At 57.0% G+C, this 55,643-nt stretch carries 61 protein-coding genes, 2 tRNA genes and 1 pseudogene (1 of these 64 only partly in view); 36 read left to right on the top strand and 28 right to left on the bottom strand.

Annotation, left to right across the window (positions count from 1 at the left end; translation table 11 throughout):
* Positions 1-140 precede the first annotated feature (140 nt).
* Positions 141-1,364 carry a coiled-coil domain-containing protein gene (locus P186_RS12830; protein WP_148683079.1) on the top strand — a complete coding sequence of 408 codons (1,224 nt, stop codon included), beginning with the start codon at positions 141-143 and terminating at the stop codon, positions 1,362-1,364.
* On the opposite strand, the gene P186_RS12825 is transcribed toward P186_RS12830, so the two are convergent.
* Positions 1,361-1,657, bottom strand: a complete 297-nt coding sequence (locus tag P186_RS12825) for a hypothetical protein (RefSeq protein WP_014289942.1) — start codon at positions 1,655-1,657, stop codon at positions 1,361-1,363. The genes P186_RS12830 and P186_RS12825 overlap by 4 nt on opposite strands.
* An 80-nt stretch (positions 1,658-1,737) precedes the next feature.
* Here P186_RS12825 and P186_RS12820 point away from each other — a divergent pair, with 80 nt between their 5' ends.
* The 5 genes from P186_RS12820 (at position 1,738) to pheS (ending at position 6,605) form a co-directional block, all read left to right on the top strand.
* Positions 1,738-3,240 (top strand): hypothetical protein, encoded by a 1,503-nt coding sequence (locus tag P186_RS12820; protein ID WP_014289941.1) that lies wholly within the window; start codon positions 1,738-1,740, stop codon positions 3,238-3,240.
* A 108-nt stretch (positions 3,241-3,348) separates the two neighbouring features.
* On the top strand, positions 3,349-4,470 hold the full coding sequence (locus P186_RS12815) for a DUF1512 domain-containing protein (protein WP_014289940.1): 1,122 nt from the start codon (positions 3,349-3,351) through the stop codon (positions 4,468-4,470).
* 37 nt (positions 4,471-4,507) lie between these two features.
* The gene (locus P186_RS12810) at positions 4,508-4,825 is read left to right on the top strand and encodes a hypothetical protein (protein ID WP_148683078.1); all 318 of its coding nucleotides are present in this window, start codon (positions 4,508-4,510) and stop codon (positions 4,823-4,825) included.
* Positions 4,826-4,879: 54 nt separating this feature from the next.
* Positions 4,880-5,110 (top strand): ribbon-helix-helix domain-containing protein, encoded by a 231-nt coding sequence (locus tag P186_RS12805; RefSeq protein ID WP_014289938.1) that lies wholly within the window; start codon positions 4,880-4,882, stop codon positions 5,108-5,110.
* 31 nt (positions 5,111-5,141) lie between these two features.
* Positions 5,142-6,605 (top strand): phenylalanine--tRNA ligase subunit alpha, encoded by a 1,464-nt coding sequence (pheS, locus tag P186_RS12800; RefSeq protein ID WP_014289937.1) that lies wholly within the window; start codon positions 5,142-5,144, stop codon positions 6,603-6,605.
* Here pheS and P186_RS12795 read toward each other — a convergent pair.
* Entirely contained in the window at positions 6,595-6,945 is a 351-nt protein-coding gene (locus P186_RS12795) for an aspartate 1-decarboxylase (RefSeq protein WP_148683077.1), read from the bottom strand. The two genes, pheS and P186_RS12795, sit on opposite strands and share 11 nt — an antisense overlap.
* A 73-nt stretch (positions 6,946-7,018) precedes the next feature.
* Between P186_RS12795 and P186_RS12790 the strand changes: the two genes are divergently transcribed.
* From P186_RS12790 to P186_RS12785, 3 genes are read left to right on the top strand one after another with little or no spacing between them, the layout of a single operon-like run.
* The gene (locus tag P186_RS12790) at positions 7,019-7,555 is read left to right on the top strand and encodes a nicotinamide-nucleotide adenylyltransferase (RefSeq protein WP_014289935.1); all 537 of its coding nucleotides are present in this window, start codon (positions 7,019-7,021) and stop codon (positions 7,553-7,555) included.
* Between the two features lie 59 nt (positions 7,556-7,614).
* Positions 7,615-7,767, top strand: a complete 153-nt coding sequence (locus P186_RS14120) for a hypothetical protein (protein ID WP_014289934.1) — start codon at positions 7,615-7,617, stop codon at positions 7,765-7,767.
* Between the two features lie 32 nt (positions 7,768-7,799).
* On the top strand, positions 7,800-8,192 hold the full coding sequence (locus P186_RS12785) for a hypothetical protein (protein ID WP_014289933.1): 393 nt from the start codon (positions 7,800-7,802) through the stop codon (positions 8,190-8,192).
* A gap of 271 nt (positions 8,193-8,463) precedes the next feature.
* Here the strand turns inward: P186_RS12785 and P186_RS12780 are convergent, their stop codons facing one another.
* The 4 genes from P186_RS12780 to P186_RS12765 form a co-directional block, all read right to left on the bottom strand.
* Entirely contained in the window at positions 8,464-8,853 is a 390-nt protein-coding gene (locus P186_RS12780) for a hypothetical protein (RefSeq protein WP_014289932.1), read from the bottom strand.
* Between the two features lie 61 nt (positions 8,854-8,914).
* Positions 8,915-9,253, bottom strand: coding sequence for a nucleotidyltransferase domain-containing protein (locus P186_RS12775; protein ID WP_014289931.1), 339 nt, complete (start codon positions 9,251-9,253; stop codon positions 8,915-8,917).
* A gap of 108 nt (positions 9,254-9,361) precedes the next feature.
* Positions 9,362-9,535, bottom strand: coding sequence for a HEPN domain-containing protein (locus P186_RS14425; protein WP_014289930.1), 174 nt, complete (start codon positions 9,533-9,535; stop codon positions 9,362-9,364).
* A gap of 98 nt (positions 9,536-9,633) precedes the next feature.
* Positions 9,634-10,419, bottom strand: coding sequence for a winged helix-turn-helix domain-containing protein (locus tag P186_RS12765; RefSeq protein WP_014289929.1), 786 nt, complete (start codon positions 10,417-10,419; stop codon positions 9,634-9,636).
* 112 nt (positions 10,420-10,531) lie between these two features.
* On the opposite strand from P186_RS12765, the gene P186_RS12760 reads away from it, so the two are divergent.
* The gene (locus P186_RS12760; RefSeq protein WP_014289928.1) at positions 10,532-10,861 is read left to right on the top strand and encodes a hypothetical protein; all 330 of its coding nucleotides are present in this window, start codon (positions 10,532-10,534) and stop codon (positions 10,859-10,861) included.
* 195 nt (positions 10,862-11,056) lie between these two features.
* Here the strand turns inward: P186_RS12760 and P186_RS12755 are convergent, their stop codons facing one another.
* From P186_RS12755 to P186_RS12735, 5 genes are read right to left on the bottom strand one after another with little or no spacing between them, the layout of a single operon-like run.
* On the bottom strand, positions 11,057-11,461 hold the full coding sequence (locus P186_RS12755; protein WP_148683076.1) for an ATP-binding protein: 405 nt from the start codon (positions 11,459-11,461) through the stop codon (positions 11,057-11,059).
* A complete protein-coding gene (locus P186_RS12750; RefSeq protein ID WP_014289927.1) occupies positions 11,433-11,999 on the bottom strand; it encodes a hypothetical protein in 567 nt (188 codons plus the stop codon). Before P186_RS12750 ends, P186_RS12755 begins: the two co-directional genes overlap by 29 nt.
* Positions 11,996-16,012: a molybdopterin dinucleotide binding domain-containing protein gene (locus tag P186_RS12745; RefSeq protein ID WP_237179421.1), complete on the bottom strand. Its 4,017-nt coding sequence runs from the start codon at positions 16,010-16,012 to the stop codon at positions 11,996-11,998. The genes P186_RS12750 and P186_RS12745 overlap by 4 nt, the downstream gene beginning before the upstream one ends.
* Positions 15,955-16,683 (bottom strand): cytochrome b/b6 domain-containing protein, encoded by a 729-nt coding sequence (locus tag P186_RS12740; protein ID WP_014289925.1) that lies wholly within the window; start codon positions 16,681-16,683, stop codon positions 15,955-15,957. Before P186_RS12740 ends, P186_RS12745 begins: the two co-directional genes overlap by 58 nt.
* Positions 16,684-16,687: 4 nt before the next feature.
* Positions 16,688-17,575 carry a 4Fe-4S dicluster domain-containing protein gene (locus P186_RS12735; RefSeq protein ID WP_237179420.1) on the bottom strand — a complete coding sequence of 296 codons (888 nt, stop codon included), beginning with the start codon at positions 17,573-17,575 and terminating at the stop codon, positions 16,688-16,690.
* 82 nt (positions 17,576-17,657) lie between these two features.
* Here P186_RS12735 and P186_RS12730 point away from each other — a divergent pair, with 82 nt between their 5' ends.
* Positions 17,658-18,098 (top strand): hypothetical protein, encoded by a 441-nt coding sequence (locus P186_RS12730; RefSeq protein WP_237179419.1) that lies wholly within the window; start codon positions 17,658-17,660, stop codon positions 18,096-18,098.
* Here the strand turns inward: P186_RS12730 and P186_RS12725 are convergent.
* Genes P186_RS12725 through P186_RS12715 form a run of 3 tightly spaced genes read right to left on the bottom strand, consistent with a single transcriptional unit; the run spans position 18,069 to position 21,181 of the window.
* Positions 18,069-19,829 carry a tetratricopeptide repeat protein gene (locus tag P186_RS12725; RefSeq protein WP_014289923.1) on the bottom strand — a complete coding sequence of 587 codons (1,761 nt, stop codon included), beginning with the start codon at positions 19,827-19,829 and terminating at the stop codon, positions 18,069-18,071. The genes P186_RS12730 and P186_RS12725 overlap by 30 nt on opposite strands.
* On the bottom strand, positions 19,819-20,661 hold the full coding sequence (locus tag P186_RS12720) for a 4Fe-4S binding protein (RefSeq protein ID WP_148683075.1): 843 nt from the start codon (positions 20,659-20,661) through the stop codon (positions 19,819-19,821). The genes P186_RS12725 and P186_RS12720 overlap by 11 nt, the downstream gene beginning before the upstream one ends.
* The gene (locus tag P186_RS12715; protein WP_014289921.1) at positions 20,645-21,181 is read right to left on the bottom strand and encodes a TorD/DmsD family molecular chaperone; all 537 of its coding nucleotides are present in this window, start codon (positions 21,179-21,181) and stop codon (positions 20,645-20,647) included. Before P186_RS12715 ends, P186_RS12720 begins: the two co-directional genes overlap by 17 nt.
* A gap of 84 nt (positions 21,182-21,265) precedes the next feature.
* Here P186_RS12715 and P186_RS12710 point away from each other — a divergent pair, with 84 nt between their 5' ends.
* Both P186_RS12710 and P186_RS12705 read left to right on the top strand, forming a co-directional pair.
* Positions 21,266-21,976 (top strand): hypothetical protein, encoded by a 711-nt coding sequence (locus P186_RS12710; RefSeq protein WP_014289920.1) that lies wholly within the window; start codon positions 21,266-21,268, stop codon positions 21,974-21,976.
* The gene (locus tag P186_RS12705) at positions 21,963-22,937 is read left to right on the top strand and encodes a hypothetical protein (protein WP_014289919.1); all 975 of its coding nucleotides are present in this window, start codon (positions 21,963-21,965) and stop codon (positions 22,935-22,937) included. Before P186_RS12710 ends, P186_RS12705 begins: the two co-directional genes overlap by 14 nt.
* Positions 22,938-23,225: 288 nt before the next feature.
* Here P186_RS12705 and P186_RS14115 read toward each other — a convergent pair whose 3' ends face one another.
* Together P186_RS14115 and P186_RS12695 are read right to left on the bottom strand one after the other, a co-directional pair.
* On the bottom strand, positions 23,226-23,891 hold the full coding sequence (locus P186_RS14115; protein WP_237179418.1) for a hypothetical protein: 666 nt from the start codon (positions 23,889-23,891) through the stop codon (positions 23,226-23,228).
* Between the two features lie 29 nt (positions 23,892-23,920).
* On the bottom strand, positions 23,921-24,121 hold the full coding sequence (locus P186_RS12695) for a hypothetical protein (RefSeq protein WP_014289917.1): 201 nt from the start codon (positions 24,119-24,121) through the stop codon (positions 23,921-23,923).
* A 176-nt stretch (positions 24,122-24,297) separates the two neighbouring features.
* Between P186_RS12695 and P186_RS13930 the strand changes: the two genes are divergently transcribed.
* Positions 24,298-24,522, top strand: a complete 225-nt coding sequence (locus P186_RS13930) for a hypothetical protein (protein WP_014289916.1) — start codon at positions 24,298-24,300, stop codon at positions 24,520-24,522.
* Between the two features lie 95 nt (positions 24,523-24,617).
* Here P186_RS13930 and P186_RS12685 read toward each other — a convergent pair.
* A tRNA-Arg gene (locus P186_RS12685) sits at positions 24,618-24,709 on the bottom strand.
* 442 nt (positions 24,710-25,151) lie between these two features.
* Here P186_RS12685 and P186_RS12680 point away from each other — a divergent pair.
* A tRNA-Tyr gene (locus P186_RS12680) sits at positions 25,152-25,300 on the top strand.
* A gap of 126 nt (positions 25,301-25,426) precedes the next feature.
* Here the strand turns inward: P186_RS12680 and P186_RS12675 are convergent.
* A complete protein-coding gene (locus tag P186_RS12675; RefSeq protein WP_014289915.1) occupies positions 25,427-26,482 on the bottom strand; it encodes an NHL repeat-containing protein in 1,056 nt (351 codons plus the stop codon).
* Between the two features lie 89 nt (positions 26,483-26,571).
* Here P186_RS12675 and P186_RS12670 point away from each other — a divergent pair, with 89 nt between their 5' ends.
* A complete protein-coding gene (locus P186_RS12670; protein ID WP_148683074.1) occupies positions 26,572-27,252 on the top strand; it encodes a haloacid dehalogenase type II in 681 nt (226 codons plus the stop codon).
* Positions 27,253-27,288: 36 nt separating this feature from the next.
* Here the strand turns inward: P186_RS12670 and P186_RS12665 are convergent, their stop codons facing one another.
* Complete coding sequence (locus tag P186_RS12665; protein ID WP_014289913.1) at positions 27,289-28,131, bottom strand: hypothetical protein; 843 nt, start codon at positions 28,129-28,131, stop codon at positions 27,289-27,291.
* A 130-nt stretch (positions 28,132-28,261) separates the two neighbouring features.
* Between P186_RS12665 and pstS the strand changes: the two genes are divergently transcribed.
* The 12 genes from pstS (at position 28,262) to P186_RS12610 (ending at position 38,197) form a co-directional block, all read left to right on the top strand.
* Entirely contained in the window at positions 28,262-29,560 is a 1,299-nt protein-coding gene (pstS, locus tag P186_RS12660) for a phosphate ABC transporter substrate-binding protein PstS (RefSeq protein ID WP_014289912.1), read from the top strand.
* Between the two features lie 21 nt (positions 29,561-29,581).
* Positions 29,582-30,520 (top strand): phosphate ABC transporter permease subunit PstC, encoded by a 939-nt coding sequence (gene pstC, locus P186_RS12655; protein WP_014289911.1) that lies wholly within the window; start codon positions 29,582-29,584, stop codon positions 30,518-30,520.
* Positions 30,517-31,434 carry a PstA family ABC transporter permease gene (locus tag P186_RS12650; protein WP_014289910.1) on the top strand — a complete coding sequence of 306 codons (918 nt, stop codon included), beginning with the start codon at positions 30,517-30,519 and terminating at the stop codon, positions 31,432-31,434. Before pstC ends, P186_RS12650 begins: the two co-directional genes overlap by 4 nt.
* The gene (locus P186_RS12645; protein ID WP_014289909.1) at positions 31,434-32,189 is read left to right on the top strand and encodes an ATP-binding cassette domain-containing protein; all 756 of its coding nucleotides are present in this window, start codon (positions 31,434-31,436) and stop codon (positions 32,187-32,189) included. The genes P186_RS12650 and P186_RS12645 overlap by 1 nt, the downstream gene beginning before the upstream one ends.
* 201 nt (positions 32,190-32,390) lie before the next feature.
* Positions 32,391-32,537 carry a hypothetical protein gene (locus P186_RS14420; RefSeq protein WP_014289908.1) on the top strand — a complete coding sequence of 49 codons (147 nt, stop codon included), beginning with the start codon at positions 32,391-32,393 and terminating at the stop codon, positions 32,535-32,537.
* 13 nt (positions 32,538-32,550) lie between these two features.
* Positions 32,551-33,747 carry an amino acid ABC transporter substrate-binding protein gene (locus P186_RS12640; RefSeq protein WP_257719885.1) on the top strand — a complete coding sequence of 399 codons (1,197 nt, stop codon included), beginning with the start codon at positions 32,551-32,553 and terminating at the stop codon, positions 33,745-33,747.
* Between the two features lie 3 nt (positions 33,748-33,750).
* Positions 33,751-34,623 (top strand): branched-chain amino acid ABC transporter permease, encoded by an 873-nt coding sequence (locus tag P186_RS12635; protein WP_014289906.1) that lies wholly within the window; start codon positions 33,751-33,753, stop codon positions 34,621-34,623.
* Positions 34,620-35,582, top strand: a complete 963-nt coding sequence (locus tag P186_RS12630; RefSeq protein ID WP_014289905.1) for a branched-chain amino acid ABC transporter permease — start codon at positions 34,620-34,622, stop codon at positions 35,580-35,582. Before P186_RS12635 ends, P186_RS12630 begins: the two co-directional genes overlap by 4 nt.
* Positions 35,579-36,307: an ABC transporter ATP-binding protein gene (locus P186_RS12625; protein ID WP_014289904.1), complete on the top strand. Its 729-nt coding sequence runs from the start codon at positions 35,579-35,581 to the stop codon at positions 36,305-36,307. Before P186_RS12630 ends, P186_RS12625 begins: the two co-directional genes overlap by 4 nt.
* Positions 36,298-37,002, top strand: a complete 705-nt coding sequence (locus P186_RS12620; RefSeq protein ID WP_014289903.1) for an ABC transporter ATP-binding protein — start codon at positions 36,298-36,300, stop codon at positions 37,000-37,002. The genes P186_RS12625 and P186_RS12620 overlap by 10 nt, the downstream gene beginning before the upstream one ends.
* A gap of 38 nt (positions 37,003-37,040) precedes the next feature.
* Positions 37,041-37,532: a PaREP1 family protein gene (locus P186_RS12615; protein ID WP_014289902.1), complete on the top strand. Its 492-nt coding sequence runs from the start codon at positions 37,041-37,043 to the stop codon at positions 37,530-37,532.
* Between the two features lie 59 nt (positions 37,533-37,591).
* Positions 37,592-38,197, top strand: a complete 606-nt coding sequence (locus P186_RS12610; RefSeq protein ID WP_014289901.1) for a phosphate signaling complex PhoU family protein — start codon at positions 37,592-37,594, stop codon at positions 38,195-38,197.
* Here P186_RS12610 and P186_RS12605 read toward each other — a convergent pair whose 3' ends face one another.
* From P186_RS12605 to P186_RS12590, 4 genes are read right to left on the bottom strand one after another with little or no spacing between them, the layout of a single operon-like run.
* A complete protein-coding gene (locus P186_RS12605; protein ID WP_014289900.1) occupies positions 38,198-39,286 on the bottom strand; it encodes a M42 family metallopeptidase in 1,089 nt (362 codons plus the stop codon).
* 36 nt (positions 39,287-39,322) lie between these two features.
* Complete coding sequence (locus P186_RS12600) at positions 39,323-41,311, bottom strand: 3-hydroxyacyl-CoA dehydrogenase/enoyl-CoA hydratase family protein (protein WP_148683072.1); 1,989 nt, start codon at positions 41,309-41,311, stop codon at positions 39,323-39,325.
* Between the two features lie 52 nt (positions 41,312-41,363).
* Entirely contained in the window at positions 41,364-42,308 is a 945-nt protein-coding gene (locus tag P186_RS12595) for an aldo/keto reductase (RefSeq protein WP_014289898.1), read from the bottom strand.
* Positions 42,309-42,330: 22 nt separating this feature from the next.
* Positions 42,331-44,064, bottom strand: a complete 1,734-nt coding sequence (locus P186_RS12590; RefSeq protein ID WP_014289897.1) for a long-chain-fatty-acid--CoA ligase — start codon at positions 44,062-44,064, stop codon at positions 42,331-42,333.
* 106 nt (positions 44,065-44,170) lie between these two features.
* On the opposite strand from P186_RS12590, the gene P186_RS12585 reads away from it, so the two are divergent.
* From P186_RS12585 to P186_RS12565, 6 genes and pseudogenes are all read left to right on the top strand, one after another.
* Positions 44,171-45,403: an acyl-CoA dehydrogenase family protein gene (locus tag P186_RS12585; protein ID WP_014289896.1), complete on the top strand. Its 1,233-nt coding sequence runs from the start codon at positions 44,171-44,173 to the stop codon at positions 45,401-45,403.
* Between the two features lie 52 nt (positions 45,404-45,455).
* Positions 45,456-46,635: pseudogene (locus P186_RS12580) on the top strand (thiolase domain-containing protein).
* Positions 46,636-46,637: 2 nt separating this feature from the next.
* Positions 46,638-47,957, top strand: coding sequence for a 3-hydroxyacyl-CoA dehydrogenase (locus tag P186_RS12575; RefSeq protein ID WP_476748450.1), 1,320 nt, complete (start codon positions 46,638-46,640; stop codon positions 47,955-47,957).
* A 15-nt stretch (positions 47,958-47,972) separates the two neighbouring features.
* The gene (locus P186_RS14645) at positions 47,973-48,368 is read left to right on the top strand and encodes a Zn-ribbon domain-containing OB-fold protein (protein ID WP_338050691.1); all 396 of its coding nucleotides are present in this window, start codon (positions 47,973-47,975) and stop codon (positions 48,366-48,368) included.
* 40 nt (positions 48,369-48,408) lie between these two features.
* The gene (locus tag P186_RS12570) at positions 48,409-48,813 is read left to right on the top strand and encodes a translation initiation factor IF-2 subunit beta (RefSeq protein WP_014289892.1); all 405 of its coding nucleotides are present in this window, start codon (positions 48,409-48,411) and stop codon (positions 48,811-48,813) included.
* Positions 48,814-49,644, top strand: coding sequence for a DMT family transporter (locus P186_RS12565; protein ID WP_014289891.1), 831 nt, complete (start codon positions 48,814-48,816; stop codon positions 49,642-49,644).
* Here P186_RS12565 and P186_RS12560 read toward each other — a convergent pair.
* The 5 genes from P186_RS12560 to P186_RS12540 all read right to left on the bottom strand — a co-directional run bounded on the left by P186_RS12560 (position 49,641) and on the right by P186_RS12540 (position 55,090).
* Positions 49,641-52,007 carry a tRNA(Met) cytidine acetyltransferase TmcA gene (locus P186_RS12560; RefSeq protein WP_014289890.1) on the bottom strand — a complete coding sequence of 789 codons (2,367 nt, stop codon included), beginning with the start codon at positions 52,005-52,007 and terminating at the stop codon, positions 49,641-49,643. The genes P186_RS12565 and P186_RS12560 overlap by 4 nt on opposite strands.
* Before the next feature lie 189 nt (positions 52,008-52,196).
* Complete coding sequence (locus P186_RS12555; protein ID WP_014289889.1) at positions 52,197-52,832, bottom strand: PD-(D/E)XK nuclease family protein; 636 nt, start codon at positions 52,830-52,832, stop codon at positions 52,197-52,199.
* Between the two features lie 84 nt (positions 52,833-52,916).
* Positions 52,917-53,720 carry an MqnA/MqnD/SBP family protein gene (locus tag P186_RS12550; RefSeq protein WP_014289888.1) on the bottom strand — a complete coding sequence of 268 codons (804 nt, stop codon included), beginning with the start codon at positions 53,718-53,720 and terminating at the stop codon, positions 52,917-52,919.
* A 26-nt stretch (positions 53,721-53,746) separates the two neighbouring features.
* On the bottom strand, positions 53,747-54,565 hold the full coding sequence (locus P186_RS12545; RefSeq protein ID WP_014289887.1) for an EamA family transporter: 819 nt from the start codon (positions 54,563-54,565) through the stop codon (positions 53,747-53,749).
* Between the two features lie 42 nt (positions 54,566-54,607).
* Positions 54,608-55,090, bottom strand: coding sequence for a helix-turn-helix domain-containing protein (locus P186_RS12540; RefSeq protein WP_014289886.1), 483 nt, complete (start codon positions 55,088-55,090; stop codon positions 54,608-54,610).
* Between the two features lie 71 nt (positions 55,091-55,161).
* Between P186_RS12540 and P186_RS12535 the strand changes: the two genes are divergently transcribed.
* Together P186_RS12535 and P186_RS12530 are read left to right on the top strand one after the other, a co-directional pair.
* Positions 55,162-55,527 carry a HEPN domain-containing protein gene (locus P186_RS12535; RefSeq protein ID WP_014289885.1) on the top strand — a complete coding sequence of 122 codons (366 nt, stop codon included), beginning with the start codon at positions 55,162-55,164 and terminating at the stop codon, positions 55,525-55,527.
* Positions 55,509-55,643: the 5' end (the start) of a nucleotidyltransferase domain-containing protein gene (locus P186_RS12530; protein WP_014289884.1), read on the top strand. It continues 222 nt past the right edge of the window; only the first 135 of its 357 coding nucleotides appear in the window; its start codon is at positions 55,509-55,511; its stop codon lies beyond the right edge, outside the window. Before P186_RS12535 ends, P186_RS12530 begins: the two co-directional genes overlap by 19 nt.

Here is a 55,643-nt window from a genome sequence, read left to right as displayed (position 1 = left end):
TGCCGCATCCAGCTTTGCGCAGGTACGGCGGGGGGCGCTCCGCGTGTTGTTAACCACTGCGCCGCTTTGCTGAAAGTTAGCAGGTGTATACTGGTGTATATACGCGAGATGTTTATATATCTCTGGGTCTGTGGAAAACTGTGTTTAGGAGGGAGGACGCGGGTAAGAAGGTAGATGAGGCGTTGGTAAAGCTTAGCTCAGACGTCGCGGCCCTCTCCACGCGGCTGGAGGAGGTGAGGAGCGAGGTGGTGGCTGAGGTTAAGGCGAATTCTCTCGACTTGAAGAAATCTGTCGAGGGCCTGGGGGCCCTCCTGAGCAGGGTGTCGAAGGACTTGGTGGAGGCCACTTCCCAGCTCAACAGGCTGGTCGGGCAGATAAACGCCTCGGCGGATAGGCTGGGGGGGCTCTCTGCTGTGGCTGAGCGGCTCTCCGCTTCTGCAAAGGCGGTGACGGACGCCACAAACCAATTCATCTCTGTGGCTGAGAAGCTCGACGCAGTGGCGGGGAGGGTGCAGAGCTTGGCTGAGGAGATAAACGCCCTCAAGGCGCAGAGCGAGCAGATACGCACCGTGGCCTCCGCTATGCTGGAGTTGATGAAAGACTTCAACGCGAGGCTCCAGGACTACGAGGCTAAGATGAGGCAACTCGCCTACAAAGAGGCGGAGCTGAGGACTAGGGAGGAGGCGTTGAGGAAGAGGGAGGGGGAGCTCGCCCTCGTGATGGAGAACGTGAAGAAGGTGGCCGAGCTGTCCGACCCCACGAAGACCTCGCTGGAGGAGGCTAAGAAGGCCTTGTCTCTGCTGACCGCCCGTATGCGGGAGCTGGAGGAGAGAGACGAACAGCTGAGGCAGTTTAGAGAGGAGCTTCTGAAGAAGGAGTTTGAGCTTAAGAAGCTTGAGCAGGAGCTGGCGGTTAGGCAGAGGCAGCTGGCGGAGCAGGAGGAGCGCGCCAAGTCCCTCCTCGCCCAGGCCGCCGAGGTGGAGAAGAGGCTGGCTGAGCTGGCCAGGAGGGAGAAGGAGCTGGAGGAGGTACAGGCGGCTCTTGAGAAGAGGCGCCAGGAGCTGGAGGAGTTGGTGGGGAAGTACAAGATGTTTGAAGACGCAGTGGGTAAGAAACAGGAGGAGCTCAGGAGGCTGGAGGAGGCTGTGAGGGCTAAGGAGGTGGAGCTGTTGGACAACCTCGGGAGGTTCGCCAAGAGGCTTGTGGAGGAGGAGCAGAGGCTAAACGAGTGGGAGAGGAGGCTTCTTGAGCAGGAGCGCGAGACCCTTGCATTTTACAGAAGCCTCCTCTTGAGAGAGGCGATGCTGGCCCAGCTAAAGGCCCAGCTGGAGGAGTGCCGGAGCAGGCTGGAGGAGCGGCGCTAAGGCACGAAGGGGAATACGGCCTTTAGAAAGCTGTAGCCCAGCACAGACGCCGAGATGACGAAGGTGACGATGAGCAGAGCCTGCACCATCCTCAGCTCAGCCCTCTCTCTGTCCTCTGTCGAGATGTCCAGCGCCGCCGACACGTCCTTAAGCGCGAGTCTGAAGAGGACTACCGCAATTACGAGAAATACGATGTCTAGAGCCGCGGCCACCATCTGCTCAGCCCCCATCAGCAACAGACCCAGCGTCAAGACTCCGATTAGGTACAAAACTGCATAGAGGGACCACCTCACGGCGTAGACTTCGGAAACCTATTTAAGAGTTAGCGTTTAAAGTCACCAATGACTATATAACCGCGCCGGCGCTGTACTACATGTACGGCCTCTTGATCCTCGTCATAAACGCCACCGTGCTCACAGTCCCCATTACCTCCATACCATTTATCTACACGGCGCCCCTAGGCGGATGCGCCAACTTCTCAGCCTACGTCGATCCCCTCTCGCCGTGGGGCATAGCCTCGGTACACGCCGTGTCCAACACCGGCGTCCTAACTACGCCCACGTTTCAGCCGTACCCAACGCCCAAGTTTGTAAATGGACGCGTTTGTGGAGACTTCCTCACGGTTAAGGTAGACAGGTGGAGGAGCCTCGGCCCCGTGGTGCCGGTCACGGTGAAGGGGGAGGAGTCGGTCTACGTATACCAAGGCGTGCCGCTTGAGGTAAACGGCACGGCGATCCTCAGGGTGAAGTCCTTCACCCCTCCACAAGTGGAAGGCGACTTTTACTTCAAGGTGTGGTCGACACAGTCCCTGGGGGTCTATATGGAGGAGTACGTGGTGTACTCCACCGCCAAGATCTCGGCCTACGGCATAGCCAACATCACCTACATCAGCCTCTCGGACACAAAGGCGGATTACTACTTCGTGATCCCCACGGCAGGCGTGAGGATAGAGGGCGTCAAGCCGTGGACGCCTGACTTCAACCTGATGTTCTCCCCAAACCAGACCGCGGCGGTTGGGAGGCCCCGGGTGGTCGTGGAGCAGATCGCCCTCCCCGTGGTTGGCCAGTGCAACGGGACGGCGCTGGTGTACAACCCGGTGGAGAGGCCGCTACAGATATATGTCAAGCTGGCCACAGGCGAGGAGTATGTCCTCAACTTCTACCACCTCCCCACGGCCGTCAAGACGTGGCTCTTCAAGGGGGCCACCGCCAAGACGGTCGACGGCCAGGACCTATCTGTATACGCCGTATCTACGGAAGACGGCTCGCCTGTGGCTATGTGCATAGTCGAGGGGCCTACCTACTACGTATACGTGAAGGTTGGCGACATAGTTTATAAATACCCCGCAGAGGTGAGGGATGGCGCCGTTGAGGCCTACACAGACCTCGTCAAGCCGAGGGTGGTGCTCGACGTCCAGGGCTTCAACGCAACGGTGGCTCCGGAGGTTGCCAAGCTGGGGACAAACGTCACAGTGAGGCTCCTTCTCAACGGCTCCGTCGTGGCTGAATACGTCGTGAGGGCCGCCCCCAGGTTAGTCATAAACGCATCTTCTCTCTACAGAGAGATGAGGGTGGTCGACGTGCTGGGGTCGCCTATTGACCGCTTCGCCGTGTACGTCGGTGGTTTGAAGTTCTACGGCGAGCGCGGCGCCGCCAGGATAATTCCGCTGGCGGATCCCGTTGCCGTCGAGATCAACGGAGTTAAGTACCTGGTAAACGTGCGGCCGGTGGTTAAGTTGCCTACGCTTACCCTTGAAAGTTTTGTCAAGATGTTCGTGGCGGCGGGGGCGGTGGGCGCCGCCGCGGCGGTGGGGGTGAGGGGTAGACGTGAAGAGAAGAAGGAGGAGAGGGGCGGCAGAGACGTGGTGGAGGTATAAGCTTAAAACCCCGGTCGCCTTTCCCACCGTGATGAGGGGAAGGGCCTGAGAGGTGATAGAGCCTTCGATCACTGATAACTTTTATATGTCTATAATACAGGGCATTCAATGTATGCACAGACTACATACGACCCGATGTGGTACCTGATATCGATATTGGTATGGTTCGCCCTCATCTTCATGCTACAGGACCTGCAGATGTATAGGTACCTCAGCCAGGTGAGCGGCTTCCTCTCCTACCTTGGCCAGTTGCTGAACGCGGCCTCCGCCAACGTGCTCAGCGCCTTGGACAAGTTTAAGCGGAGGGAGGTGCAGAGATCTGAGCTCGAGTCGACGTTGAAGAGGATGGTGGACTTCGCCGTGATTGAGCCCACCTCTCTAGACCCCAACGGCATCGTGCCGAAGTACAAACACATACTGAACACCTACGTGGAGACCTACGAGGGCGAGATAAAAAGGCTCGTTGAGGACGGCGTCGTTGTCAAGAACCTGGCAACCGCCGTAGAGGCGCTGAGGTACATGAACTTCATATACAAGGTGGTTGACCACTACTACAAAACCGCCAGGAAGTACAAAGCCTTTTACCTAGTCATACAGCTAACCATGTTGCTTCCGCTACTCAAGGAGCTCACAGACACAGTCAACGAAGCCGTGACCTCATTCATAAAGGGGGTCCCCATTGGAGACAGCGCAGGGCCCCTCGTGGCCTACAACATACTCAACCAGTGCGGGGCGCCTGTGTACCACAACGACGTCAAAGACACGGTGGTGGCTGAGTGCATCTACGACGGCAGGCGCCTCTACGTGATCAAGGCCCGGGGGCCGGGTAGCACAGTGGGCCGCCTTGACGAGGCTGTGGAGTACGTATTCCAGAAGCTGGGCGCCAAGCCGAAGTACATAGTGAGTATAGACGCCGCGTTGAGGCTGGAGGGGGAGAAGACCGGCGAGGTGGCGGAGGGCATCGGGATGGCCATGGGCGGCGTCGGCGTGGAGAAGTTTAACATCGAGTCGTACGCCACTAAGTACGGCGTGCCGCTGTACGCCTTTCTCATAAAGATGAGGCAGTCCGAGGCGCTCACCACCATGACAGGCGAGATATACAACGCAGTCAACCACACTACCAAGAGGGTGCTGGAGTTTATCTCCAGCAACGTGGCGCCGGGGGAGTCCGTGCTCGTCATCGGGGTGGGCAACACCGTCGGCGTGGGACAGCCTTTCGAGTCCTCTTGACAGTTACCTTTTTAAAATCGCCAACCTCTTTGCTACCGTGAGGCTCAGAGCTCCGTTTCTCCGCATGGTCCTCCGCAACACCTACATGGAGCTTGAAATAGACGACATCGTCGTATTCGCCGAGTCGAAGAGAAGAGGGCTCTACGCCGAGGTGTACATGGGCGACGTGGGGTATATATACGAGAAGGGGAAGTGGTACGCCTACGACAACGAGGGGCGGCCCAAGACAATTACGGCGGCAGACGCCGAGAGGCTGAGGAGGCTCGCCAAGAAGCTCTCCACACTGCCCAAGTACAAGGTGTTGGAACAGCTCATAAAAGCCCTCTCCACCGCCAAAGCCAAGACGCAGGAATAGTACAGCGGTATTACCTGGAGATGACCTTTATTAACGCAGGTATCTCCACTAGACATGCCGAGGAGCAAGAATCAAGATAAGATGTCGCTGATCTCGGTGCACGTCCCTAAAAAGATGCTGGAGGAGCTCGACGAGCTTGTGAGGAGGGGGATCTTCCCCAACCGTAGCGAGGCCATTAGGGCAGCCCTCCGCGACCTGCTGTACAAAGAGGTTTTCAAAGCCAAGATACCCAAGGAGGAGGAGAAAGAGGAGGAGGTCCCCATCTCCCTCATTAGGGGCAGGTAGTACATACTTAAAGACAAGATTTTTAGACCACATGCTCGTTTTACCGCCTACTCTTTACGAAATTATAAGACGCGCCGGGGAGTGGCGCCTCATAGACGACATAGCGGCGGAGCTGGGGGTGCCCCCGGAGAGCCTCATGCGCTACGTCGAGGAGGGCCGCGCCAAGGGCGTGTTGCAGGTTGAGAAGAAGACCGAGGTGATCTACGAGCTGACAGAGGAGGGCCGCGTAAGGGCCGCGGAGGGCCTCCCGGAGTACAAGCTTCTGAAGTCCGCCGTGTGTGGAGAGGGGAGGTGCGTGGCGGCTGTGCCCCAGAGCCCAGAGGCTCAGATTGCTTTGGCGAATCTGGCTAAACACGGCGTGAAGCCGCGGGGAGGCGTCATAGAGCTAGACGCCGAGACGTACCAAAGGGTCATCGCCGTCCTCGAGGAGAGGCAGAAAGCCCTAAACTCTCTCGACACGGCGCCTAGAGAACTGATAGAGGAGTTCGTAAAGAGGAAGCTAGTGAAGAAGATGGAGAAGACTAGGATATATGTCAAGGCAGTGGCTGTGGATGTAAAACCCGCTGAGGTCAAAACCGCCATCACCAGCGAGGATATCGCCACCGGGAGGTGGCGTACGTACGTGCTCAAGCCGTTTGACCTAGGCGTCGAGCCCCCCGAGTACCCAGCCCCGGTGCCCCACTTCTTCAACGAGTTTCTCGACTACGTTAGGGAGGTGATGGTGGGGCTGGGGTTCGAAGAGGTGAGGGGCCCGGTGCTGGAGGTGGAGTTCTGGAACTTCGACGCCCTGTTCCAGGCGCAGGACCACCCGGCGAGGGAGGTGCACGACACATTCTACGTACAGTGGGGAGGCCCGGTGGAGCACGTGCCGGAGCACCTCCTGGAGGCCGTGGGGAGAGTCCACGAGGAGAAGTGGCGCTACAGGTGGGACAGAGCCAAGGCGCTCAACCCAGTTCTGAGGACTCAGACAACGGCGACGACCATTAGAGCACTGGCTGAGAGGGGCGAAGGCGAGTACAAGGTGTTTACAATTGGGAGAGTCTTCAGGCCGGAGAAGCTCGATCCGAAGCACAGCATGGAGTTCCACCAGCTAGACGGCATCGTCGTGGGGCCCGGCCTCACCTTTAAACACCTGCTGGGCCAGCTGGAGCAGATAGCCAAAGCCCTGGGGATGGCCAGGGTGAGGTTCAGACCCGCCTACTTCCCCTTCACCTCCCCCTCAGTGGAGGTCTACGCAGAGCACCCGAGGCTGGGCTGGGTGGAGTTCGGAGGCGCCGGCGTCTTCCGGCCAGAAGTCACCGAGCCCCTAGGCGTCAAGAAGAGTAGAGTCCTGGCGTGGGGCTGGGGCCTCGACAGAATCGCCATGATACTCCTAGGCATAGACGACATAAGAGACCTCTTTACAAAAGACCCAGAGAAGCTGTTGGAGTACTACGCCAGGTGGACAAGATACAAGACCTCCACGGGGGCCTCAGGCGTCCGCTTCACGCTTTGACACGCCGCACCTCCACCAGCTTATTCCCCCTAAAGATAGCCACCGTAGCCACGTGGCTAGACACATCCTGTACACATTCGTAGCTCGTGACGATAATCACATCGCCGACCTCCCCAAGCCTCGCCGCCGCCCCGTTAAGCTCCACGACACCCTCGGGCCCCTCCAGTAGGTAAGTGGAGAACCTAGCCCCGTTAGTCACGTTATAAACCTCCACCCTCTCAAGGCGGTGGAACCCCGCAGCCCTCATGATATCCACCCCCAGGGTGAGAGACCCCTCGTAGTTCAGATTCTTACCAGTGACAACAAGCCCATGCGCCTTACTCCTCAGGAGAACCGGCATGGCGAGGCGGGGCCGCGTGTATATAAACATCCCCCTGGCGGAGATAGATAAATAGGGAGACGCCGCGTGTGACATGCGCCGCGGCTTGTTCCCAGGTAGGTTCCAGCCGCCGCACTGGGGCCACGTCCACGCCATAAGGGAGATCCTTAGGGAGATGGACGAGGTGGTTGTGGTCATCGGGTCTGCCCAGTTTAACTACATTTTGAAGGACCCCTTCACGGCGGGGGAGAGGATCTGGATGCTCAGGGAGGCCCTCCGCGAGGGCGGCGTAGACCTCTCCCGCGTGGTGGTAATACCGGTGCCAAACGTGGAGAACAACCTAGAGTGGCTGGGCCGTGTGAGGTCTCTGGCGCCTCCCTTCCACGTGGTGTACACAGGGAACCCCTACGTGGCGCTCCTATTCAGAGAGGCGGGGTATGAAGTCAAGCAGCAACCCATGTATCAGAGAGAGATCTACAGCTCCACAAGGGTGAGGGAGCTCATGCTGAGGGGCGACCCCCGCTGGGAGGAGCTGGTCCCGAGGTCTGTGGCGGCTGTTATAAAGGCCGTGGGCGGGCCGGAGAGGCTGAAGACGGCGGCGCTTGGGGAGGCGGAGCCCCATAAGTGGTGAAGCATTGTACCCCACAAACCGCTACGGAACATTTTTTAAAATGGATACACGCCGCGAACATGGCGACGGTGAAAGACGTGCTGGGGCCGCACGCATACATGCTGACCCGATACGGAGTGGCCCCAGACGACGACGTGTCGACAGCCTATGAAAAACTCCAACACAGCGCCCCCCACCTCGCCAACCTACTTGCCGAGGTAGTCAAGTTCTAATCAAGCTATAATAGAGGCATCTTTTTTACTTCATGGATGATTTGGAGAACGAGATAAAGATTATCCAGCAGATTGACGACTTTCTAAAGACGGTGAGATGTGAAGGCCTTCGGGTCCTGGCCATGATATACTTCGCGAACAAACATATAAAATGGATAGACGCCGTAGACGCGCTACCCTACGGCTTTGTAAACCCCACTTTCTACACCTTCGCCGTGAAACTGGAGAAATACGGACTGGTGCAGAGAAGGCGGCTGGACATAAAGACGTATCTCAGAATCACAGAGAAGGGGAAGAAGCTAGTAGAAACACTAATAGAAATGTCACAACTGCCAAAAAACACTGAAAATGAAAATAAAACAAATAAAGAACAAACAAATAATACAACTAATGAACAAGATAAAAAAGAATATCAACAACAGTAGACAAAACACTATGTTGTACAAATATTATCAAATTCTAACGAGTTTTAGATAACCCAATGGCCAGGTATCCGGGGGAACCACGTCCCGTTGACTTATATCGATATTGATTAGATGTTAGTAAAGCGTGTTAGTCTGCCCAAGCTAACACTGCGTGAAACCCCGGCGTGTGTTGAAACGCGCAGTTAACAGAGAATATTTCAACTGTCTCGTGGAGTGTTAATGCGGGAGAGTAGAAACATCGGCGTGAACCCGCCGTGTGTTAAAACCGCAACTACGGCGCCACCGGGAGGCCCTTGGACATCAACACCGACACAACCTTTGAGGTCAGCTCATATGTAGAGGCGATGTTGGTATTCAACACTCTCAGCTGGTTGCTAATCAAGTCAAGTCTATCTCTCAAATCTCTATGCATATTCCTCACGTCCTCCCTTAGAGCGGCTACCTCATTTCTAAGATTTTTCAACTCTGTCTCCATGTTCCCAACTTTAGACGCCAAGTTTTCAAGCTTTGTATTCATGGTTTTAAGATGTTCAAGTATTGAGGTGAGTAGTAGAATCTGGATATCGTCTTTGTCGAGTTTTTTCTCCTTAGCCAGAGCTTGAATTACCGCGATGGGGTCTACGCTTTTCGCAACTGTGCCTATGATCTCTGATATATCCATGAGAAGCTCTGCGCCGGAGTATAAAAATATTTTTGAGAACAGCGCCGTGGGCGAGGCCCCACTACACCTCTACGTAGACGTCCAGAAATTGGAGATACCACGCGAACTGCTCCGGCGTGGCTATGTGTAGCTCGATTGGGGAGTAGGGGCTCAGAATCCTCCCGAGCTCGGCTCTGACGTAGAGGCGCCCCTCTTCGGTCTCTGCAAGACTGGTGACTACAAGCACATCCACGTCGCTGTCAGGTCGGTGGGTCCCTTTGGCGAAGCTACCAAAGACATAGACCTGGGCCCCGGGGTCCAGCTCCCGTGCCCTAGCTTTGAGCCTCTCCAACGTGGCCCAGAGATTGCGGAGCTCCTCTGCCCTCCTCTCCCAGAGCCGCCTGTATAGCCCTAGAGACATGACAGCGCGCGGAGCGCCCTCTCCACCTCTCGATGCGCCCGGTGGGCGCTTTCCCTGGAGTATCTCACCGGAATGTAGCGCGGCCCTATGTAGGCGTCTTCCAAAAGGTCAATCACTAGGGGGTCTATCCCCAACCTCTGCGCCGAGCTCCGCCAACAGCTGTTTAAGACTGTGGGTTTTTGGAAAGTCGCCGTACTTCTCGTAGATCCTGTACTTAAGGCAGAGCTGTAGGGCTTGCTCTAGGTGGAAAAGCACCAGATTGTACTCCCCCATCTCCAGCATCGCCCCGGCGGCTCTCCAATATCTCGAATTCTCTAGAAGAAAACTCGCGGCTTAGTGAGAGCCGTGGTTTTTAAACTAGGGCGCCGTGAAGCGCGGCGCTAGATACGCGGGGGCCGTAGTTCGTAGTTGACGAGTAGGTGTATCTGTGCGTCGGGGTCGGCCGACCTCATTTTTCTGACGAATTCCGCGGCTGTTCCTAGGTCTGGGAAGGCTACTGCGTAGAAGCCTATGGCGTATGCGAAGCATTTGAAAAACTTGTGCGAGGCGTACGCGCCTAGGGGGGCCTCCGTCTTGACAGCCAAAGCCGCGATACCAGCCCTCTTCAAATCAACCCAGTAGGTGACGTTGACGTTTTGCCTAACCCACCGGGCCAGGTTCTTGGCTTTGGTTTTGGGGAGGTTGAGCTCCTCTGCGATGTCTACAGAGGTGAAGTCGGGCCTAGCAACGTATCTGCGCAGGGCCTCACGCTGCAGGGGCGTGAGGGACTTGGGGGTGAGCCGGGGGACGAACCAGGGCTTCCCGTACCTCTTGGCGAGGAGCTCAAGCTCGTCGAAGGTGTGGAAGGGCACGGCGAAGATGTAGGCGCCCTCAAGGGTCTCGAACTTCAGGACTGTGTAGTCCTCGGGCTCCCTCTCGCTTTGGAAAAAGGCGTAGTAGAGCCCCACGACGTCGGGCCTCACGTATACAAGCGGAGGCCCCACGAGGCCCCTCTCCCTCAGCCTCCTCAAGGTGTACCACACAAGCTGACGCGAAACCCCAAGCCTCCTGGCGATCTGGCTGATGTTCGCCCTGCTACTAGTCACCAGGAGAGTCAAGATTGTCCTCTCCTCGTAGGTAAGCGACTCGACCCGTCTAAACCCACCCCCATCTACCCAACCCTCCATTGATGATAAGGGGAAATCCCTATAAACCAGTTAGTGAAATTACTTTTTACAGACGCCGGGGCCGGCGGCGCCGCGGCGGGTAATACTTAAAATGGGGACTGGCTCTCTGTGCGTGGATTGCGTCGAGGAGGCGCTGGGGAGGTTTAGAGCCGTCTTCGGGGCTGAGGCTGTGGTCGAGGTACTGGAGCGGGGGCCGGAGCGGCTAGTGGCTAGGTTTTCGGGGAATATGTGCTACACCTGCGGCACCTACGACTACTTCGAGGACTTTGCCTACATGTACTCTGACTGCGCCGGGGAGGAATGGGCTGTGGAGTCCTACAAACAAAACCCCGACGGTAGCTACACCGTGGTGCTACGGCCCAGGCGCCTAGTGCAGGTCAGAAAGAGACATGTCAAGATCGTGCTGTACGGAGAGGAATACAGCTACGAAGTCTCCTCGTAGTGGTCAAAAACGCCGGCAACTCCTCCCCAGGTGAATACGCCGGCGATTAGGACACTTCCGTTTTCCGACGACCACATGTGGGTCTGGTGCTCAGATACTGCTCCTACGTCGTCGGCGTTGCGGTCGACGCCTCAAAAAATAACGGGCCTCACGGCGCGTTGGGGGCATCTCCTCGGAATTGGGCGGCGTCGGGGCTTAGCCAAATCCAGATCCTGCGCCTGCCGCCTCCTCTCCGGTGGGCATGGTGACGTTAGTGGGCGTAAAGGTGGGCGTGACGAGCGTCGTGGTGAAGTTTATTGGAGTCGCTTCGTTGGCGTAGTAGCTGGGGGTAGATAATGCGAGGTATAGAGAGCCGCCCGCAATTAGCAAGATTAGCAGAATGGCGGCTAGAGCCCCCCTGCTCACGACTGTGTGGATTGAAATGGCGCCGAGGGGGCACGAGTATGTGCAGATTCCGCATCCCACACATAGAGAGGCGGCGACGGCGGGGGGCTTGAGGGCACCCACTGGACACGACTTTACACAGAGGTTGCATTTCCTACAGCGGGATGGGTCAATCCTCGCAACTTTTCTAGTAAAGAGACGAGACGGCCTCCTCATATCCCCTTGCATATACCATATGTAGGAATTTTAAATACTTGTCTACGTCAAGCCTCCCGGACAGTAGATACTCTTCTACAGGTGTGGGCCTCGGCTCGGCTAGGTAGACCCAGTCGCCGCAACTCCTCATCCTCATGTAGTCGATGTAGTTATCCACAACTACCACTCCCCCCTCTGGACATGTCTTGCCAATGTCGACGCGCACCTCCGCCGCGGCGCCGTGGTAGAACTGGGTATACACCGCCTTGGCCACTTCGTAGAAGAGGCGCTCCCTCGCCCTCTCCTCTTCAAGCTCTGCGTAGCAACGCACGTGGTACAGCTTCGACAGGGTGGGGAGAAGCGCGATTAGCTGGCGCCGGCGCATGTAAAACCCGTCGCTTAGCCCCAGCTTCGCCAACAGCTCCGACTTGGAGAGGTGGCCGTAGGCGTGGAGGAGAAGGAGGTCGCAACGGGGTAGGGGGAGGAGTAGGGAAACCCCCCTGGGGAGGAGGGAGGGGAGGAAAAAGTGGGTTTTTGGAACGCTGTAGATGTATATCACGGAAGTTTTCTCAAGTCGGGCATCTTCGGCGGCCAGTAGTACGCCGACTTAACAGGCTTGGGCCCTATCCCAAGCCCCCATAGGAACGTCCTCCTCATGCCGATGAAATCAGGCCTCGCGCAACCCGGCGCCCCGGGCTTCTTGTTTGGACACAGCACCTCGCCGGTGATTATGCCAAGTATCCTCGGGAACTTCAGGTCGAGGCCCCACCTCTGCTTCCAGAAGCTGTATATAGTCTTAGACAGCTCGCCGTCGCTTCCGTGAGTCAGTAGCTTGTAGAAGAAGTCGAAGGCCATCTTAGCCGCCTCGAAGTCAAACTCCATAGAGCCGTACTCCTTGGGATCGGCCTTCTCAATCCTAACCTTGAAGTGCCACATGTTAGTCCAGGCGATGGGGTCGTTGGTCTGCGGCAGTACGAAGTCATAGGTGGTGCCGGTCTCCCTCCACCAGACAAACTTAGCCAAGTCCCAATACGGCATGCCCCTCTCCCTATACAGCTTGGTAATTGCGACTTTGTTTGCCAGCTCCTCCTCAGCCACCGGAGCTGGATCGGCGACTTTTGTCCACTTCAGCTTCTTCCAGTTGAAGTCCCCCGCCATGATCTTGTCGACGAGCGGCGCCCCGTCCACCGATATGTCGACGGTTTGGAACACGGCCGAGGTGGGGTACGAGCCGGCGGTGTTCAGCACCTTGCCGTAGTCCCACCACTTAGGCCTCCACCTATACGCGCCGTGGAGCAACACGACGACGCCCTCCCTCACCCTAGGCGTGACCCAGACCTTCGTCACGAAGCTACTCACCTCCAAGTCGTTTAGCGCCTGAATCAAAAATCTAACCCTAACGGTATCGCCAGTTTTTAGGCCCAGCAACTGGGCGTCCACCGGGTTGACCCACAGATACAGCGAGGGGTACAGCTCGAAGCTGTACCACATCTGTTGCACTCTTGAGTTCTCGCCCTGATACAGGAAGCGTGAATTCGCCACGAAGACGAACTCGCCCTTCTTTACATCGATTCCAGTGGTGAGGCCGGGTATCCTGCCCCAGAAGTCGTGGATAGGTATGACGTAGTGAAGCTTCATATTTATCAACTTTTGAACAGCGGCGACGTCGCCCTGCATCGCCTTCTTCAAATCTGACTCAAGCGGTATGATGGGTATCGAGATCTCTCTCAGCTCCTGTTCAGCCATGATGGGGCTGTACCACTCGAGCTTCAGCGTATGGGTGACAGTGCCTAATGCGTTAAAGCCTAGATATACCTCACCATCTATCTCGACGCCAATGATATTGCCAGCGGAGTCGTAGGCCAGCTTTGTAATTGGGTCTACCCTGGCCACCTGCTCCCTCGGTATCTTCCTTAAATAGACCTTGTCGGCGTAGATGTTGGTGTCGTGGATTACGAATTGGTACAGCTCAAGAGCCTCCACAGGCTCGAGGTCCTGATCCTTTGAGAATTTCACGACTGTCGGCGAGAAGGCATACACGGCCCAGTTATACATATCCCACATAGTTGGCAGAAGTTGCTTTCTGATGTCGTTTACAAACTGCTCATATGTAATCCTCCCGTCGTACAAATCCCTGATGAGCCTCTCCGGTAGCTGGGCCGGGTCGATGCCTAGTTGCGCGGCGTACCTCTTCCCTCTGTTGGCGTCTATTAGAAACGCCAGCCTGTCGGCGAGGCTGGGGATCTTCACCTTTAGGCCGAGGTAGTCTACCTCCTTATCCTTCAACAAGTCGTCTACAGGCTTGCCGTTTTGCTTTGCCATTAGAACCGTCTTGGCCACGGCTCTCCAGACCATCTCCATGTACCACTCCTCCGGCGAGATCACGTCGCCCAGGCCAATGTACTGATGGGCCTCCAGAGTAGCTCTGTGGAGGTCCCTGGGCGCCCAGCCTGTGCGCATCAGGAATATCACATAGGACGGCCACCTGACGCTGAACCACCTATCCGGCGCGTATATGCCGGGCGCCGCCGGTTGCGGGTCGTGCCTCTCAAACCAGTGGCCCTCAGAGATGCAGAGATCGGAGAAGTAGCAAGACTCGTTCCAGAACTGCGTCATGTGGACTTTCAACTCAATTTTCTCGGGGTTTGCGAAGAACCTCACCCACTGGGCACCCGCCTGATATGCGGCTAGCGGATTCACCACCCTAGATACCCAGACATAGACTTTATCAGGCACCACGAATCCGAGGCGCCTCCAGTAGTTCTGCCACTCGGGATCGTACATCCTGAAGGGTATGGTGTTGGTGGGGTCGTAGGCTCCAAAGGCGCTTTCCTCAGGCGCGATCATGTTGATATTCCAAACGGCGGGGCCTTCCAGCTTCCTCTTCAAGACCTGCGCGGCGAGGGTCCCCTGCCACCAGTAGTAGAAGAAGTCGGTGTTGTGCCAAGACGCCGCGCCGGTGCCGCCAACGGTGCCGACGGCGCCGGTTAAGGCGATTAAGAGGTAGAACATCCTAGCCAGCATCCACCCGCCGTATGTCTGCCCTGGTCCACGCCACTGGTTTATAGACAGCGCCTTGCCGGCCGCCGCCACCTCCTTGGCTATGGCTCTGATCAGCGTGACGGCTTTCTGGACCTCCTCCGGCGTTATCGGGTCGGGAGGCGGCGTTCTGGCGTTTAGCCTAGTTACCCAAGCCGCGTACTCCGGCGTAAAGTTGGAGAAGTACTCCTTGAGAAACTGCTGGAAGTAGCTCCACGCCTTGTTGTAGTCTTTGATGTAGATGACGCCGTCGTCGGTGACGCCGTATATATCCTCAGGCGGCGGCGTCTTGATGTAGCCATTTCTATACAGGTGGTCGAGAAGCTTCCTGTCTCTCAAGAACCAGTCCCAGTTCCACCACTTCCTCACAAACTCCCAATCGACGGCGTTCAGCTCGTTGATCAAGACGTTGGCTACGGCGGCCCACAGCCACGCCTCGGTGCCGGGCCACGGCGTAACCCAGTAATCCGCTAGTAGCTCTGTGTGGAAGTACTTCTCCCTCACCGATATGACCTTCGCCCCCTTGAACCTAGCTACGGCGAGCCTCGGACCGTGTGACATGAGGAAGTGGGCCGCGTCGCCTAGGTGGCCCATGCCGTGTTGCACCACTGTCTTCGCGTTGTAGTAGTCAGGCGAGTTGCGGTCCATGGCAATCCACAGGAGGTTCCCGAGCCTCGCCCCGGAGGAGCAGAGGTTGGTGTGGCTTCCAAATGAGTGTTGCTGCTCCCAGTCCTTAGTCCACGGGTGGTGGGTGAAGAAGCCCGTCTGGAGAGGCCTCCCCTCATGCCAGTGAAGCCTCATAGAGCCGATGACGTTGCCCTCGACGAAGTACTCATAGAAGGCCTTGGCGTAGTAGCTAGCCACGATCTCGAGGGAGTCATCGTATGAGATGCGGATGAAGTTGTCGTCGCCGCGCGCGCCGACTCTCTGACCAGTCCTGGGATCGATTTTGCTTAAGATGTAGACAATCCTGTCGGGGTGGGCCGCGGCGGCGGCGGCGCTCTGGCCTCTTACACAGAGGCCCCAGTTGTTCTTACTAAACGGGTTTACCATGATCTTTCTGGCGAGCTTAGTCTCCTTGTCGATCCACACCACGAAGTGGCAAGTGACCTCACAGCCGCCGCATACGCCTCCGGTGGCTATGAAGTACCTCCTCTCCCGCGGCTTGGGCCAAGCATTGGCGTCGTATTCCCTCCAGTCGATCCAGTTCTCCCACCACTTCAGCTTAACCGTCTTCAACCCCTCCGGCGTGCTGAGCTCCAGCGAGCCTCCTGTCTCCACGATTTTACCAGTCGGCGGGACTCTATACAGTGTAGCGTAGTTGCCGAAGCGCCCCGTCTGGCCGCTCCACCAGTTTTGCCCCTTCTCCACCTCGGGGTAGAGGTACTGGGCTCTGGCGAAGGCGCTTAGCGACAGCCCGACGGCGGCGGCCGCGGCGGCGGCTTTGAGGAAGTCCCTGCGGGTTATCTGCACCGTCATGGCCTCCCCCTCTTCAAAACCTCTTCCGCATACGCCTTGTGGTGCGCCATCCACCACTCCTTCTCCACGTAGCCCCTGAGCAGGAGTTGCGACTTGAGCATAGGCCAGTTAGTGGGAAATAGCGCCATGAGGAAGTGTATAGGCAAGGCGGCGAAGAATATAAAGGCGCCGATGATGTGGAGTATCGACATGAAGAGCCGCCACCACGGCGGCAGAATCTGCATGTAGAACCACTTCTCCAAGACGAGGAAAAGCCCCGAGATTCCCAACAACAGGAGGCCGACTATAACTCCCCAAACCCACAATACCTGTAGTGGGTGGTAGAACGGCGTCGGCGGGTAGTCCTTCCGCGCGCCGAGCCTATACCTAGCTACCTCGGTGAAGACCTTCAAGGCCTCACCTACCTTTGAAATTTCCCTAAGTCCGAACTTTTTGTCGGAGACGGCTAGCACTATCAAGACGCCTATTAACATCAGAACCGGGCCAACCCAGTCGTGGAGTATGCTGATGAGTTGCGCAGTCGACGGGTTTGTGGCGAGGCCAAGCGCCAGGCCCAGCCCGTCGAAGATATTTTTCTCGCCGAATTTGAAGAACATGGGCAGACCCGTCAGAAATGATATTGTCATGCCCACTAGTAGGAACAAATGCGCCAGCTGTGTGGCCGGTTTGAAACGCAGTATGTACTCCTTGCCGCCCTCGGTTTTGTAGAGAGGCGGCGCGGGCATAGCCCTAATGCGCCGGCTTTATTAGACCTGTCCAGACGGCGCCCGCGCCGGCTATCACCAACAGCGCAATGGCGGCGTATACGAGGAGTTGCCTCGTGTCCCTCACGGCGTTGCTGAGCTCAGCCACCTCTGGGCTCTTGGTGGGCGTGAACTCTTTCCAGAGGCCGAGGGCGTTGGGCTCCGGACTCCACTCGGCCAGCGCCCCGGGCTGGAGCGCGGGGTCTGCGTTGGGGTTCCAGCTACTCATATCCACCTTCCTATCCACGAGGAGCTGGTTTGCCTTATCGCCGGTTATCTGCTTCTTGAAGGCGCCGGCGTCTGTGTTTATAGGCCTCATGGAGCCGAAGGGGGCGAAGAATAGGCGCGGCTTCACAACATCGGCCACCTTCCCCACAGGCTTTATCTTGCCCTCCCTATATAGACGCCCGATGAGGGAGTTGGGATCGTCAAGATCGCCGAATACCCTCGCCCCCGTGGGGCACGCCGCGACGCAGGCGGGGAGGAGGCCTGAGTACACGAGGTGTTCGCAGAAGGTGCACTTATCCGCCTTGTTTGTCCTGGGGTCCATGTAGACGGCGTTGTAGGGACACGCCCTGGTGCACGCGCGGCAGCCAATACATAGGTCTTTGTCCAGCTGGACTATGCCGGTCTCGGGGTTGTGCCTCAGGGCGCCGGTGGGGCACGAGTTGACACACGGCGCGTTTTCGCAGTGGTTACACTGAGGCAGGTGTAGTATGTAGCCCTCCACGTTGGGATACTCCCCGGTGTAGTACTCAACTATGAATAGACGCCACTTACCCAGCGGCACGTCGAACTCCTGCTTACACGCGGCGACGCAGGCCCAGCAGAGCATGCACAAGTCCTCTATTGTCGCCATTGCGAGTTTAGGCATGGAGAGATGTACGCCTTGTCTTAAATCCCTTTTACACTTAAGTGGTGTAATCAATATTTATAATCAAATGTATCGCTATAATGTGGATATAAAGTATACACAGGGGGAGATTAGATTAATGTCAAGTGGATACGGTGTGTTAGTGGCTCTGCGGCAGCTGGCTAGAACCATGGCCACGCCGGCTAAGGTCGGCTTCTTCATCTCCGTCCCCCAGGTCCTGGAGATTGCGGAGAAGCTGGGGGTGGCCGCCGTGCCCCGCAACGAGAGGCAGTGGTTTTTTGAAGAAGTGCTGAAAACCGCGTTTGACGGCGACAAGCTGGAGGAGTTTCTACAAGAACTCCTCACCATGGTGGAGAGGCACGTGAAGGAGGTGGAGGCCTTGACTTCGACGTACCCCGGGATGTACAAAATGCTGAGCTGGAGTCTAGAACGGGCGCGGGACTTCAGGCGGAGGGTAGAGGAGGTCCTCGCCATGTATAGAAAATTCCAGAAGCTAAAGGAAGAACACCACAAGTCTCGCTAGCGCCTTCCTATCCGGCTTTATGTAAGGAGCCGCCCCCGGAATCCCCGCCTCCGCCGCGAGGCTTCTTAGGCGGGTTAAGAACTGGGCAATCTCCCTGCGGTCTCCGCCAGCCGCCACCTGGAGGTAGGCCTCCACGGCGTAGTACAGGATAAAGAGCTTATCCATTGGGTCAATCCTCGCCGCAACCGCCGCCAGCCGCCGCTGGTCTTGCCTCAAAACTGCTAGAATCAGCTCTTTCAACTCCGGCCTCAAGTCTAGCTTCTCAACCTCCTCCGCCACGTCGAGGCCAAGCGCCACCCCAGCGAGCGCCGCCAAGAGGTCTTGACCCGCGGCTCTCGCCTTTTCTCTAAACTTGGCGAGGTTTCTAGTCTTTAGGAATAGGAGAGCCCACTTCTGGAAGCCAGATGTCCTCCTGAGGATGCGCTTGGCGTCGCTGTACCTCCCCAGCATTATGTAGGCCCACCCGAGGTTGCGCCTCACGAGGCTTGAGTAGTCTGGAACAAACTTTAGAGTAAAGAGCTCGTCCTCAAGTAGGCGCACCACCTCTCTCCAGTTGCCCAAAAGCGCCTCTCTATACGCCATCAAGAGGTGTAGAATTCTCTTAGCCCTCAGCCACTCCTCGTCGCTCCCAGCCTTGAAGAGGAGGTCCTCCGCGATGGCCAGCACGGCCTCCGCCTCCCTAAGCCTCCCGGAGGAGAGCAGAAGCACCCCTAGGTTGTAGACGGCGTCGTAGGCCTCCCTCCTCGGCGCCAGCCGCGCCGCCCTCTGGGCGAGATACACCACGTCCTCCACTCTGTACTCCAGCCCCCTCAGGGCTAGGGAGAGGGCGTGTATAGCCTTCGCCTCCACGTCCTTGCCCACTCTCGGGGCCACCTCCAGGAAGTAGTTGCCTAGCTCCGCGGCGGCCGGGGGCGGGAGGCTGTAGATGGCGTCTACCAACAGCGCCGACCGCTCCACATATCTGTCTACGCCGAGGCGCCACAGTAGGGCATAGTAGTACAAGAGGCGGCCCGGATCTCTCACGACCTCCACAGCCCTCTCCAGCACCTCAACCGCGTACTTGGGGTCGTGGTGCACCGCGAAAAACTGGAGCCACGGCAACTTAAGCGCCAGCCTGCCGCCTCTCCGGTCGTGCCAGAGGGCGGGCTCCACCCCAAGCTCCTTCGCCTCCTCTTCAGTGACGTACGCCAGCACGGCGTCTCGCAGAAACCTTCTCCCGTACCTCTCGACGAATTCGATAAACCAAGTCGGCTTTAGGGAGAGACCCTCCACGTGCTCCGCGGTGATTTTCCCCGGGTAGTTGAGCTCCTCTAAGGCTCTACACACTGCGCCGGGGAACCCCCCGGTTACGTACAGAAGCCTCTCGAGGACCCCCCTCTCGGCGGCTTGGCTAAACGTGGCGAGGAAGTCCCCCAGCTCCCCGACGGTGAGAGGCGGCATGACCAGGGCCTCCACCTCGTCCATAAGCCTGAGCACCTCCTCCAGCGACCCCGTGGCCGCGACGTACCAGTTGCAACCAGCCGCCTCGGCCACCTCGCCTATGTCTACCTCAACCGCTCTAAACTCCCGGCAGTCCCCCCTGCCGAGAAGCACGCCGGCGATCGACGCCGCCCTTTTCAAAGTCGTAGAGACGCCGGACCCCCGGACCCCCAGCAACACCCCACGCCTCCTAGCCTCAAGAGCCGAGATAACCACCCTGTCTATTGACCTGGGAAAGTAGCTACAAGCCATAGAGCTCCTTTATCAACTTGGTGGTGAAGCCGCAGACGGGGCACTCCCCCCGGTTTTTTGCATATACCGTGCCGCAGTTGGGGCACTGCACGACCTCCACAAGATAATGCTCCACGTCGATATCCCCCCTCTCCAGCCTCAGAGCCCCCACGTCGCAGGCCTCGACACAGACGCCGCACTCCACACACCTCCCACCGTCTACGGCAACCAGGCCGCTTTCCTCATCCACCTTCACAGCCTCAGTGGGGCAGACGCCGGCGCACACCCCGCACAAGACGCAGCGATCCGCGTCCACCACGGGGCGGAGGCCCTCGGCGCCGAGGGGCCTGCTGTATTCAAACCGCCTCGGCGGCCCCCTAACGGCCTTTATTAACGGCTCCCCAGCCGCGGCCCGCCTAAAGAGAAGCCTCCTGCTCACATCGCCTCCCCTCCCCCTGGCCACCTTCACCCTGAGGCCGGCCTTCAGAGCCTCCTCTAGGGCCCTCCAGCCGCCGCCGGCGTCCCTTAGCTTACAGTCGTCGCAACGAGCGTCTACCTCCACCTCGCCGTACTTCTCCACCAGCTTGACATAGTCCTCAAACCTCAGCGCGTGTATGCAGGGACCCCCCTCTCTACAGCTAATTCTCGGCCCCAGCTCCTCCGCCGGCGTGTAGACGCCGGTGGGGCACGCGCCTATGCATATGCCGCACCCCACGCAGAGATCCTCCGCCACCTCCACCCGGCCGTCGCCGACGTACAAAGCGCCGGCGGGACACGCCTCTACGCACTTCGAGCATCTGCTGGCCTTCCAGAAGGATCTGACGCAACGGGAGAAGTCAGCGTAGATTTTCATACCCCTCTGCTATTAGCTCAGCCACCAGCATCCCCAGCGATTTGTAGAAGCTGGTCGCCGCCGATCTGTATATCGCAAAGCCGGCGAGCGGGCCCCACCTCCCCAGATGCCTCTCGAAAAAGTCTGCGGCGGCCTCCCTCCTACCCTCCTCCATTAGGCTAGCCGCAAACAGGAGCTCCAGCCCCAGGTGGTCTCCGCACCTCACCCTAGCCGACCTTAGGTCTGGCTCGTAGCCGAATTTGGCGTAGTACCTCAACACCTCCGCAGACACGTCTGTACACATAAGGCCGCTGGGATCCACAAATACAGACTCGTAGAGGTGGACGTACATGAGAAGAGTCTTTGTGAAGTCAACCCTAAGCCTTAGATAGGCGTCGCCTCTGTCAAGTTCAGAAAGCATATCCCCCCGGTAGGGCTCGGGTAGGTTGTCCACCACGTGCCTCACCTTGGGCAAGTCGTCCGGCTCCAGCTCCCTAATTAAGAGATAGGAGACGAAGCGGTAGAGAGGAGAAAGCGACACGTAGAGAGGTGGACCTGAGTATTTATATCTCGTTATACCGGGACGGTGTAACAATATATATAAATAGACTGTTCAGGATAACACATGTATAAATCCCTTGACCAACTCTATACTCACTTTAAGTTCTTTTGGAAAGACCTCGTTCCACATCTTACAGACATCTCAAGAGACGTGGTGAGGATATACAGCGAGAACTACCCAAGAAAGCTGAAAACATACGAGGTCTACGTCAAGACGCCGCACCAGCTAAGCACGGTGTATAAAGCCGTGAAGAGCCTCCGCCGGCGGAGGCTGGTGATCTGCGACGAGGGGGGTTGCGCCGCCACCGTAAAGGCCCCACTAACGTTGATATACCACGGCGAGCTCGACGCTCTCCGCCACGTCAAGAAGATCTGGAACATCGAGGAGATCAGCGATGAAAACCTCATGGCATATCTAGTGCTGGTCGGCGCGGCTCTCAAGAGGCTAGAATTCGACATCACCCAGGCCTACATCTGCCCGGCGTGGGGCGCCGCCATGTACGTAGCCTCCTTCATAAAAGGCAACTTCAAAAGCCTTGAAGGCAATTTGGGTGTTCCCGGAGAGGTGCTGAAGCTGGCGTACCCCACATATGTCAAAATACTCGACCCCTACCTCGCGCCGGTGAACGGCGTTAGGTTGTTGGTTAGGAGGAGAGGTGCGGCGCTGGATTTAATCGCCGCCAGGTGCCCGGCATATCCCGGATGCGGTCACGTCGAGGTGGATAACTGCCCGTTTGTAAAAAAGGCCCTGGAGAGGCTTAATGCTACCCCCTAGCATAAAGACAGCCGGCCTTAGAAACCTCCTCTTCCACTTCCCCCGGCTGGCCTACTACGTGCTGGTGGCCTACGAGGGGGGCGATCCCGTTGCGGAGGCAGAGCGGAGAGGCGACCCCCCGGAGGTGGGGCGCTATGTGGACAACGCGGTGAGGAGCCTAGAGAGGGAGGTCCTGGCGGAGGTGTTGGAGAGGCTGGCGGGGGACGAGAAATTCGCCGAGGCGGCCTACCGGGAGCTCGCCGCGGAGGTGTTGAAATCCAGCCCCGAGGCGTGGGAAGCCGCCGCCTACTTCGCCAAGTTCCTATACCCCGAGATGCAGAGCTTCTCCAGCCTAGCGGCGTGCCAGGAGGCGGAGGAGCTGGCCGAGCTCGCCGGCCTCCTCGGAGTGGATATTGAGAACTATAGGAAAATGGGGCTACTCTTCGAGACCTGGGACTCGGTACTGGAGAAGAAGATGCTGTGCACACCCCGCTGGCTGGAGAAGGCCCTCGGCGTGGTGGCAAACGCCGTGGAGCTTAGGCAGAGCGAGGAGACCTCCAAGTTGTTGAGAGACTTCGTGGGCAAGCTGTTCCACAACCCCCGGGGCTACGCCGCGTTTAGAGCAGACGTCTTTAGAGACGTCCCCGTAATCCCCCAGGAGGCGTTGCTAGGCCAGCCGGCGGAGCTACCCGGCGTCTTCAACGGGAGGCGCGTAAACCCCCTCTTGAGGGAGGCGGCGCGGGAAGCCATAATAGAGGCTGAGAAGGGCCGGGCCCCCGGGGGCGCACTAGACAGAGAATTCGGCGTGTATATAGACGGCTCGGTGGTCTACGCCCCAGTCCCCGAGGCCGTGGGCCACAAAATGCTGGCTAAGTACAGAGGCGCCAAGATCGTCGCAGTGGCCAGGTGGCCCCTCGAGGCGGAGCGCTACGCCCAATACCTCAAGCCATACGGCGTGGAGATAGTACACATCAAGCGCTAGAGGAGATGGCAGGCCCGATGAGGTCATAAACAACAGCGACGTTGACGCCGGCGCCAAGCACCCGCCAAAAGGGCCGAAGACATGCGTATATCTAAGCCCACAGGGACGGCATTATTACAAAATTCCACACAGCTCAACCACGTTCTCTACACCCAACACTGTGCACCCGCTCTACACACGGGCCAGCCACCTCGCCCCTCTCAGCATGTGTCACCGTCGTCGTTTGTCCAGCGGGAGAAATCCACTAGGCGCCCTTGCTACCCCTCCCCCACTGCCGCCACGCCTCACCTAGGATATCTTTAGGAAGCTCCCAGTGGTGTTGTAAAGCGGCCTCCCCAGCCTCAGCCTCTCCCTATCCAGGCGCACCTTCACCACGTAGAAACAGTTGGAAATGTGGTCACCAGCAATCTCCTTGACGACCCAGACGTCTCTCAACGCTAGATATACGCCGTCGTTTCCAAAAACCACGTGTGAGTAATGTAGAAACGTGAATAGCTCCGTGCCGTTCTCCACCACCTCGTGGAGACCCCTCTTAATTCCCAGATAGCCCACGCCGCTGTCCACGTCAACCACCAACACGGCGCTGGCAAGTCCTATCGCCGCCGGCACGGCGACGGTTATACAGAAGTGCCTCGCGCAGTAGCACCTAACAGTATCTCTTTCAGAAAACGGCGAGTCGTTTAGCATAATTAGGCCAACCTCTCTTGTAAAAACTACGTATGTCTTATTTCCAACTCTCCCTCCAGCTACGCATGTAAATTTGCCACCCTCCCGGCCAGGCCACCCCCAGTTGAGCGGAATTTCAGGCTCGATTTCTACGTCGCCGTCGTAGCTACACGGGGACCACACCACACCCCCGCCGGGGGTGGTGTCGAAACACTTGACGTCAACCCCCAGGGTGCACCCCCACGAGAGATATAGATAAAACGCAAGAAGCAAAAAGAGAATTACCACAACCGCGGTGACTACCAACTTTTTTATTCTCATGTCGTGGCGCCGTGTGAAGACGTCGGCGGCTCCGTAGTCTTCAGCACGCCGTGGCGAGATACAGTCGCTGCCTTACCTCGAGGCGTCGTGTGGCTACCAGCGTAGTTAACAGCCTCCCTAGACACATCAACGCCGCTTAGAGGACCAGGCCCAGCCCCAGCGACAGCCAGCAACGCCACAGCGGCAAACACAGACACGTGTAGGCTAGAGTCCACCTTCTTTAAGTTTTACTGCGGTGAACACGCCAAGCCCCCGCCTCTAAACAGAAGGACGGCGCTGTTTTTCACAGCGCAAACAGCTTCGTAATCCCTTGTCATGACGGCGGCAGAGGCGGCACCGCCGGCACACCCCCAGAAAGCGCCTCGCAAGTGGCATGTGGGATTCCCGCCTTGCATCTACCACAGACGCCGCGGCATATGCGCTGGGAGATCCTCTCGGATTCCCAGTAGTCATAGGTTCGATACTCAGCCCCGGTGCTGTCGAGTACTCAGACGTAGAAATTAACACGCTTTACTGCAGAGGCCAGAGGAGTCTTGACATAGCGCCATTTGACTTGGTTATCCATTTAAGCTACGCCCACAGGCGCTGTGTCTCGTAGATCTTTTTTCCATATGTCGAGAAACTCACACAGTACTCGCCGTGTCGACGAACAGACACAGCAAGCACACCACCCCCAAATACACATGAGAATACTGGCGGGCCCGATGGGATTTGAACCCACGACCTACGGCTCTCTTCGGCGAGCTTAGAAGGCCGCCGCTCTATCCAGGCTGAGCTACGGGCCCCCGTCTACGCTGAATTACGGTGTTTAAAAGTTTTTGCCGACACTGAAACTTGTGTCTGGCGAATTGGGGTGGTCCGAGGCGTCTCGTTCTGCGCAGTGGCGTTTGACACACTTGCTGTAGATTAGGGAGGTAGTGGCGCACCACGGCCTCGAGATCGAGTAAGCCTCTCACACTACCCCCAGGCAATCCTCATATGTGCTACCGCTTGCTACATACGCGGAAAAGTCCTAGGTGCCCCAGCCCCGCCCGTATACTAACCTCTAGCGGTGGTGACCCTATACACCTTAGCCGCGATTGCGTTGGCATTCTTCACCAGAGAAGTAGAGCGGCGGGGGACACAAGATAAAGCCCGTCACCACCCCACAGATAGAGCGCAATATAGAGACGCCTCCGCAACGCGTCGCGGAAAAATTTTTAAAACTCCCAATACATTTCATCCCAGCGGCCCGTAGCTCAGCGGTCCAGAGCGCCCGGCTGTAGACAGCCCCTGGGGGTACATATGGGAAAAGCCCCCAGGCGCCTGTAACGGGCGGTCCCGTCGAGCCCCCGCAGGGGGTTCGGGATAAGGTTCGAATCCCGGCGGGCCGACCAGTTACGCCGGTTAACTCTAATGTCCCTTGTCTAAGACGCAAAGTATTGACCCCGGCAAAAAGATGGCCTCTACGTGTAGATTCGGGTTTGGTGGGCTCTGGGGGGCCGTGTGTAGCTGTTCTCCGTTTAGTGTTTTCGGAGTCTCTTGAGGATCAGCGCGGTTGCTATGGAGGCGGCGGCCAGGGCTGTGAGTAGTAGTGTTGGCTCGGGGGCGCCGCCGCTTTCCAGCGCGGCGGTTGTGTATTTCCCAGCTTTTTGCCCCGCTACGTAGATGCGGCCTTCCTCCACGGCGAGGCTGTTGACCGTGTCCAGCGGCGTCTCCAGAGTGTAGAGGGGCTTTAGGTTTTTGTCGTATACGGCTAATTGGTTGCACCGGGTTAGGTAGAGCCTGCCGCCGCTGTACAAGACGCGCTGGTAGTGCCCCTCGGCTCTGGACACCACATCTCCGTCTTTGGACATCTTCACGACGCCGCCTGGGCCGTAGACGTATGCGTTTCCCTCGTCGTCGAAGACGACGCCGTAGGGCCACCCCTCTTCTCCAGGTCTCGCCTCCCTCACGGTGTTGAGGTTCTGGTCTAGGATTAACACGATCCACACAGACCTGTTCCCCTCTGCCGCGCTTCCCACCGCCCAGACGTGGCCCGTGACCGGGTTTACGCCTACGCCGCTCAGCGTCAAGTTGAAGTAGCGCTCCCCCAGAAGCGTAAGGTTTAGGCTCCGCTTATGTATAAACGACTGTAGGGGGCCCTGGCCGTGTTCGACAACTACGCCGATCACGTAGATGTGGCTTCCGTCGGTTGCGAGTCTGGTAATCTGTAGCAATGGATGTCCAGGCCCCCTCGGCGGGTTGGCGCCTTCTGACGGCTCGATTTCGTCGACGCGCCGGGGCTCCGGGTCGTATACGGAGATTTGGAACAACCTGCCAAGGTACAGCCTTCCCCCTATCGCCACGCAACTGTTGATGAGGTCCCCCGGCTCGGTGTAGGTTTTCACCAGCTGTCCGCTGGCTTTGTCGCGGACTTCGATGCGGGTCACGAGGCGCCACGTCTGTACGTCGTATGCGTAGCCAACGACGTATAGGTGGGTATCTGTTGAGCATATGCTCACGGCCTCGCCGGGCACAGACGCCGAGATCCACCCACCCCACGCCGACGCCGCGAGGGCTAGGACGAGTAGCCACATGGCTACCCATCTGTTGATGTATAAATAGGTTGAAGACAGGGGGCTACCCGCGGCGTGGAAGTTATTTAAGCTAGGTGGCGGGTGGGGGTGTGGGGGCTGTGGAGCTTAGGTCGGTGAGGGTCTTGGCTTTCGACGTGTACGGCACGTTGTTTGACCTTGGGTCTCTTGTGGAGGCGGCGAGGGGCGTCGCGCCGGATCCTGCGGGGTTTGTGGCTATGTGGCGGTCGAAGCAGCTGGAGTACGCACTTCTGCTCTCTATGATGGGTAGGTATGAGAGGTTTCGGGTGGTGACTGAGAGGGCGCTTAGGTACGTCAGTAGGAGGCTGGGGCTTGGGCTGGGGGAGGCGGAGATGCGGAGGCTACTCGAGGCGTGGCTTAGACTCAGGCCCTACCCGGACGTGCCGAGGGCCCTGCCCGGGCTCGCTTCTCGCTATACAGTGGTGGCCTTGACGAACGGCGACGTGGATATGGTGGACGAGTTGCTGAGAGGCGCAGGGGTCCGCCACCACTTCGCCGCGATTTTCTCAGCTGAGGAGGCCGGCGTCTTTAAGCCGAGCCCGCGGGTGTACGGCCTCGTGGCGAGGCTCGGGGTTCAGCTGTGGGAGGTCGCCCTCGTCTCCTCCAACCCCTGGGACGCCGCGGGGGCCGCCAACGCGGGGCTCAAGGCGGTCTATGTAAATCGACACGGCCTGCCGCCCGAGGAGCTGGACGCGGCTCCCTACCTGGTGGTGAGGGATTTGGAGGAGCTCGCAGCAGCCCTTCTGGGCTGACGCCGGCTACTGAGGGTGTAGGTGTATACTACTGTCTTACCTCTGCTGTTTGATACGAGCCTCGGCTTCGCCGAGTGTGGGCTTTTTACTTGCGAGGTCGTATATGGCCATGTCTAAGTACACCTCGGCTGAGTTCTCCATGTAGTCGATGACCCTCACCGCGTGTAGCATGGCGATTTCAGACTTGGCCTTCTGCATGACGTGGAATCTCCTCGATGCCACTGTGGTGAGGAATTTGACGATGTGGTCCACCGTGCGCCGCTCGTGGATCTCCGCCAGCTCCCTGGCCGCCTCTAGCAAGGTTGCCCACATCTCCGGCTGGCTTTCGCTTAGGTAGAGCTCTCTTATGTGGTCAACCGCCCGTTCGTAGTACCTAGCCAGCTGGATGTAGAAGGCGCAACTCGGCGTGGGCCACTTGGCGCAGAGCCTGTTGATAATAAGCCTCAGGACGTCGGTCTCGCCGTCGGCGGCTTCTACTGTCTTTCTCCCCGCCGTGCCTTCTGCCAAGCCCTCGAGTAGGTAGAGAAGTGTTTGCAACATCCGGCGAATCACGTCGTTTTTGTTTACGTACCGGTCCTCGTAGCGGATTTTCACGACTTCGCCTTCGTATTCGATTTTTGCATATACCTTTTCCAGAGCTTTTTCAACCTCCCTACTTTGGGGAACCACGAGCTCGTCCAGACCTGCGGCGAAGCCCGCCACGACGGTTAGGACGCTTGCGTGGCTGGTCTCAGCCCGGCGGGGCTCCACTTGCCTAACTCCTATAAAATCCCCCTCCCAGTATATCACTGCTTTGTCTGAGTAGTAGCTAGCAACCACCTTCTTGGGTAGATAGATAAGGTAGGAGCCTCTGAGCTTTATAAGAGATCTAACTTCCATAGCAATTATGAACCGTTTAAAAATATGAGTAGCTCATATGAAAACACAGCGATAAACACAACTCGTCCGATTAGTAACACACATAATAGACATATGAAAAACTCTTTTAGCAGGGGACAAACATCCGCCCATGGTTGCATTAAACCTAAAAACGATCGCAGTAATAACAGTGGCCGTGGTCGCCGTAGTCGCCGCGGTACTACTTGCAACAACTTCTGCAACACAACCACCAGCACAGCAACCTGGGCCACCAGCTACCACTCCGACGGCCCAGCCTCCGGCACAGACGTATCCAACAACGACTCCGGCTCAACCTTCGACGCCAACCGCGACGCCGCAACAAACTACCACACCCGCCCTACGTGGGGCTGTGACTGGGGGCGGCTCCACGTTTGTGAATCCTCAGATGGTGATGTGGTCTAAGAAATTCTACGAAGCGACTGGGGGAGCCATTACGGTGAACTATCAGTCGATTGGGTCAGGTGCTGGCGCGGCGCAGTTTTTAGAAAAGAAGCTGGATTTCGGCGCCTCCGACGTGCCCATGCCTAGGGATAGATACGAGCAGGTCGCCGGCCGTTTCGTTCAATTCCCAGTGGTGATCGGGTCGATAGTGCTAGTGTATAACATTCCTGAGATTGCGTACGTGAAGACGGGTAAGTACCTCAACCTCACCTCCGAGCTTATCTCGCTTATCTACATGGGCGAGATTAAGCAGTGGTGCGACCCCCGGATAAAGGCAGTTAACCCAGGCCTCGCCGACAAACTGCCTTGTAGGGACATAATTGCGGTGCACAGAAGCGACGGCTCCGGCACCACGGCAGCTTTCACGCTGTACTTATCACTGGCCTACAAGCCGTGGAACGAGACCGTTGGCTGGGGCTATACAGTTAAGTGGCCTGCAGACGAGAAGGCACAAGGTAGCGGGGCTAAGGGCAACGAAGGCGTGGCCCAGGCTGTGTTGCAGAATGCCTACTCCATTGGGTATGTGGAATTCGCCTATTGGTATAAGAACAGGGATAAGTACGACAAAGTTGGCGGCGTCGCTTATCTAAAAAATGACAATGATGGCAAATTCTACTTCCCCACTGCCGAGTCGGTGGGGGAAGGGGCGAAGGCGGGCTTGGAGAGGTACACACAGAAATACGGCGCTAAGCCGAAGCCCGACGCCGATTGGAATCCCGTCTCTATAGAATTCACAAACCCGCCGAGGGGGTACCCCATCCTGGCCTTTACGTATGTATTCCTATGGAAGGACTACGCCGCTGAGGGCTACGGAGACGCCGCCACAAAGGCGGCTCTCCTCAAGCGGTTTTTTGAATGGGTGCTGACGGAGGGGCAGAAGCCTGAGTATATTGTCGAGGGCTTCATACCGCTTCCTAGGGAGGTGGCGCAGATAGGACTCGACGCTTTGAAATTGGTGAAGCCTTAAAAACTGTATTTTTTCCTCTCTATGCTAGGCCTCGTATTGTTCTTGTCTGCGCTTGTCTACTTTATTTCTGTTCTTGTCCTGCTGTTCCTCAGAGTTAGGTGGGGCCTAAGGCTGGTTGGGGCCGTTTCGCTGGTCTTAATCGCTGGTTTAGTTATCTTGTTCATTTACGAGGCGGGCCCTATATTGGCTAGAGAGGGATTTGCCATATTTTTAAAGGCTGATTGGGATCCCGTTAGAGAGAGCTACGGGGTGTTGCCAGCTGTTGTGGGGACTCTCATGACATCTGCCATTGCGGTGGCGATGGCTTTCCCTCTCGCTGTAGGGATCACCGTAGCTATAAATGAGGTGTTCCCCAGAGGGTTCCGCAACGTATTTGCCTCTTTAGTAGATCTCACGGCGGCTATGCCGACTGTAATATATGGATTGTGGGGGCTGTTTGTCCTGGGGCCCTTGTTGAAGGATGTTGTCAACGGCGTATCGCATCTACTTGTGGGTGGAGTGGTAATGCCGTCGTCTAATTCGTTGTTCACAGCCTCTGTTCTGTTGGCGGTTATGATCACGCCGTACATGGCAGCAGTTATGAGGGAGGGCTACGCAACGGTTCCCAAGCCGGTGGAGGAGGCTATATACGCAGTTGGAGCTACTAAATTCGAGGCGGTGCTGGTAAAGCTTAGGTACATTAAGCAGTATATCTTCGGCGGCCTCTTCCTAGCCCTGGGCAGGGCTATGGGGGAGACCGTCGCCGTGGCGATGGTTGTGGGCGGGAATTTCTCCCGCCTCACATTAAATGTATTTGACAGTGGGATAACAATATCGTCGCTGGTAGCGTTGCAATTTCCAAACGCAGCCGCCTATCAGTATATGATACCGGCGCTCTTCGCCGCGGCCCTCGTTCTAGCAATTATGGGTCTGGCTATAAACGGCGTGGCTATATACCTGCTGACGAGGGGGCAGACATGATGGCCCGTAAAGTTTTTAACATAATTGGCTTGGCGGTGCTGACGGCGCTTGCCGTGCTGGCCGTGGCTCCGCTGTTCTTCATAATTTACGACGTCTATACAAAAGGCGTGCCGGCGATTTTCGCGCTCGGCGGGCCTTGGGAGTTTTTGACTGGGATAGCCCCGACGCCATACGACGAGAAAGGCGGCATCGGCCCCATGCTTGTGGGCACGCTGTACATGACGCTCCTCGGCTCTATACTTGGCTTTATCATCGGCTTCCCCCTGGGGGTCTATATCGGGGAGATGAGGAGGGAATTTTTCAGCAAGATGTCTAGGGCTGGCGTAAATGTGTTGGTGGAGTTCCCCACTATAACAATAGGTTTGTTTGTATATGCCGTCATGGCGCTGTCTGTTGAGGATTTGAATAGATACTTGCTGGAGCCGCTTAGCGGCTGGCTGACGGCGGCTCTAGGCGACTGGGTCAGCCAGTTCGTAGGGCCTCTGAGCGGGTTCAGCGCCTATTCCGGCGCTTTGGCTCTGTCGATTGTAATGATTCCGTACGTGGCTTTATTAACCGGTAGCGCATACGCCTCAATAGAGCAACCTCTGAGAGAGGCTGCGTATTCCACGGCGGGGCGGGAGTTCAACGCTTTGTTCATAGTCCTGAGGAAGGCGGTGTCCCGTGTTGTTTTGACAGCGGCGTTGATCGGCACTGCGAAAATCGCAGGGGAGACCGCGCCGCTGTTATTCACGGCGTTTGGAAACTACTACTACGCGCCGTTTACAGGGGCCACAGCCGCAATACCCCTCTGGATCTACTACGCGGCTCAGTCTCCATATGACGTGTGGATAACCTCCGCCTACGGGGCCGCTGCGGTTCTCTTGACGATAATATTGACAATATTTTTAATCGCCCGCGTCGTGGCGAGGTGATGTCGCCAAAGATAGAGATAAGCGACCTCCACGTGGCTTTTGGAAACCACAAGGTTTTAGACGGCATCACCCACTCAATTATGGACAGAGCCATAACGGCGTTGATGGGGCCCTCGGGGAGCGGCAAATCCACACTATTGAGAGTTTTCAATAGACTTATCGAGCTGTATCCAGAGGCGGTGGTCAAAGGTGAGGTTTACCTCGACGGGCGCGATATCTTTAAGATGGACGTTATAGAGCTTAGGAGGAAGGTGCAGATGATTTTTCAAATTCCAAACCCGATACCCAACCTCTCAATTTTTGAAAACGTGGCGTTGGGACTTAAGCTAAACAGGTTGGTGAATGGCAGGAGAGAGCTTTATAACCGGGTTAAGGCCGCTCTTGAAAAGGCCTTGCTCTGGGAGGAGGTTAAGGACAGGCTTAATTCCCCGGCGGGCAAGCTGTCGGGGGGTCAGCAACAGAGGCTCTGCGTCGCCCGCGCCTTGGCTTTCGAGCCGGAGGTTCTGCTAGCCGACGAGCCCACGGCTAATCTCGACCCCGAGAACACGGCAAAGCTTGAGGAGCTGTTTCTCAACTTAAAGAAGGACGTGACCATTATCCTCGTGACGCACTTCCCGGGGCAGGCGGCTAGGATAAGCGACTACGTGGCGTTTCTCTACAAGGGGCGCATCGTGGAGACCGGACCCACGAAGGAGGTGTTTACAAACCCCAAGCATGAATTAACAGAGAAATACGTCACAGGAAAACTATATTAAGAATTCAATTAGTTATTTAAAACGAAGACTTAATGAAAGTCTATAAAATATTTGTAGAGACAATTCTTTAAGTAAATCTATAATTATATATCATGTAATATAAAAACTTATATAGTCCTAAAGTCACTACGCTATGGCCGGTTCTAAAACTCTCTGGGTGATAGCCTTAGCTGTTGCTGTGATTGTGATAGGGGCGCTAGCATGGATGGCAACGCAACCTTCAGCCCAGCCCACCACCCCAGGGCCAACCCCCACCACATCTACCGCTCAGCCGCCGTCTCCCACTCAGACGCAGTCGGCGACCACCACCAGCTCCCCCACGGCTACGCAGCCAAAGCCAGCGGGTGAGTGTCCAGATGAGATAGTTATCGGAACGGCCATGCCTATCTCCGGCAGATACGCCGCCGAGGGGCAGTACTCCCTCTGGGGTGCCTTGGCCGTGGTTAATTGGATAAATGATAATGGTGGGCTCGACTGTGGTGGTAAGAAGGTGAGGGTGAGGCTTCTCTATAGAGATAGCGAGTCTAAACTAGAGCTGGCTCAAAGCATCACGGAGGCCTTGGTAACTCAGGACAAGGTGCACTTCCTCTTGAGCCCCTACGGCTCTGACCTCGCACTGGGGGTGTCGCCCATAGCCGAGAAGTACGGCGTCTTAATGGCTGTGGTGGGCGCATCCTCAGACCGCATATTCCAGCAGGGGTTTAAGTATGTGCTGGGCGTGGCGGCGCCGGCTAGTCAGTACATGGTTTCCGTGCTTGATATGGTGACCAAGAAGGATCCCACTGTGAAGAAGGTGGCTATCCTCTATAGAGACAGCGAGTTTAATAGACAGGTTGCGGAGGGCGCCAAGGCTTATGCCGAGAAGCTGGGCCTGCAGGTGGAGGTGTACGAGGTCTACCCGTCTTCGCCGAAGGACTTGACGCCGCAGATTCTTAAAGTTAAGCAGGCGGCCCCCGACATAATCCTAGTGGCTTCCCACTTCGCCGACGGCCAGCTGGCCGTCCAGCAACTAGCTGAGCAGAAGGTAGACGCCAAGCTCATCGCCCTGTCTGTGGCCCCCCTGGTGCCCGACTTCTACAAGGCGCTTAGTGAGAAGGCAGAGTGCATAGTTGGGCCCTCTCACTGGGAGCCCGGGGTGAGGTACAGCCCCGACGTGGCTAAGCAGAGGGGAGTGGAGTGGTTTGGGCCCACCAGGGAGGAGTTTATTACATATTTCAAGAAGGTGGCTAAGCAGATGGGCGGACAGGAGGTGGAGCCTGGCTACCACGCCGCGTGGGCCGCCGAGGGCGTCTTGACTATACTATACGGCGTGCAGAAAGCCGCGTCGGTGAATTCAGACAAGGTTCTAGCCGCTCTGCAGAACGCCAGGTTTATGACATTCTTCAGCGAGTTCAAGCTCGACCCTAAGACAAATCTCAACGTGGCCCACAGCATGGTGGTGATCCAGTGGCAGAGCGGCAATAGAGTGGTTGTCTGGCCGCCGGACGTCGCCGAGGGGAAGCTGGCGTACCCATCCCTTACCTGGGATCAGAAGGCGGCTGGACAGACCTGTAAGTAGGAGATGGATATACTCCCCTTTTTCCTCACAGGCATCATAATCGGTTCTGTCTACGGCCTGACCACCCTCGGCCTGAGTCTCATCTTCGGCGTGTTGAGGGTGGCCAACGTGGCCCACGGATCTTTTATAATGATTGGGGCCTACATCGCCTACCTGGCATTCATCTCGTGGGCGCTTCCGCCCTTTGGCTCCGCCCTAATAGCCCTCCTAGTGGGTCTGGCGGCCGGCTACCTTGTATACATAGGAGTCATTAAGCCGTTGGGCAAGGCCGAGCTGAACATATTAGTCGCCCTCTTCGCCCTCGGGGCGCTTCTGGCTGAGGTGGCTAGGCTCGTCTGGGGGCCCGACTTCGTTGGCTATAGGTGGAGCATCGGGTCGGTGGAGGTGGCCGGGCTCCAGATAGAGATTACGAAGTTGATCGGCGCCGTCCTCGCGTTGGTAATAGCCGTGGCTCTGGAGCTTCTGTTAAGGAAGACCTACTTCGGCAGGTCTATTAGGGCAGTGGTTCAGGACCCAGTGGGGGCGATGGTTGTCGGCGTCGACGTGCAGCGGGTCTTCTCCGCAAGCGCCGCCGTCGGTATAGGCGTCACGACCCTCGGCGGCGTGCTCCTCACCCTGTTCATCCCGGTGGGTATTAACCCCTACATGGGCGGCCCCTATACCCTAATCGGTTTCGTAATTGCGGTGCTGGGGGGACTTGGGTCTATTATGGGTGCCTACCTAGCGGGCCTCCTATTCGGCGTTTTTGAGTCTGTGGGTTTCTACGTCTTCTCGGCTCTCGGCTTCGCCGAGCCTTCACAAATGGCGCTCTTCCTCGCCTTTGTCTTGCTACTGCTCGTCCTGCTGTTTAAGCCCACGGGGCTGTTTAGGCTATGAGGCCCTACATACCCCTGGGCATATACCTCGCCTTGATGGGGGCCGCCTTTGTCTTCCCGGAGTATTCAAAGCTGATTGCCTCCATTGCCTTTTTCATGGCGCTGGGCCAAGCGGTGAATATTTTTGTGGGCCTCACCGGATATGTCGATTTCGGCTACGCCGCCTTTCTTGCAATGGGCGCATACGGCGTGGGGGTCACGGTGACGTACTGGCCTGGGCTGGGCGTCGCGGCGTTGCCTATCGGCCTCGCGCTGGGGGTTTTGCTCGCGGCGGGCCTCGCATCGGTTGTGGGGGCAATAGCGTTGCGGCTTAGGGGTGCCTACTTCGCCATCGCTACGATTGGCGTAAACGAGGGGGTTAAGCACTTGATCGTGGGGGCAAACATCTGGGGGGGCGGCGCCGGGCTGATACTAAGCGCCAACATGTTCAAAGCTTTTGGGAGGGACACGGCGCTGTACATAGCCAACGTGGGATCGACCATATTGATATTAGTCACAGCTTTGATAGCGGTGGTCGCGATGTATATCATACAGGCAAGCCGGGCGGGATACGCCCTCGCCGCGATTAGACAAGACGAAGACGCCGCCAAGGTGATGGGCATAAACCCAACGAAGTATAAGCTACTGGCGTTTCTAACCAGCGCGTCGCTGTCGGGCCTCCTCGGCGCCTCGTACTTCAGCCTTGGGAATATGCAGGTGTTCCCAGAAAACGTCTTTTTCGTTGAGTACATCCTCGACGGGCTCGCGGTTATGTTTCTCGGAGGCGCCGGGACCGTGACGGGGCCAATAGTAGGCGGGCTTATATACTTCGGCGTTAGGTACCTCACGGGCTTAGTGGCGCCGGGGACGCAGGCGCTTGTCACCTCGCTGATAGTCTTCCTAGTGGTAATCCTGCTACCTAAGGGTGTGGTGGGTACGCTCAGAGAGAGGGTACCTATGCTTAGGAGGTGGTTGCCATGACGTTGCTGAAGGTGGAGAACGTGGTGAAGAAATTCGGCGGCCTGCGGGCGCTGGACGGCGTTAGTTTTGAGCTCGGGAGGGGGGAGTTCGTGGCGGTGGTTGGGCCAAACGGCTCTGGCAAGACCACTCTCCTCAATGTGATAAACGGCGTGTACAAGCCCGATGAGGGGCGTGTGGTTTTTGAGGGCCGCGACGTGACGGACATGCCGCCTTACAAGCGGGCGAGGCTGGGCATCTCGCGGGCTTTTCAAGTGCCCAGGCCTTTTCCAGAGCTGACTGTTCTGGAGAACGTGGTGGTGGGGGCTATTTTCAACGGTGGGTATGGGAAGGAGGAGGCGGTGAGGGTTGCTGAAGAGGCTTTGAGATTTGTAAAGCTGTACGAGAAGAGGCACCAGCTGGCCGGCAAGCTTACGTTCAACGAGTTGAGGCTTTTAGAGCTGGCCAGGGCTCTCGCGGGGAGGCCAAAGCTACTTCTGTTAGACGAGGTGATGGCGGGGCTTACGCCGACGGAGATAGACGAGATGGCGGCTCTGCTGAGGAGGTTGTCTGATGAGAGGGGTATATCGGCGATCTCCATGGTGGAGCACAGAATGAGGGCGGTGGCGCAGCTGGCGGATCGGGTAATCGTGATGCACCAAGGCAGGATCATAGCGGAGGGGCCGCCTGAGAAGGCCCTCAGCGACCCCAGGGTAGTGGAGGTGTATCTGGGGAAGCCATGGCGCTGAGGGTTTCCCAGCTGGCCTCGGGCTACGGCAAGTTGCAGGTGCTCTTCGACGTCTCGTTTGAAGTGGGTAAGAACTCGGTGGTGTCGATCCTGGGCCCCAACGGCGCTGGGAAGACCACGACGTTGCTGACAGTGATGGGGGTTGTGAAGCCGTGGGGCGGCAAGGTGGAGCTCGGAGGCGTCGACGTGACAAACGTGCCGCCTCACAAAAAGGTGGAGTTGGGAATCTCCCTGGTGCCCGAGGGGAGGAGACTCTTCCCCGAGATGACCGTGGAGGAGAACCTCCTGATGGGGGCCTACACAAAGCGGGCGCGCGGCAAGCTGGCAGACAGCCTCGAATTTGTCTACTCGCTGTTCCCCCGGCTTAGGGAGAGGCGGAGGCAGAAGGCTGGGACGATGAGCGGCGGGGAGCAACAAATGTTGGCCATAGCCAGGGCCCTCATGTCTAGGCCAAGTGTCTTGCTTATAGACGAGCCCAGCGCCGGCCTCGCGCCGAAGGTGGTGTCCGACCTATTCCGCACCATCGGCCAGCTGAGGAGCGAGATGTCTGTGTTGCTGGTGGAGCAGAACGTAGCCGCCGCGCTGGAGATAAGCGACTACGCCTACGTGCTGGAAAACGGGAGAATCGTTCTTCAAGGCGCGCCGAGGGAGCTGGCGGAGAACGATCACGTCAAGAAGGCCTATCTAGGAGTCTAGTCGCTGAAGGTTTTTAAAAACAGAGGCCTCCCCGTCTAGTGACTTTGCTGGTCCACCCCTGGAGGGATTTGGGGAGGTATGTGGAGATTAGGCTAGAGGAGGCGAGGTACGAGCTTGAGCTTGCCGAGAAGTTTACTAGAGAGGAGATGTACAGAAACGCGGCTGGCAAGGCGTTTCAGGCTTGGAAGTCGCTGATGGCGGCGCTGGCGGCGTTTCACAGAGAGGTGTTGGCTAGGCACTACCCCGGAGTTGTCAAGACGCGCGACGGCCGGACGGTGGCTAGGGTGGATTGGCTGATAGCCTACATGCCGTCTAGTAAACTGCGGGAGGTTGCCCAGAGGCTCAGAGATGTGGTAGACTTCGATGTGGTGTCTCTAACAGACCTCGCTTTGAACCTCCACGAATTTCAGTACAACGGCGTGGATAGAGAGGCTCTGCTCAGCAGATACACTTCCCTAGAGCTGGCGGTTGAAGATCTCAAACTTTTCGTGGCCAGGTGTAGAGAGGTGCTCCAGAGAGTTAAGTCGTAGCGCCCCGCCGTAGCCTGCATATGGATAATTGATTTATATTGGGTAGTACCCTAATCGGTGTGAGGAGGCTTCTTGACATTGCCGAGGGGGAGATTGCCCGGAAGATTAGAGAGGGCGCCGAGACGGCGGAGGAGGCGCTCTCCATGGCGCTGAGGGAGGAGCCCAATTCAACCGTCATTAGAGAGCTGGCGTCGAGGATACACGACTTGCACCACGAGATTTCAGACCTCGTGATGGAGGCCGTGGCGAGGTATTCCCCAGTGGCGAGCGATCTTAGATTTCTCAAGGGTGCCCTCTTTGTGTCATATGACGTGTATAGAGTGGCTAGGTATTCGTACGACATCGCCGTCGTAGTTGAGAGGCTCGGATCTGGTTGCTGGTCTAAAAGAGTTGTCGAGGTAGGCGAGGTGGTGAAGAAGATGGTGGCCACCGCGGTCGAGGCGTTTCTAAAGAGGGACATCTCGGCACTGGCTGAGGTGGAGAGGCTGGACGACGATGTGGTCGACAGGGCATATGAAGAGTCCCTCATGGAGGTACTCAAAGGGGCCGACCGGTGTAAGGTTATGGAAACCGTCGTGCTTAGGCTATTGGAGAGGGCCTCCGACCACGCCGTGTATATCGCCAACCACGCGTATTACCTCGTGACGGGGCAGGTGAAGCGGTAGCTACTTAATCCTCTTGTCTAGGAAGCTGTCTATCACCGCGGGGGTGGTCCTCTCCAACACCGCTTTCAAGAGTTTAGAGGCGTTGACGGCGTCCTCTACGTTGAGCACCTCTACAGGCGAGTGGATGTAGCGGGTGGGTATAGATATCGTCGCCGCCGGTATCCCCTCACGCCTAAACGCTATTGCCATGGCGTCGGTGGTGCCTCCGTACAGAACCTCCAGCTGGTACGGAACCCCTATATCCCTGGCGATTTTCACAATGTGGTCCCTCAGCTGGGGGTGCGCTATAAAGAGCCCCCCGCGACCCCCGTCGAGGACTTTAATGGCGGGGCCCTTGCCGATCTTGGTGACGTGTAGCCTATCCCCCACCCCCGGCACGTCCGCCGCTATAGTCGTGTCGAGCGCAATTGCGTAGTGGGGGTTTATCCTCTCAGCCGCAATCTGCGCCCCACGGAGCCCAACCTCTTCCTGTACGGTGGCCACGGCGTATAGAGTCGTCGGCAATTCTTTCAACTGTCTCAAGGCGTACAGCAGGACGGCTACGCCTACCCGGTCGTCGAAAGCCTTTCCGGTGACCACCCTGCCGTTCAGCACGGCGAACTCCCTGTCGAGCACAGCCACGGAGCCCACCTCCACGCCCAATTTCTCCACCTCCTCTCTGCTAGAAGCCCCGATGTCTATAAACAAGTCCTTGATCTCAGGCGCCTCCCTCTCCTTGCCCGCCGGAGTGACGTGGGGAGGTGTGGAGCCCACGACGCCTCGGATCCACGTGCCGCGGGAAGTTTTAACCCACACCCTCTGGCCCACGAGAGTCACCTCGTTCCAGCCTCCGACTGGTCTAAACCTGAGGAACCCCTCCTTGTCTATGTGATCAACCATGAGGCCAATCTCGTCAATGTGGGCAGCCACCATGGCGCGGCGCTCCGAGGCGCCCCGCTTAATCCCAATTACATTCCCCCACCGATCCACCACCACCTCGTCGACATACGGCTCCATTTCCCTAACCACGACCTCCCTTACCTCGTCTTCAAAGCCGGAGGGCCCCCTCGCCTCTGAAAGCCTTTTTAGGAGTTGGATGAACTCCTCCATAGGGGTTAGGGATGGGGGTTCTTTAAAAAAGTGACTTTACTTGCCTTTGAACTGCGGCTTCTTCTTCTGTAGGAAGGACGATACGCCTTCTATGACGTCTTCTGTGCTGAATAGGAGGCCGAACTGGGCGGCCTCCAGCACCATGCCGACCCACTGCGGCGCCTCGATGCCGAAGTTAATCGCGTATTTAGCCATCGCCAGCGCCAGGGGCGGCTTCTCCGCCAGCTTATTTGCAAAGGCTCTCAGCTCCTGTTCAAGCTTGTCTAGAGGCACCACCTTGTGCACCAAGCCGAGCCTCTCCGCCTCACGCGCCGGTATTCTGTCGCCAGTGAAGATGAGCTCCTTTGCCCTATCTCTCCCGATGTGCCTCGCCAATCTCTGCGTCCCGCCGGCGCCTGGTATGAAGCCTAGGTTTATCTCTGGCTGGCCAAGCTCGGCGGTTTCAGACGCTATTCTGAAGTCGCAAGCCATCGCCAGCTCCAGCCCGCCGCCCAGCGTGTAGCCGTTCAGCCCACATATTACGGGCCTGTCGAGTAGCTCCAGCCTGTCGTACAACATCTGCAACTTCCTAGATATCTTGAAAATTGTTACAGGTGTCGCCCCCATGAATCCAGTTACGTCAGCCCCCGCGGAGAACGCCCTGCCCGCCCCCGTTATAACCACCACCCGCACCTTTTCGTAATCCATCTGCTCAATCTCGTCGAGCACCTTCCAAAGCTCCTCAATCATCTTGGGATTAATCGCGTTAAGCCTCTCCGGCCTGTTCAGTATAATCCAGGCAATGCCCGGCTCATACCTCACGATAAGAGTTTCGAGCTTCTTCTCCTCAGCCTTGACATATGTATAGAACCCCTCACCGCTCTTCTTCCCAAGCCTCCCGCTGGCCACCATACTCCTCAGCAACGGGTCGGGCTCATACTCCTCAAACCCGGTCTTGCCCTTCCACTCTTCTAGGGCTTTTACTATGGTGTCTATGCCTAGTTCATCTGCGTATTCCAGCGGCCCCTTAGGCCAGTTTAAACCAAGACGAACAGCCTTATCAATATCTTCTCTAGTGGCGATACCCTCTCTAAGTAGGTAAGCCGCCTCATTCACCGCAGGGGCGAGTATGTAGGCGATGTCTATCTTATCCCCGGCGGACTTGGGTACTTCAGGCCACTGGAATTTACCCGGAGCTGGGTACTTGTAGAAACCCTCACCAGTCTTCACACCATACTTCTTCTGCTGACACTTCTCAGTGATTACGGGGCATGGATGGGTTTTGAAGCCTCGTTTCAACATGGCGTCGCCTATAAAACAGACTACGTCTATCCCAGTGTAGTCCATCAAGATAAAGGCGCCCATGGGCAACCCGGCTTTGTACATGAGGGCCGAGTCTATCTCCTGGACAGTGGCCTCCCCCCTCGCCACCATCCAGCACGCCGCCTCGTTTACCCTCGCCAGAATTCTATTGACAATAAAACCAGGGACGTCTCTGTTCACCACGACGGTCTGCTTACCCAGCCTCGCCGCGTACTCCGCAGTTTTCTTAACAGTCTCGTCGCTGGTGTACCTACCCCTTATAATCTCTACCAGTGGCATTAGTGGTGGTGGGTTGAAGAAATGCATTCCCACCACTCTTGGTCTTCTTTCTGGCTTCACTGCCTCGGCTATTTCTGTTATTGGAAGTGAGGAGGTGTTTGTGGCTAGTATAGCCTCCGGCGGCGCGCAACGATCAGCCTCAGCAAAAACTCTCTTCTTCACCTCAATATCCTCCACCACAGCCTCAACCACAACCTCAACCCCCTCAACAGCTTTGCATATGTCGTTAACTACGGTTTTTATCCGGCTCATAACTGTCTGGACGTCCTCCTTTACCTGCCCCTTCTCGGCCAGCTTCTTGACAGACCACTCAATGTTCTGTAGAGCCCTCTTGAGGTACTCCTCCGCGACGTCGACCAGCGCCACCTCGTAGCCGGCGATTGCGAAAAGCTCAGCAATGCCATGGCCCATCGTCCCCGCGCCTACAACGGCTGCTTTTGGCATGATTAGGTGAAAAAGGGTATATTTAAAGAGTATATACGTCTATAGTTGAAGTTTATACACTTGCTAATATAAAACCCAGCTTCAGCAAGAAGCCAGGTATGTACCTCATACCCGACGGCCATATAGAGCCGTGGACGAACTGCGCAGACGCCTCGTCTATTGCCCTAACCTCGGCCTCTGACAGCTCGAGGCCCACAGCCTCCACAACGTCATGTGCCTGCTCCACGGTCTTTATCCCCGGAATTGGATAGGCGCCCTTAGCCGCGTGCCAAGCCAGCACCACAGCCGCCGGGCTAACCCCCCTACCCGCGGCGATTTTTCTAATAGTCTCAACTACCCTCCTCCCCGCGGGCGTAGCCGCCCTCTTGACTACGGGATCAAGCCTCCTCGCCGGATCGTCGCCGAGAGACTCCTTCACAGCCGCCCCCTTGGCTAGGGGGCTCCAGGATATGACTGTAACCCCCATCCTCCTCCCAGCCTCTATCAGCCTCTCCGCAGCTCTCTGCAACGGGTTGTATACCACCTGGTCGGAGACGATCTCGTACTTCTTAGTACACGTCTTGGCCCGCTCCATGAGGCCTATGTCGAAGTTGCTGACGCCTATCTCAGAGGCGAGCCCCAGCTCCGCAGCTCTCTCCAAGCCGCGCACCACTCTGCAAATTGGCACGTACACCGGCGGCGGCCAGTGGAACTGCAGTAGGTCAACTCGCCCTATCCTTCTCCTGCTTATCTCTGCGCTCTTGACGATGCGGCCCCAGTGGAATCCGGCGACCTTAGTCGCAACGACGACGTGCGGCCGCTGGCGTATCAACTCCCCCACAAACTTCTCGCTTCTCCCGTTTCCATACACCTCTGCGGTGTCTATGAAGTTCAGGCCGTGGTCAAGTGCGTATTCATAGGCTCTTTTTATCTCGGCCGGGTCTACACGCCAGGCTCCGCCCCCGGCTTGCCAAGCGCCCAGCCCCACCCTCCCCACCTCTAGACTGCCGATCTTCACAGTGGCGGGGCGTTGTCCGGAATTAAGCTTTTTGCTCAGCCAGCCTCCTCAACTCCTCTGCCCTAAGCTCACGCTTCAGGATTTTGCCCACGGCAGACTTAGGCAACTCGTCTCTAAACTCCACCGCGCGTGGCCTTTTGTAATGGGCCAGCTTATCCTCGGTCCACTTTATAACGTCCTCCGGCTTCACCTTGCCCTTGCACTCGTCTCTCAGCACTATGTAGGCCTTGGGTATCTCCCCCGCCTCTGGGTGCGGGACGCCGATTACCGCCGCCTCCTTTACACAGGGGTGCTGGTAGAGAACCTCCTCAATTTCGCGGCTGAAGACGGAGTACCCCTTGTACTTAATCATGTCCTTCTTTCTGTCGACTATGTAGAAGTAGCCCTCCTCGTCCATGTATCCCATGTCGCCGGTTCTAAACCACCTCAATCCGCAACAGTGGAAGAAGGCCTGGGCGTTTTCCTCGGGGCGGTTGTGGTAGCCTCTGAATACCTGAGGCCCGGAGATGACGAGCTCCCCCACCTGGTTTGGGGGTAGTAGTTCAGGCTTGTCGGGGTCCGCAATGGCGGCGTATGTGGACGGTATGGGGAGGCCTATGGATCCCTCCTTTGCCTTGCCGTAGAGGGGGTTTACGTGGGTGACTACGGCGGTTTCTGTAAGGCCGTAGCCCTCCCTCAGCACGGCCCCCGTGATTTGTTCAAATTTTTTTGCAACCTCCACGGGCAGGGGCGCCGCTCCGGAGATGCAGAAGGCTAGGCTTCTGAGGTTGAATTGGCCGGCTTTGGGGTGGTTGTTGATCATGTTGTAGAGAGTGGGGACGCCGTGGAGGACTTGGGCTTTGTATTTCTGCACCAGCTTCATCAACTGCTCGATGTCTGGCCGAGGCATCACGACGACAGTGGCGCCGTCGAATATGCCGTAGTGCATCACAGTGACTTGGCCATATATATGATACCACGGTAGCAAGCCCATCATAACTAGGCTGTCTAGACCCCTCCTCCGCTTGACGGCTTCGTAGAGGGGCTTTAGCTGTTGTAGGTTGGAGGAGATGTTGCCGTGGGTAATCTCGGCGCCTTTTGGGAGCCCCGTGGTGCCGCCGGTGTACATCAAAGCCGCCAAGTCCTCCGTGGGGTTTATGTTTGCGCGGTACGGCGTCGGGCTGTGGCTCAGCAACGACTTGTATGGCACTACGCGCTGGCTGTATTGTATCTTCGGGGGCTTTAGCCTCCTCTTGGCGAGCGGCTTGATAATGGCCGGCATGTACTCGCTCACCTCTACCACCACCACGCGGTCGAAGTGGTACAGCTTATCGGCCTCCTCTACGTTTTTATACAGCACATCCACTGTGAATATGATCCGCGCCCCGGCGTCCTTCGCCTGCCACGCAACCTCCCGCGGCGTGTACATGGGGTTCATGGGGGTCACCGCGGCGCCTAGCTTCAACGCGCCGTAGTATACAACGGGGAAGGCCGGGGTGTTGGGCATGTACAGCGCCACCACGTCGCCCTTGCCCACGCCCCACTCCCTCAGCGCCGCCGCAACTCTGTCGCTGTGTTCCCCAACTGTGCGGTAGGTGACCCGGTTGTTGAAGTAGATGTAGGCGGCGCGGCCCCCGTTCTCTGCGGCTTGCTTATCTAGATAGGTGAAAAGCGGAGAAGGTTTAATATCGACCTCCGGCGGGACGCCCTCGTCGTAGTTTCTGGACCACACCCTGCTCTTGACGTACTTTTCAAATATTTCAGCACTACTTGGCATATGTATAAAAACCTGCCTAATTTAAAAAGCTTTCACGTGTTGAAGTATGTTAAGATGTGCATCTTGACGAAATTAATGCTTAAATACTAAGGCCCCTTTCCCCCACATGGTGTTCCCATTTGATACGGTGGAGGACTACTCCATTGTGTTGACCCCCGAGCACGAAATGTTTCGAAAAGCCGTGAGGGATTTTCTGGAGAGGGAAGTCGCCCCCCGCGCTATGCAGATAGAGGAGACGGACGAGGTTCCTAGAGACCTCCTTAAAAAAATAGCGGAGCAGGGCTTCTTCGGGATAGGCATACCTGAGAAATACGGTGGGCAGGGCGGCGACCACAGAATGGCGGTTATAATGAGCGAGGAGTTCTGCAAAGTCCTTCCGGGGCTGAGCGTCTACTTCGGCACCAACGAGCTCTTCCTTACCCCAATAATGCTGTTCGGCTCCGAGGAGCAGAGGCAGAAATACGTCCCGCCCATCGCCCGGGGGGAGAAGTTCGGGGCCTTCGCCGTCACGGAGCCTTGTTGCGGCTCGGACGTGGCTGGCATACAGACAAAGGCCGAGAAGAAGGGAGAAAGGTGGGTTATAAACGGCCGTAAGGCCTTCATCAGTAGCTCCGACGTGGCGGACTACTTCATAGTGCTGGCCCGCACCTACCCGCCACCAGACAAGAAGGTCAGGTACCTAGGCCTCACCTTCTTCGTCGTGGAGAGGGACACCCCCGGCTTCAAGGTGGAGCAGTGCTACCACAAGATGGGCTTGCACGGCAACCACGCCTGTGAGCTGGTGCTTGAAAACGTGGAGGTGCCCGATGAGAATAGGGTGGGGGAGGAGGGGATGGGCTTCCTCTACGCAATGGAGACCTTCGACAGGACGAGGATAGGCGTCGCCGCCCAGGCTGTGGGCATGGCCCAGGCCGCCTTTGAGAGGGCGTTCCAGTACGTACACCAGAGGCAGGCCTTCGGAGTTCCCGTCGCCTATTTCCAAGCCATCCAGTTCAGCCTGGTGGAGATGATGGCTAAGATCTTCACGGCGAGGCTCTTGACCTACCTCGCGGCTAAGCTGGCCGACGAGGACAGGCGGGAGTTCACCTTCGTGGCGTCTCTAGCTAAGTTCTACGCCACAGAGGTGGCTGAGGAGGTGATTTCCGAGGCCATCAACCTCCACGGCGGCGTGGGGGTAATTAGGGAGACCGGCGTCGAGAGGTTTTTGAGAAGCGTCAAGATTACCCAGATATACGAGGGAGCTAACAACATCCAGAAGCTGGTGGCTTACCGCCAGCTAATTAGATTACTGAAGGAAAAGGGGCAGATACCTGACGAAGTAGCCAAAATAGTTACCTAAATCCACCTAAAGTCTAAGACTATCAATAAATATTACTTTACTGCCTTTTTACATGGGTAAGGTAGCAGTGGTAGGGGGTTGGTGTCAGTAAATTCGGCAACAGAGCCGACGTGTCTTTACCAGAATTAGCTTGGGAGGCCGTGAAGGAGGCTCTAGATGACGCACGTCTCGGATCTGAAGACATCCAAGCTTTCGTAGTGGGGAATGTCGGTGGGTGGTCTTCAGAGGCTCTACCTGCAGTGGTGGTTGGAGAATACTGCGGTTTTGTTCCTAGAAACGGGATAAGAGTAGAAGCCGCATGCGCCACCGGATCAGCCGCTGTTAGGACGGCGTACCACATGATTGCCAGTGGTGAGGCCGATATAGTCATGGCTATCGGTGTGGAGAAGATGAACGAGTCTCCTACGCCTACGGTGGTGGAGTTTATTGGACGGGCGGGGAATTACTTCTGGGAATTTGAAAACTTTGGTTTAACCTTTCCCGGGTACTACGCGCTGTACGCCACGGCATATATGAATAGATACGGAGCTACGGAGGAGGATTTCTGTAAAGTAGCTGTAAAAAACCACTACTACGGCTCGCTCAACCCCAAGGCCCAGTTCCAGAGGGTCATCACAGTGGGGGAGTGCCTCGCCTCGCGCTACGTGGCGTGGCCGTTGAAATTGTACGACAGTAGCCCCATAACTGACGGCGCGGTTGCGGTAATACTAGCAAGCGAAGAAGTCGCAAAGAAGCTCACGGACACTCCAGTCTGGATCAAGGCTGTTGGCTATGCAAATGGAACCGCTAACTTGAGCAAAAGGCTAGACTTCGTGGGGCTCGAGGCAGCGCAAGTCGCCGCCCAAATGGCGTACAAGAAAGCAGGCATTGATCCTCAGAATCCTGTTAAGTACCTAGACGTAGCTGAGGTACACGACTGCTTCACAATTGCGGAAATTATGGCTTATGAAGATCTGGGGTTTGCCAAACGTGGGGAGGGCTACAAGCTAATACGAGAGGGACAGACGTACATTGGCGGGTTGATACCAGTCAACCTAGATGGGGGGTTGAAGGCAAAGGGCCACCCAATAGGGGCCACTGGGGTTTCAATGATAGCAGAGCTTGCCAAGCAGTTGCGACAACAGGTGGAGAGGGGCCGCCAAGCGCCTATTAGGAATGGGATGGCGCTGGCGCATAACATCGGCGGCACGGGGCACTACGCCTTTGTGACAATACTCAGCTTAAGTCCGTGATTATGCCTCGGGTAGCTGTTATAGGCGCCGGGACAATGGGCCACGGCATTGCTGAGCTTTTCGCAATCGCTGGCTACGAGGTTAGTCTCGTAGATGTTTCTCAAGACATCCTAAGTAAAGCGTTGAGAAATATCGAGGAGTCGCTGGTAAAAATAAAGGAAAGAGGGCGCTTAAAGGAGGATATACAAACTATTCTTGCCAGAATTAAGCCCATAGTGGGAGATGTGTGTAGAGCTGTTGAGGGGGTTGAGGTGGTGGTGGAGGCTGTGGTGGAGGATATTGAGGTGAAGAAGAGAGTTTTTGCTGAGGCTGATCGTTGCGCGCCGCCGGAGGCTATACTAGCCACAAACACCTCCTCACTTCCAATAACAGAAATAGCCGAGGCAGTGAAGCCAGAAAGAAGACCAAGAGTGGTGGGAATGCATTTCTTCAACCCACCACCACTAATGCCACTGGTAGAAGTAATTAGGAGTGGCTATACTAGCAGTGAGACGGTTAATAGGGCTGTGGAGTACGCGAGGAGGCTCGGCAAGGAGCCGGTTGTTGTTAATAGGGACGTTCCTGGTTTTATTGTCAACAGAATTTTGGCGAGGGTAAACGAGGCGGCGTGCTGGATGGTGGCGAGGGGGGAGGCCACTGTCCAGGAGATAGACTCGGCCCTCATGTACAAAGCCGGGTTGCCCATGGGCGCCTTTATCTTGATGGACTACACTGGGATAGACGTAGTCTGTTTTATAGGCGACGCCATGTTGAAACGAGGCTTCAAAACCCATCCATGCCCCGTAATCACTGAGAAGTGTCAGCAGAAGAAGTATGGTGTGAAGACTGGTGAGGGTTTCTACAAGTACCCAGCTCCGGGTAAATTTGAGCGGCCAAATATACCAAAGGAGCTTGGCGACAAGATAAACCATGTGTTGTTGCTCGCCCCTACGGTGAATGAGGCGGCTTACCTACTTAGAGAGGGTATCGCCACTAGAGAAGATATTGACAAGGCTGTTCGTCTTGGTTTAAACTGGCCTAAGGGGCCGCTGGAATACGCAGACGAACTAGGCATAGACACCATAGTAAAAGCCCTAGAAGAGTGGGTTAATATGGGGTTGGGAGGTTTCGCGCCGGATCCCTTGCTGTTGCAAATGGTGAAAGGGGGTAAGCTTGGTAGGAAGACTGGTGAGGGTTTCTATAAATATGCTGGGTCTGTCGTGGCGGCGGTCACTGAGACCCTTGAGAAGATGTATGGCGAGTCATTGAAGCAGTTAGATATGCTAATTTCATCTACTGGGTTGCCTGTCTATAGAGATCCGAGAAGTGGAGCGTTGTTGTAGGTAGATGTGAGGGAGATGAGACTTAGATTTACGCTTTCGGTGAATAAGCTAGAGAAATTTGTAGAGGGGCTTCAACAGGGCAAGTTGTTATACACACAGTGTAGGAAATGCGGCGCTAAGTACTTCCCGCCGCAGATAGACTGTCCAAGGTGTAAGGCGTCTGATGTGGAGTGGCGTGAGGTTAGTGGAGTGGGAGAGTTAATTACATGGACTGTGATTAACGTAAAGCCGGGTAGCTTCTCTCACCATAAAGACTACATTGTTGGTATTGTCAAGATGCCGGATGGATTTAATATAACTGCGTGGGTAGATACCGATCCCAAAATCCTGAAGCCCGGCATGAAGATGAGGCTAGTGGTGGATAGGAGGCCGGGGGAGAACTACATTACATATTGGTTCAAGCCGGCGTAGTTTTTCATAATTTTTATAAATGGTGTAGATTTCCCCTTTCATGGATAGCGAGTATGTCGCTCTTCTAGATCGGGCGTACAAGCTGGTGGCGCCTAAGGCACAGCGCAGGGCGGAGATACCGAAGATCGAGGTGGAGAACATGCCCCGGAAGACGATAATCCTCAACTTTGGGCAGATTGCTAAGAGGCTCAACAGGGATGTGTACTTTATTGCTAAGTTTTTCCAGAAGGAGCTCGCGGTGCCGGGGACTCTAGAGGGGGACGTCTTTACGCTTCACGGCGAGAAGTCTCCCAAGGTTGTGGAGGCCGTGTACGAGCGTTTTATTAGGTACTACGTGGTGTGTCCAGTATGCAACTCCATAGATACAGAGCTGAGGAGGGAGGGGAGGATATTCGTAATGAGGTGTCTCGCCTGCGGCGCCTCTACCCCCGTTAAGCCGCTCTAAATGGACGTCGCGGGACTGGCCGCCGTCTTCACGGCGGCGGTCATCTGGGCTCTTGTGATCTTCCTATACAAGAGACATATGGAGTCTCTAGACGCCGCTGTGGTGAACTTCTCCCGCCTGTTTTACGTCTCGGCTCTTATGTGGCCTGTCCTGATACTTGCGAAGCCATCGGCCGGCGTGTGGGCGGCGGTGGCGAGCGGCGTCTTGACGTTGTTCATAGGCGATAGTGTATACTTCTATGCAATACACAGAGTGGGCGGCTCGGTGGCGGCTCCCATCACATATACCTACGTGGTGATAGCTCAGTACTTCGCCCTACTCCTGGGGGAGAGGGTTACCCCCATGTTAATAGTGTCCTCTCTGCTGGTGGTGCTTGGGGTCGGGTTGCTGGCCAGGGGAGGCGAGGCTAGGGTTAACGTTGCCGGTGTCGCCTCAGCCGCGGCGGCGGCGTTTATGTGGTCTCTTGGGATGACAGCCGTAAAGCTTGCCGCCGTGCAGGGCGTGCACCCCACCGCAGTTGCCTATCTCAGAGCGCTGTCCGCCTGTCTATTCATGGCGCTTTACCTCGCGGCGAGGGGGAGGCTGAGGGTTGTCAAGTCGCCGCTTTTCGCCGCGGCGTCTCTCCTGGACCTCGGCCTCGGCTCGGCGCTGTTCGCCTTCTCAGTAGAGAGGGTTGGCTTAGCCCTCTCCACAATACTTGTCTCCGTGTCGCCCCTCATTACCCAGCTCTACGCGAAATTCACCGGGATAGAGCCGCTGAGCCCGAGACAGATGGCCGGCGCCCTGGCTATATTCCTAGCAATTGCAGTGGCGATGGGCTCCCCGTCCTAGTCCTTGCCCTTCACCGTGCCGACGACGAATAGGGGTACTTCAAACTCGCCGCCGTAGTAGTAAAACAGCAGGACTTTAACCACTTCTCTCAAAATAAGCATCAGATCTCCCCTCCTCACTCCCGCGGCCTCGGCGGCCTCCTTCCAAGGCCTTGCCTGGAGCACTTTGCTAATTAATATGCGCACGGCGGCGTCCGGGAGGGTCGGCCTCCTCTTCTTCGACGAGTAGAAGTACTGCGTGGCTAGCATATATACGGCGTCGGTGACATTTTCATACGTCATGGGGCCGTAGGCATAGGCAACGAGTCTGTCAAGCTGGTTTTTAGATAAGGCGGGCGCCCCGTCCACGTCCCATCCCCAGTCCTCTAGAAGTAACTGAACTTCTGTGGGCAGGAGATCGGCGTAGGGCCCCATGAGCGAGTGAATGAGGCGGCGCCTAAACTCCACATTGGCGTACTTTACAAAAGCCTCGGCCATATCGTTCAGCGGCTTTACAAGCAAGACGCTGTACTCCCCTGAGGAGGGATTGCGCTCCGGGGAGAGGTGAATCGGCACGTAGCCGTTCCGCACCCAGAACTTCAAGAGCCGGTCGTACACGCCGAAGCCCACGCCGACGTAGTCCATGCCCAGCTCCCTAGCCTCCTCCTCGATCTTCTGCAACATGATTGTGCCGAGCCCCATGTCCTGTAGCTCTGGGTGTGTGGCGATTCTCACTATGCGCCACCCCTTAAGCTTTGCGAATTCGGGGAGGCGCCAATACTTGAGAAATCTATCAGGTATAATATTGCCAGGTAGCTTCAGCCCCCTCAGCGCCTGGTCTATCGAAAGGTCGTCGAGCCCGCCCTCGTAGGCCAGCTCTACCGACACCACGACTTTCCCGTTTGGGAGGGCGAGGGCGCGGGCGGTGTGGTGGGGGGCATCTAGCAACATCCCGAGGTCGTCGGGCTCGTTGCGGTAGTGGGCCTGGACGTATATGCCGAAGAACTGTCTAAAAAGCTCCTCGCTCTTCATGATGTCCTCCTCCTTTAGGTACACCACCTCCCTCCTCTTGACGTACTCAAGATCTTCTGGCGCCACCTTGGCGGGCTCGGCGTTTAGGAGGAAGGTGTCGAAAAGCCACTCCTCGACGGGATCCCCCCTGCCGTACCTAATCGGCTCCTCCATTTCGTAGAGGTGTACGTCGGTGTCTTTAGACTCTCTTAGATACTTCAAAAACCTTATAGAGAAGCCGCGCCCCGCCCCTTCGTAGCCGTGTATCGTCGTGGCGAACACCAGCTTGTCGAATTTCCTATGCACGGCGTACAGCACGGGGAGGGGCACCGCCGCGGCCTCGTCGATGGCAACTATATCGGCATTTTCCCGCTTGAGCAACATGTATGGCGTCACCACGTCGATGAAGATGCCTCTAGCCTTGATGGCCCGTATCTCGCCCCCCTCCTTCTCAACGCCGGGCTTGTAGCCTAGGGCCTCCAGCCCCCTCAGCGCGAATTCTAGAAGCGTCTCCAAGTTGCCGTACTCCATGGCGCTAACCACGATCTGCACCCTGGCCTTGGCCTTCCTCAGCTTGTGGCCAATGCCGGCCAGCCCCAGCCCCAGCGCGGCGCTCTTGCCCCTCCCCCTGTCGGCAATTACTACGAGTACCTGCTTCCTCTTAGGCCTCTGGTAGAAAATCTCAAAGAGCTTCAAGACCTCTACCTGGTCGTGGGTGGCGGCGAGTTTGTAGATCTTAAGAGGGAGGACGGCCTTCTCGGGCGGCGCCGGCTTCTTAGGTTCATACGGCTCCACCTCCTCTATGCCCGATGATTTAAGCAACTCCCCGCGATCTACGTCGTATACTATTATTCCTCTGTGGGTGTAGAGGCTCCGCCAGAACCTCTCCTTTAATCTGTGTCTAATGTCGCTGGGGGTAAACTGCGGCACCAGCAAGGTGGATTGGAACTTGGTGACGTACCTCCGCCACACCTCAAGCGGCGGCACCATTAGCACGTACAACCCCCCGCCTCTAACCACGCCGCCCAGCCTCCCCACGTCATTAGGCTTCAAGTCGTTTACCAAGTCCAGGACTGCGAAGTCGTAAGTCGTCCCGAGGAGCCTCGGCGTGTCTTTATATGGCCTGAACTCCACCTCCAGACCCGTCCCCCCCAGCACGTCTCTAACGTAGTTCATCCGCTTATTTGCGTCGGCGAACTCCGGCTGGAACATGTAGAGCCCAGTGCCCCCGCCGCCAGCCGCCTCAAAGCCCCTCAGCGCCTCTCCCACGGCCTCCGCCAGCCTCCTATCGTCAGAGCCTACAAGCACTAAAAGCCTTCTATGCCTCGCCGCTCGCGCTTTCTCAATCTCACCCTTAACAATATCAAAAATCACGACGCTGGAAGTGCCCCACTATATATTTTTGGAACCGGCATCGATCCCACACGCTCCATCGGCGGCCCAGCAACCAGCTTCAACGCTGTAGCACCCAACCCCCCCCAACGCCTCTACGCCACCAAACAGCGATAGCCCCCACTTCATCGCCAACCCTAGGCAATGGGCAGATCTTAAAGCCAAGATAGATTATTCAATAACGGCGCCGTACACCGCGTCTATTCCCAGTTGCGCCGCCCTCTCCAGCGCCTCTTTGTCTATATTCACCGCCACGATTATGAGGCGGTCTGCCTTTCTGCCGAGTATCTTCTCCACCGCCCCGGCCTTTTGGGCGAACCACTCAACGTCTTCAAGCTCTGCATGCGACTTCACCTCCAAGAGATAAGTCCTCCCGTCGTGGATATAGACGTCGACCTCGATCCTCGCCCCCGGCTTCAGATAGCGGCCGTCTACGTCGGTGTAGACGAATTTTTCCACACGGCCGGGCTCAACCCCCCTCTTCTCAAGAGCGTCGCGGTAAATTTCGAGAACAGTACGCTCCAAATCCCGGCCCCACCTACGGCCAAGGGAGCCCATAGCCACCTTAAGCTCAGCCACAGCCTTGGTCAACTCGTCAAGCCGCCTGCCGTGTTCCTCAACTCTCTTGGCTAGCTCTGCTACTGTCTTGCCTAGCTCTTCTATTCTTTTGTTTGTCTCTTGGAAGCCGGTTTTCATGTACTCGGCTAGGGCCCTTACGGCGTCGGCCATTTCCCTAAGCTCCTCAGACCTAGCCCTCCTAACAGCCCTCTCCACAACCTCCTCAAGCCTACCCCAGTCGAGACTCACGAACGTTACAGATCGCGACGTTATAAATCTTGAAGGTGTGTTGCTCAGGTTAGTGGGCTTATCAGTGTTGTGTTTAGGTGCTGTTTAAATGTATTCTGGATGACATGCCGGGACGTGTCCCGCCTTGTGTGCACGTATGAGTAGCTCCTCCACTGCCTCTCTGCCTCTCTGACCCATGTCGCGGGTATACGCATTTACATACATGTCCACGAAACGCGCCGTTTCTTCTAGAGTGAGGCCCCGCGAGAACTTCTGTGCGTATCTCAACGCCTCAACGCGGTTTTCGTCTGCATATTTAATAGACTGGGACAAGGCTTCAGCCACGGCCTTCGCTGTCTGGAGCCCCAGTGCCTTTCTGACCACGTCAAGCCCCAGGGGGGTGGGAAGGCCGGTCTCCTCCCTCCACCACTCGCCAAGGTCAATTACCTTCTTCAACCCCAGGCGCTGGTAGGTTATCTGTCCCTCGTGTATGAGGACCCCCGCGTCTACGACCCCTGCCCTTACGGCGTCTATTATCTTGTCGAAGGGTATTTCCACAGTCTTTACGTGGGGGAGCGCCAGTTTTGTGAGCAGGGCGGCGGTGGTGTAGCGCCCCGGCACCGCTACGTACTTAATCTCGCCCCCCTCTTTCGCTGTAACGACTACGGGGCCGTATCCCTCTCCCATGGAGGCGCCTACCGACATGACGTAGTACCTGTCGCAGATGTAGGCTAGGGCGTGTGTGCTGACGGCGCTCACGTCGAGCAACTCCTCAAGAGCCAGTCTGTTGAGAGTCTCGATGTCGCTTAGAAACTCTACGAATGGCATGGGCATCTTCACCGCGCCTGTCGCAATGCCGTAGAACATATAGGCGTCGTCTGCGTCTGGGGAGTGGGCCACCTTCAGCATGGGGTCTCCGGGGGAGGTGATTTAAATCACTTCTTTGCCGCCACCACCGCGGCCGTCGAGATGAGGATATATGCCGCCGCCGTCATAAAGCCGGGAATACGTCCAAACAGAAGGAAGTCCCACAACGCGGCGAGCACGGGCTCCACCGACGCGATTACTGAGGCCCTAGATCCCTCTATCTTCGAGACTGCGGAGGAGAATAGGCGGTAGGGCACCACTGTGCCCAGCACACCCATGTAGAGCCCCGCCAGGGCCGTCTGGGGGGCAGGCGGCGCTGCCGTGGCGTGGAGAGACGCCAGCAGAGCCGGGGTTGTGACGACCAGCGTGTAGGGCATGGCGCCGTACGAGGCGTCCGCTCCATAGCCCCTCCTAGCCATGAGGCGGGCCGCCGCAATGTAGAGGCCGTACAAGGCGCTGGAGGCGAGCCCCGCGGCTAGGCCCACCGGGGAGAGCTCACCCCGTGCAGATGCGTAGATCATCAACACAACTGCGGCGAGGACCAGCGCCACTCCAGCCGCGCCCCGCGGAGTCGGCCTCTCTCCGAATGCCACAAGGGAGGTGGTCGTCCAGAGGGGGGCAGTGTAGAGAAGATACGCCGCCGGACCAACGCCGGCCAGGAGAGCGGCGAGGGGGTAAACCGTGAAGAGCCCTCCAAGAAGCAAGCCGGGCACCAAGCCGCGCCGAGTCGGCCAGCCAGCTACCGTTATGGAGATAACGGCGGCTACGAGAGACCGCAAAAAAGCCAGCCAGATGTAGTCTCTGCCGTATTGGGCGGCTACGCCCAGGGTGGACCACAGAGCCGCCGCAGCTACCACCTCGACATAGGCCCTGCCGGCGGCGCTCAAGGCCCCGCACAGCTAGCGGAGCTCACAGAGGTCTGTAGACGGCTAAAACTCCTCATCTGCCCCCCAGGACTCCCATCCAGATTCTCCGCCCGCTTCGGCGCCCTCCTCCACAGCCTCGTCCGTAATCGCCGGATATCCCTCCCCCAGGGCGGCGCTGTAAAGCCAGAGGTCTAGAATGCCCATGGCCAGGAGGGCCGGGAGTATCGGCTCGACGGGGGCCAGCACCTCATCGGCTCGCTGAACTTCGCCGGCCTTTCTCAGATGTGCGGCTTTTTCAAGCCGCTCCTTGACCTCCCTCCGCCACTTGTACAACACCTCCCAACCCCTCTCGGTGAGGTAGTAGGCAGTCTTCTTCAGAATGAGTCCCCTCTCCCGGGCCTCCACGAGGCCGTGGGCCATTAGGGTGTTGAGCACCGCCTCCACGTCGTGTAGAGGCATATCCACAGACCTAGCCACCTCCTCCGCCGTCTTGCCGCCCTTGGCCAGAGCCTCAAGCACGAGGTAGTACTCGCCCCTAAACTCCACGACAATGGGGGATACCCGCTTTTTAAAATCTTGTTGCCTAGAAAACTTTTATTACCGGGGCGGGGCGATGCGTGGATGTGTTGAAAGAACGCGCCTTGCAGTTTTATGAAGAGGCTAAGTTCGCCGTTGAAAGGGGGTTCTGTGAATTAGCCTTATTTAATGCAGAACAGACACTCCACCTATTGTATAAGAGGGTGGGGGACTTCCCAAAGACTCATTTTCTGCGTGGCTTGGCTGATAGGTTAGTGGAGATCTATGGAGATAGGTGCGGCCTTGTCCATCTTTTCACTAAGTGGAGGTATGTGTTAGCTCTGCTGGAGTATGCCTATATCTCCTCGCGTTATCTTCCTTTTAGAGCTAGGAGGGGGGACTGCGAGGAGGCGTTGAAATTTGCAGAGGAAGCGCTGGCTGTTTTCAAATGTCTAGAGAGTTTATAGAATTGTTGAGACGCCGGGCGGAGGAGAGGAGGCGCATTGTGGAGAATCTCGAGGAGTACCTCAGGAGGGTTAGAGACGCGGCGAGGGAGCTGGACCCAGACGCCAGGGTCTATCTA

This window comes from Pyrobaculum ferrireducens, assembly GCF_000234805.1.
GTDB classification, from domain to species: Archaea; Thermoproteota; Thermoprotei; order Thermoproteales; family Thermoproteaceae; genus Pyrobaculum; species Pyrobaculum ferrireducens.
The sequence above is the reverse complement of the archived record's forward strand: the minus strand, read 5'-3'. Positions and strand labels throughout refer to the sequence as shown.

Bases quoted from the DNA above. Each gene is read 5' to 3' on its own strand.
- P186_RS14420 (WP_014289908.1), top strand. From the start codon at position 32,391: ATGGATGGCAACGCAACCTTCAGCCCAGCCCACCACCCCAGGGCCAAC.
- P186_RS12625 (WP_014289904.1), top strand. From the start codon at position 35,579: ATGACGTTGCTGAAGGTGGAGAACGTGGTGAAGAAATTCGGCGGCCTG.
- P186_RS12805 (WP_014289938.1), top strand. From the start codon at position 4,880: ATGCCGAGGAGCAAGAATCAAGATAAGATGTCGCTGATCTCGGTGCAC.
- P186_RS12600 (WP_148683072.1), bottom strand. From the start codon at position 41,311: ATGCCAAAAGCAGCCGTTGTAGGCGCGGGGACGATGGGCCATGGCATT.
- P186_RS12755 (WP_148683076.1), bottom strand. From the start codon at position 11,461: ATGAGGAGGCCGTCTCGTCTCTTTACTAGAAAAGTTGCGAGGATTGAC.
- P186_RS12550 (WP_014289888.1), bottom strand. From the start codon at position 53,720: ATGCTGAAGGTGGCCCACTCCCCAGACGCAGACGACGCCTATATGTTC.
- P186_RS13930 (WP_014289916.1), top strand. From the start codon at position 24,298: ATGTGGGATTCCCGCCTTGCATCTACCACAGACGCCGCGGCATATGCG.
- P186_RS12710 (WP_014289920.1), top strand. From the start codon at position 21,266: ATGTATAAATCCCTTGACCAACTCTATACTCACTTTAAGTTCTTTTGG.
- P186_RS14645 (WP_338050691.1), top strand. From the start codon at position 47,973: ATGAGACTTAGATTTACGCTTTCGGTGAATAAGCTAGAGAAATTTGTA.
- P186_RS12790 (WP_014289935.1), top strand. From the start codon at position 7,019: ATGCGCCGCGGCTTGTTCCCAGGTAGGTTCCAGCCGCCGCACTGGGGC.
- P186_RS12775 (WP_014289931.1), bottom strand. From the start codon at position 9,253: ATGTCTCTAGGGCTATACAGGCGGCTCTGGGAGAGGAGGGCAGAGGAG.
- P186_RS12575 (WP_476748450.1), top strand. From the start codon at position 46,638: ATGCCTCGGGTAGCTGTTATAGGCGCCGGGACAATGGGCCACGGCATT.
- P186_RS12665 (WP_014289913.1), bottom strand. From the start codon at position 28,131: ATGGAAGTTAGATCTCTTATAAAGCTCAGAGGCTCCTACCTTATCTAT.
- P186_RS12630 (WP_014289905.1), top strand. From the start codon at position 34,620: ATGAGGCCCTACATACCCCTGGGCATATACCTCGCCTTGATGGGGGCC.
- P186_RS12705 (WP_014289919.1), top strand. From the start codon at position 21,963: ATGCTACCCCCTAGCATAAAGACAGCCGGCCTTAGAAACCTCCTCTTC.
- P186_RS12735 (WP_237179420.1), bottom strand. From the start codon at position 17,575: ATGCCTAAACTCGCAATGGCGACAATAGAGGACTTGTGCATGCTCTGC.
- P186_RS12590 (WP_014289897.1), bottom strand. From the start codon at position 44,064: ATGCCAAGTAGTGCTGAAATATTTGAAAAGTACGTCAAGAGCAGGGTG.
- P186_RS12645 (WP_014289909.1), top strand. From the start codon at position 31,434: ATGTCGCCAAAGATAGAGATAAGCGACCTCCACGTGGCTTTTGGAAAC.
- P186_RS12605 (WP_014289900.1), bottom strand. From the start codon at position 39,286: ATGGAGGAGTTCATCCAACTCCTAAAAAGGCTTTCAGAGGCGAGGGGG.
- P186_RS12815 (WP_014289940.1), top strand. From the start codon at position 3,349: ATGTATGCACAGACTACATACGACCCGATGTGGTACCTGATATCGATA.
- P186_RS12820 (WP_014289941.1), top strand. From the start codon at position 1,738: ATGTACGGCCTCTTGATCCTCGTCATAAACGCCACCGTGCTCACAGTC.
- P186_RS12585 (WP_014289896.1), top strand. From the start codon at position 44,171: ATGGTGTTCCCATTTGATACGGTGGAGGACTACTCCATTGTGTTGACC.
- P186_RS14425 (WP_014289930.1), bottom strand. From the start codon at position 9,535: ATGCTGGAGATGGGGGAGTACAATCTGGTGCTTTTCCACCTAGAGCAA.
- P186_RS12620 (WP_014289903.1), top strand. From the start codon at position 36,298: ATGGCGCTGAGGGTTTCCCAGCTGGCCTCGGGCTACGGCAAGTTGCAG.
- P186_RS12785 (WP_014289933.1), top strand. From the start codon at position 7,800: ATGGATGATTTGGAGAACGAGATAAAGATTATCCAGCAGATTGACGAC.
- P186_RS12765 (WP_014289929.1), bottom strand. From the start codon at position 10,419: ATGGAGGGTTGGGTAGATGGGGGTGGGTTTAGACGGGTCGAGTCGCTT.
- P186_RS12675 (WP_014289915.1), bottom strand. From the start codon at position 26,482: ATGTGGCTACTCGTCCTAGCCCTCGCGGCGTCGGCGTGGGGTGGGTGG.
- P186_RS12780 (WP_014289932.1), bottom strand. From the start codon at position 8,853: ATGGATATATCAGAGATCATAGGCACAGTTGCGAAAAGCGTAGACCCC.
- pstS (WP_014289912.1), top strand. From the start codon at position 28,262: ATGGTTGCATTAAACCTAAAAACGATCGCAGTAATAACAGTGGCCGTG.
- P186_RS12795 (WP_148683077.1), bottom strand. From the start codon at position 6,945: ATGCCGGTTCTCCTGAGGAGTAAGGCGCATGGGCTTGTTGTCACTGGT.
- P186_RS14120 (WP_014289934.1), top strand. From the start codon at position 7,615: ATGGCGACGGTGAAAGACGTGCTGGGGCCGCACGCATACATGCTGACC.
- P186_RS12650 (WP_014289910.1), top strand. From the start codon at position 30,517: ATGATGGCCCGTAAAGTTTTTAACATAATTGGCTTGGCGGTGCTGACG.
- pheS (WP_014289937.1), top strand. From the start codon at position 5,142: ATGCTCGTTTTACCGCCTACTCTTTACGAAATTATAAGACGCGCCGGG.
- pstC (WP_014289911.1), top strand. From the start codon at position 29,582: ATGCTAGGCCTCGTATTGTTCTTGTCTGCGCTTGTCTACTTTATTTCT.
- P186_RS12720 (WP_148683075.1), bottom strand. From the start codon at position 20,661: ATGAAAATCTACGCTGACTTCTCCCGTTGCGTCAGATCCTTCTGGAAG.
- P186_RS12725 (WP_014289923.1), bottom strand. From the start codon at position 19,829: ATGGCTTGTAGCTACTTTCCCAGGTCAATAGACAGGGTGGTTATCTCG.
- P186_RS12740 (WP_014289925.1), bottom strand. From the start codon at position 16,683: ATGCCCGCGCCGCCTCTCTACAAAACCGAGGGCGGCAAGGAGTACATA.
- P186_RS12570 (WP_014289892.1), top strand. From the start codon at position 48,409: ATGGATAGCGAGTATGTCGCTCTTCTAGATCGGGCGTACAAGCTGGTG.
- P186_RS12635 (WP_014289906.1), top strand. From the start codon at position 33,751: ATGGATATACTCCCCTTTTTCCTCACAGGCATCATAATCGGTTCTGTC.
- P186_RS12565 (WP_014289891.1), top strand. From the start codon at position 48,814: ATGGACGTCGCGGGACTGGCCGCCGTCTTCACGGCGGCGGTCATCTGG.